This is a genomic window from Mesorhizobium sp. M0633, assembly GCF_040320645.1.
Classification (GTDB): Bacteria; Pseudomonadota; Alphaproteobacteria; order Rhizobiales; family Rhizobiaceae; genus Mesorhizobium.
The window spans coordinates 56620-110291 of the sequence record NZ_JAMYQC010000008.1; the positions used below are offsets into that span (position 1 = coordinate 56620).

General features: G+C 62.2%; 64 protein-coding genes and 1 tRNA gene (2 of these 65 only partly in view). 26 read left to right on the top strand and 39 right to left on the bottom strand.

Annotated features, from left to right (window positions below; genetic code table 11):
- On the top strand, positions 1–1469 hold the 3' portion of the coding sequence (locus NKI47_RS10630; protein ID WP_352589812.1) for a sensor histidine kinase. 58 nt of this gene lie to the left of the window's left edge; 1469 of the gene's 1527 nt are visible here — the last part of the coding sequence; its start codon lies beyond the left edge, outside the window; its stop codon occupies positions 1467–1469.
- A gap of 56 nt (positions 1470–1525) precedes the next feature.
- Here the strand turns inward: NKI47_RS10630 and NKI47_RS10635 are convergent, their stop codons facing one another.
- Together NKI47_RS10635 and NKI47_RS10640 are read right to left on the bottom strand one after the other, a co-directional pair.
- Positions 1526–2005, bottom strand: coding sequence for a hypothetical protein (locus NKI47_RS10635; RefSeq protein WP_352589815.1), 480 nt, complete (start codon positions 2003–2005; stop codon positions 1526–1528).
- A 10-nt stretch (positions 2006–2015) separates the two neighbouring features.
- A complete protein-coding gene (locus tag NKI47_RS10640; protein ID WP_023678546.1) occupies positions 2016–2342 on the bottom strand; it encodes an ElaB/YgaM/YqjD family protein in 327 nt (108 codons plus the stop codon).
- A gap of 227 nt (positions 2343–2569) precedes the next feature.
- Between NKI47_RS10640 and NKI47_RS10645 the strand changes: the two genes are divergently transcribed.
- Positions 2570–2950, top strand: a complete 381-nt coding sequence (locus NKI47_RS10645) for a response regulator (protein ID WP_352589818.1) — start codon at positions 2570–2572, stop codon at positions 2948–2950.
- A 30-nt stretch (positions 2951–2980) separates the two neighbouring features.
- Here NKI47_RS10645 and NKI47_RS10650 read toward each other — a convergent pair whose 3' ends face one another.
- Both NKI47_RS10650 and NKI47_RS10655 read right to left on the bottom strand, forming a co-directional pair.
- Positions 2981–3532, bottom strand: coding sequence for a sigma-70 family RNA polymerase sigma factor (locus tag NKI47_RS10650; protein ID WP_023678544.1), 552 nt, complete (start codon positions 3530–3532; stop codon positions 2981–2983).
- Positions 3533–3535: 3 nt separating this feature from the next.
- On the bottom strand, positions 3536–3739 hold the full coding sequence (locus tag NKI47_RS10655; protein ID WP_023678543.1) for a NepR family anti-sigma factor: 204 nt from the start codon (positions 3737–3739) through the stop codon (positions 3536–3538).
- A gap of 217 nt (positions 3740–3956) precedes the next feature.
- Between NKI47_RS10655 and NKI47_RS10660 the strand changes: the two genes are divergently transcribed.
- The 5 genes from NKI47_RS10660 (at position 3957) to NKI47_RS10680 (ending at position 7263) form a co-directional block, all read left to right on the top strand.
- On the top strand, positions 3957–4751 hold the full coding sequence (locus tag NKI47_RS10660) for a response regulator (RefSeq protein WP_352451151.1): 795 nt from the start codon (positions 3957–3959) through the stop codon (positions 4749–4751).
- A 226-nt stretch (positions 4752–4977) separates the two neighbouring features.
- The gene (locus NKI47_RS10665) at positions 4978–5142 is read left to right on the top strand and encodes a DUF1328 domain-containing protein (protein ID WP_023678541.1); all 165 of its coding nucleotides are present in this window, start codon (positions 4978–4980) and stop codon (positions 5140–5142) included.
- Between the two features lie 191 nt (positions 5143–5333).
- Positions 5334–6368, top strand: a complete 1035-nt coding sequence (locus NKI47_RS10670) for a sensor histidine kinase (protein WP_352574835.1) — start codon at positions 5334–5336, stop codon at positions 6366–6368.
- Between the two features lie 132 nt (positions 6369–6500).
- Positions 6501–6671: a hypothetical protein gene (locus NKI47_RS10675; protein WP_352480855.1), complete on the top strand. Its 171-nt coding sequence runs from the start codon at positions 6501–6503 to the stop codon at positions 6669–6671.
- A 346-nt stretch (positions 6672–7017) separates the two neighbouring features.
- Complete coding sequence (locus tag NKI47_RS10680; RefSeq protein WP_006328050.1) at positions 7018–7263, top strand: YMGG-like glycine zipper-containing protein; 246 nt, start codon at positions 7018–7020, stop codon at positions 7261–7263.
- A 99-nt stretch (positions 7264–7362) separates the two neighbouring features.
- Here the strand turns inward: NKI47_RS10680 and NKI47_RS10685 are convergent, their stop codons facing one another.
- The 4 genes from NKI47_RS10685 to xylF form a co-directional block, all read right to left on the bottom strand.
- A complete protein-coding gene (locus NKI47_RS10685; protein ID WP_352480856.1) occupies positions 7363–8985 on the bottom strand; it encodes a CHASE domain-containing protein in 1623 nt (540 codons plus the stop codon).
- Positions 8986–9114: 129 nt separating this feature from the next.
- Positions 9115–9909, bottom strand: a complete 795-nt coding sequence (locus NKI47_RS10690) for an ATP-binding cassette domain-containing protein (RefSeq protein ID WP_352480857.1) — start codon at positions 9907–9909, stop codon at positions 9115–9117.
- Between the two features lie 77 nt (positions 9910–9986).
- Entirely contained in the window at positions 9987–11351 is a 1365-nt protein-coding gene (locus NKI47_RS10695; RefSeq protein ID WP_352574833.1) for a sugar ABC transporter permease, read from the bottom strand.
- Between the two features lie 142 nt (positions 11352–11493).
- Entirely contained in the window at positions 11494–12534 is a 1041-nt protein-coding gene (gene xylF, locus NKI47_RS10700; protein ID WP_352480859.1) for a D-xylose ABC transporter substrate-binding protein, read from the bottom strand.
- A 286-nt stretch (positions 12535–12820) separates the two neighbouring features.
- On the opposite strand from xylF, the gene NKI47_RS10705 reads away from it, so the two are divergent.
- Complete coding sequence (locus NKI47_RS10705; RefSeq protein WP_352480860.1) at positions 12821–14065, top strand: ROK family protein; 1245 nt, start codon at positions 12821–12823, stop codon at positions 14063–14065.
- A 9-nt stretch (positions 14066–14074) separates the two neighbouring features.
- On the opposite strand, the gene phoB is transcribed toward NKI47_RS10705, so the two are convergent.
- The 6 genes from phoB to pstS are packed head-to-tail and all read right to left on the bottom strand — an operon-like array spanning position 14075 to position 19286.
- On the bottom strand, positions 14075–14764 hold the full coding sequence (gene phoB / locus NKI47_RS10710; protein WP_031212149.1) for a phosphate regulon transcriptional regulator PhoB: 690 nt from the start codon (positions 14762–14764) through the stop codon (positions 14075–14077).
- A gap of 16 nt (positions 14765–14780) precedes the next feature.
- On the bottom strand, positions 14781–15488 hold the full coding sequence (gene phoU, locus NKI47_RS10715) for a phosphate signaling complex protein PhoU (RefSeq protein WP_023678534.1): 708 nt from the start codon (positions 15486–15488) through the stop codon (positions 14781–14783).
- A 32-nt stretch (positions 15489–15520) separates the two neighbouring features.
- Positions 15521–16324 carry a phosphate ABC transporter ATP-binding protein PstB gene (gene pstB, locus NKI47_RS10720; protein ID WP_031212148.1) on the bottom strand — a complete coding sequence of 268 codons (804 nt, stop codon included), beginning with the start codon at positions 16322–16324 and terminating at the stop codon, positions 15521–15523.
- Positions 16321–17172 (bottom strand): phosphate ABC transporter permease PstA, encoded by an 852-nt coding sequence (gene pstA / locus NKI47_RS10725; protein ID WP_023678532.1) that lies wholly within the window; start codon positions 17170–17172, stop codon positions 16321–16323. The genes pstB and pstA overlap by 4 nt, the downstream gene beginning before the upstream one ends.
- A 3-nt stretch (positions 17173–17175) precedes the next feature.
- Positions 17176–18165 carry a phosphate ABC transporter permease subunit PstC gene (gene pstC / locus NKI47_RS10730; RefSeq protein WP_352574831.1) on the bottom strand — a complete coding sequence of 330 codons (990 nt, stop codon included), beginning with the start codon at positions 18163–18165 and terminating at the stop codon, positions 17176–17178.
- 59 nt (positions 18166–18224) lie between these two features.
- On the bottom strand, positions 18225–19286 hold the full coding sequence (gene pstS / locus NKI47_RS10735; protein WP_352574829.1) for a phosphate ABC transporter substrate-binding protein PstS: 1062 nt from the start codon (positions 19284–19286) through the stop codon (positions 18225–18227).
- Positions 19287–19938: 652 nt separating this feature from the next.
- On the opposite strand from pstS, the gene NKI47_RS10740 reads away from it, so the two are divergent.
- Positions 19939–20292, top strand: a complete 354-nt coding sequence (locus NKI47_RS10740; RefSeq protein ID WP_352457960.1) for a hypothetical protein — start codon at positions 19939–19941, stop codon at positions 20290–20292.
- Positions 20293–20376: 84 nt separating this feature from the next.
- Here NKI47_RS10740 and NKI47_RS10745 read toward each other — a convergent pair whose 3' ends face one another.
- Entirely contained in the window at positions 20377–21348 is a 972-nt protein-coding gene (locus NKI47_RS10745) for a DUF2865 domain-containing protein (RefSeq protein WP_352589826.1), read from the bottom strand.
- 333 nt (positions 21349–21681) lie between these two features.
- Between NKI47_RS10745 and NKI47_RS10750 the strand changes: the two genes are divergently transcribed.
- On the top strand, positions 21682–21897 hold the full coding sequence (locus NKI47_RS10750) for a hypothetical protein (protein WP_023678527.1): 216 nt from the start codon (positions 21682–21684) through the stop codon (positions 21895–21897).
- Between the two features lie 137 nt (positions 21898–22034).
- Here the strand turns inward: NKI47_RS10750 and tolA are convergent, their stop codons facing one another.
- The 4 genes from tolA to NKI47_RS10770 form a co-directional block, all read right to left on the bottom strand.
- The gene (gene tolA / locus NKI47_RS10755; protein ID WP_023678526.1) at positions 22035–22439 is read right to left on the bottom strand and encodes a cell envelope integrity protein TolA; all 405 of its coding nucleotides are present in this window, start codon (positions 22437–22439) and stop codon (positions 22035–22037) included.
- Positions 22440–22798: 359 nt separating this feature from the next.
- Positions 22799–23665 carry a glutathione S-transferase family protein gene (locus tag NKI47_RS10760; RefSeq protein ID WP_023678524.1) on the bottom strand — a complete coding sequence of 289 codons (867 nt, stop codon included), beginning with the start codon at positions 23663–23665 and terminating at the stop codon, positions 22799–22801.
- A gap of 27 nt (positions 23666–23692) precedes the next feature.
- Entirely contained in the window at positions 23693–24274 is a 582-nt protein-coding gene (locus NKI47_RS10765; protein WP_023678523.1) for a VOC family protein, read from the bottom strand.
- Between the two features lie 418 nt (positions 24275–24692).
- Entirely contained in the window at positions 24693–25133 is a 441-nt protein-coding gene (locus NKI47_RS10770; RefSeq protein ID WP_008873905.1) for an SRPBCC family protein, read from the bottom strand.
- Between the two features lie 114 nt (positions 25134–25247).
- On the opposite strand from NKI47_RS10770, the gene NKI47_RS10775 reads away from it, so the two are divergent.
- The gene (locus tag NKI47_RS10775; RefSeq protein WP_352571976.1) at positions 25248–26315 is read left to right on the top strand and encodes an adenylate/guanylate cyclase domain-containing protein; all 1068 of its coding nucleotides are present in this window, start codon (positions 25248–25250) and stop codon (positions 26313–26315) included.
- A 503-nt stretch (positions 26316–26818) separates the two neighbouring features.
- On the opposite strand, the gene NKI47_RS10780 is transcribed toward NKI47_RS10775, so the two are convergent.
- From NKI47_RS10780 to NKI47_RS10790, 3 genes are all read right to left on the bottom strand, one after another.
- Positions 26819–26893: transfer RNA gene (locus tag NKI47_RS10780), tRNA-Glu, on the bottom strand.
- An 89-nt stretch (positions 26894–26982) separates the two neighbouring features.
- A complete protein-coding gene (locus tag NKI47_RS10785) occupies positions 26983–27390 on the bottom strand; it encodes a VOC family protein (protein ID WP_352589829.1) in 408 nt (135 codons plus the stop codon).
- Positions 27387–27770, bottom strand: coding sequence for a fimbrial protein (locus NKI47_RS10790; protein ID WP_352457953.1), 384 nt, complete (start codon positions 27768–27770; stop codon positions 27387–27389). Before NKI47_RS10790 ends, NKI47_RS10785 begins: the two co-directional genes overlap by 4 nt.
- Positions 27771–27796: 26 nt before the next feature.
- On the opposite strand from NKI47_RS10790, the gene NKI47_RS10795 reads away from it, so the two are divergent.
- From NKI47_RS10795 to NKI47_RS10805, 3 genes are all read left to right on the top strand, one after another.
- A complete protein-coding gene (locus NKI47_RS10795; RefSeq protein ID WP_352589832.1) occupies positions 27797–28837 on the top strand; it encodes an RluA family pseudouridine synthase in 1041 nt (346 codons plus the stop codon).
- Between the two features lie 187 nt (positions 28838–29024).
- Complete coding sequence (gene rpoH, locus NKI47_RS10800) at positions 29025–29936, top strand: RNA polymerase sigma factor RpoH (protein ID WP_023678514.1); 912 nt, start codon at positions 29025–29027, stop codon at positions 29934–29936.
- 417 nt (positions 29937–30353) lie between these two features.
- The gene (locus tag NKI47_RS10805) at positions 30354–30887 is read left to right on the top strand and encodes a hypothetical protein (protein WP_352589835.1); all 534 of its coding nucleotides are present in this window, start codon (positions 30354–30356) and stop codon (positions 30885–30887) included.
- A 182-nt stretch (positions 30888–31069) separates the two neighbouring features.
- Here the strand turns inward: NKI47_RS10805 and NKI47_RS10810 are convergent, their stop codons facing one another.
- The 4 genes from NKI47_RS10810 to NKI47_RS10825 all read right to left on the bottom strand — a co-directional run bounded on the left by NKI47_RS10810 (position 31070) and on the right by NKI47_RS10825 (position 33569).
- Positions 31070–31942: an MBL fold metallo-hydrolase gene (locus NKI47_RS10810; RefSeq protein WP_352589838.1), complete on the bottom strand. Its 873-nt coding sequence runs from the start codon at positions 31940–31942 to the stop codon at positions 31070–31072.
- Positions 31943–32092: 150 nt separating this feature from the next.
- Positions 32093–32752, bottom strand: a complete 660-nt coding sequence (locus tag NKI47_RS10815) for a peroxiredoxin (protein WP_023678511.1) — start codon at positions 32750–32752, stop codon at positions 32093–32095.
- 174 nt (positions 32753–32926) lie between these two features.
- On the bottom strand, positions 32927–33292 hold the full coding sequence (locus tag NKI47_RS10820) for a cell division protein ZapA (protein WP_023678510.1): 366 nt from the start codon (positions 33290–33292) through the stop codon (positions 32927–32929).
- Positions 33293–33296: 4 nt separating this feature from the next.
- Positions 33297–33569: a DUF4164 domain-containing protein gene (locus tag NKI47_RS10825; protein WP_023678509.1), complete on the bottom strand. Its 273-nt coding sequence runs from the start codon at positions 33567–33569 to the stop codon at positions 33297–33299.
- A gap of 260 nt (positions 33570–33829) precedes the next feature.
- Here NKI47_RS10825 and tkt point away from each other — a divergent pair, with 260 nt between their 5' ends.
- From tkt to NKI47_RS10840, 3 genes are all read left to right on the top strand, one after another.
- Complete coding sequence (gene tkt, locus NKI47_RS10830; RefSeq protein WP_352589841.1) at positions 33830–35821, top strand: transketolase; 1992 nt, start codon at positions 33830–33832, stop codon at positions 35819–35821.
- A 158-nt stretch (positions 35822–35979) separates the two neighbouring features.
- On the top strand, positions 35980–36990 hold the full coding sequence (gene gap, locus NKI47_RS10835; protein ID WP_023678507.1) for a type I glyceraldehyde-3-phosphate dehydrogenase: 1011 nt from the start codon (positions 35980–35982) through the stop codon (positions 36988–36990).
- Between the two features lie 217 nt (positions 36991–37207).
- On the top strand, positions 37208–39097 hold the full coding sequence (locus NKI47_RS10840; RefSeq protein ID WP_352589844.1) for a potassium/proton antiporter: 1890 nt from the start codon (positions 37208–37210) through the stop codon (positions 39095–39097).
- A gap of 169 nt (positions 39098–39266) precedes the next feature.
- Here NKI47_RS10840 and NKI47_RS10845 read toward each other — a convergent pair whose 3' ends face one another.
- A complete protein-coding gene (locus NKI47_RS10845) occupies positions 39267–40184 on the bottom strand; it encodes a polyprenyl synthetase family protein (RefSeq protein ID WP_352457948.1) in 918 nt (305 codons plus the stop codon).
- 79 nt (positions 40185–40263) lie between these two features.
- Between NKI47_RS10845 and NKI47_RS10850 the strand changes: the two genes are divergently transcribed.
- The 3 genes from NKI47_RS10850 to NKI47_RS10860 all read left to right on the top strand — a co-directional run bounded on the left by NKI47_RS10850 (position 40264) and on the right by NKI47_RS10860 (position 41945).
- Positions 40264–41022, top strand: a complete 759-nt coding sequence (locus tag NKI47_RS10850) for a biosynthetic peptidoglycan transglycosylase (RefSeq protein ID WP_031212144.1) — start codon at positions 40264–40266, stop codon at positions 41020–41022.
- A gap of 139 nt (positions 41023–41161) precedes the next feature.
- Positions 41162–41344 (top strand): 50S ribosomal protein L32, encoded by a 183-nt coding sequence (gene rpmF / locus NKI47_RS10855; RefSeq protein WP_006203806.1) that lies wholly within the window; start codon positions 41162–41164, stop codon positions 41342–41344.
- A 199-nt stretch (positions 41345–41543) separates the two neighbouring features.
- Positions 41544–41945, top strand: coding sequence for a hypothetical protein (locus NKI47_RS10860; RefSeq protein ID WP_023678503.1), 402 nt, complete (start codon positions 41544–41546; stop codon positions 41943–41945).
- A 10-nt stretch (positions 41946–41955) separates the two neighbouring features.
- On the opposite strand, the gene NKI47_RS10865 is transcribed toward NKI47_RS10860, so the two are convergent.
- The 3 genes from NKI47_RS10865 to NKI47_RS10875 all read right to left on the bottom strand — a co-directional run bounded on the left by NKI47_RS10865 (position 41956) and on the right by NKI47_RS10875 (position 43315).
- The gene (locus NKI47_RS10865) at positions 41956–42387 is read right to left on the bottom strand and encodes a GlcG/HbpS family heme-binding protein (RefSeq protein WP_023678502.1); all 432 of its coding nucleotides are present in this window, start codon (positions 42385–42387) and stop codon (positions 41956–41958) included.
- 97 nt (positions 42388–42484) lie between these two features.
- Positions 42485–42715, bottom strand: a complete 231-nt coding sequence (locus tag NKI47_RS10870; protein WP_023678501.1) for a hypothetical protein — start codon at positions 42713–42715, stop codon at positions 42485–42487.
- 75 nt (positions 42716–42790) lie between these two features.
- Positions 42791–43315: a winged helix-turn-helix transcriptional regulator gene (locus tag NKI47_RS10875; protein ID WP_352451127.1), complete on the bottom strand. Its 525-nt coding sequence runs from the start codon at positions 43313–43315 to the stop codon at positions 42791–42793.
- 97 nt (positions 43316–43412) lie between these two features.
- Between NKI47_RS10875 and NKI47_RS10880 the strand changes: the two genes are divergently transcribed.
- Together NKI47_RS10880 and NKI47_RS10885 are read left to right on the top strand one after the other, a co-directional pair.
- Positions 43413–44264: an alpha/beta fold hydrolase gene (locus NKI47_RS10880; RefSeq protein WP_352571983.1), complete on the top strand. Its 852-nt coding sequence runs from the start codon at positions 43413–43415 to the stop codon at positions 44262–44264.
- 61 nt (positions 44265–44325) lie between these two features.
- Positions 44326–44982 (top strand): glutathione S-transferase family protein, encoded by a 657-nt coding sequence (locus NKI47_RS10885; protein WP_352457946.1) that lies wholly within the window; start codon positions 44326–44328, stop codon positions 44980–44982.
- 143 nt (positions 44983–45125) lie between these two features.
- Here the strand turns inward: NKI47_RS10885 and NKI47_RS10890 are convergent, their stop codons facing one another.
- The 3 genes from NKI47_RS10890 to NKI47_RS10900 all read right to left on the bottom strand — a co-directional run bounded on the left by NKI47_RS10890 (position 45126) and on the right by NKI47_RS10900 (position 46982).
- Positions 45126–45413 (bottom strand): ArsR/SmtB family transcription factor, encoded by a 288-nt coding sequence (locus NKI47_RS10890; protein WP_023678497.1) that lies wholly within the window; start codon positions 45411–45413, stop codon positions 45126–45128.
- A 31-nt stretch (positions 45414–45444) separates the two neighbouring features.
- On the bottom strand, positions 45445–46692 hold the full coding sequence (locus tag NKI47_RS10895; RefSeq protein ID WP_352589849.1) for an MFS transporter: 1248 nt from the start codon (positions 46690–46692) through the stop codon (positions 45445–45447).
- Positions 46693–46787: 95 nt separating this feature from the next.
- The gene (locus NKI47_RS10900) at positions 46788–46982 is read right to left on the bottom strand and encodes a DUF1192 domain-containing protein (protein ID WP_023678495.1); all 195 of its coding nucleotides are present in this window, start codon (positions 46980–46982) and stop codon (positions 46788–46790) included.
- Between the two features lie 124 nt (positions 46983–47106).
- Between NKI47_RS10900 and NKI47_RS10905 the strand changes: the two genes are divergently transcribed.
- From NKI47_RS10905 to NKI47_RS10915, 3 genes are all read left to right on the top strand, one after another.
- On the top strand, positions 47107–48117 hold the full coding sequence (locus tag NKI47_RS10905; RefSeq protein WP_036238914.1) for an NAD(P)H-quinone oxidoreductase: 1011 nt from the start codon (positions 47107–47109) through the stop codon (positions 48115–48117).
- Positions 48118–48249: 132 nt separating this feature from the next.
- Positions 48250–48390 carry a DUF1127 domain-containing protein gene (locus NKI47_RS10910; RefSeq protein WP_023678493.1) on the top strand — a complete coding sequence of 47 codons (141 nt, stop codon included), beginning with the start codon at positions 48250–48252 and terminating at the stop codon, positions 48388–48390.
- A 353-nt stretch (positions 48391–48743) separates the two neighbouring features.
- Positions 48744–49439 carry a DUF1013 domain-containing protein gene (locus tag NKI47_RS10915; RefSeq protein ID WP_023678492.1) on the top strand — a complete coding sequence of 232 codons (696 nt, stop codon included), beginning with the start codon at positions 48744–48746 and terminating at the stop codon, positions 49437–49439.
- A gap of 50 nt (positions 49440–49489) precedes the next feature.
- Here NKI47_RS10915 and NKI47_RS10920 read toward each other — a convergent pair whose 3' ends face one another.
- From NKI47_RS10920 to NKI47_RS10930, 3 genes are all read right to left on the bottom strand, one after another.
- Positions 49490–50209 carry a helix-turn-helix transcriptional regulator gene (locus NKI47_RS10920; protein WP_023678491.1) on the bottom strand — a complete coding sequence of 240 codons (720 nt, stop codon included), beginning with the start codon at positions 50207–50209 and terminating at the stop codon, positions 49490–49492.
- Between the two features lie 18 nt (positions 50210–50227).
- Positions 50228–50635, bottom strand: coding sequence for a hypothetical protein (locus tag NKI47_RS10925; protein ID WP_023678490.1), 408 nt, complete (start codon positions 50633–50635; stop codon positions 50228–50230).
- A 141-nt stretch (positions 50636–50776) separates the two neighbouring features.
- A complete protein-coding gene (locus NKI47_RS10930) occupies positions 50777–50944 on the bottom strand; it encodes a hypothetical protein (protein WP_023678489.1) in 168 nt (55 codons plus the stop codon).
- Positions 50945–51146: 202 nt separating this feature from the next.
- Between NKI47_RS10930 and NKI47_RS10935 the strand changes: the two genes are divergently transcribed.
- Complete coding sequence (locus tag NKI47_RS10935; RefSeq protein WP_352454847.1) at positions 51147–51308, top strand: hypothetical protein; 162 nt, start codon at positions 51147–51149, stop codon at positions 51306–51308.
- A gap of 13 nt (positions 51309–51321) precedes the next feature.
- Here the strand turns inward: NKI47_RS10935 and NKI47_RS10940 are convergent, their stop codons facing one another.
- The 3 genes from NKI47_RS10940 to NKI47_RS10950 form a co-directional block, all read right to left on the bottom strand.
- Positions 51322–52053 (bottom strand): SGNH/GDSL hydrolase family protein, encoded by a 732-nt coding sequence (locus tag NKI47_RS10940; protein WP_023678487.1) that lies wholly within the window; start codon positions 52051–52053, stop codon positions 51322–51324.
- An 82-nt stretch (positions 52054–52135) separates the two neighbouring features.
- On the bottom strand, positions 52136–52876 hold the full coding sequence (locus NKI47_RS10945) for a DUF899 domain-containing protein (RefSeq protein ID WP_023678486.1): 741 nt from the start codon (positions 52874–52876) through the stop codon (positions 52136–52138).
- A 150-nt stretch (positions 52877–53026) separates the two neighbouring features.
- On the bottom strand, positions 53027–53672 hold the 3' portion of the coding sequence (locus NKI47_RS10950) for a class I fructose-bisphosphate aldolase (RefSeq protein ID WP_352589854.1). Its footprint extends 380 nt past the window's final position; only the last 646 of its 1026 coding nucleotides appear in the window; the start codon falls outside the window, past its right edge; its stop codon occupies positions 53027–53029.

Genomic DNA, 53672 nt, shown 5'->3' on the forward strand with positions numbered 1-53672 from the left:
GCGCCGCGGACCGTCTTGCCGTGCTGCACGGCCTCGACACGCTGGACGGGGCTGCCGACCCTGATTTCGATCGTATCGGCGGTCTTGCCGCTTCGGCGATGCAAACGTCTGTCGCACTGATCACGCTGGTCGATGCCGAGCGGCAGTGGTTCAAGTCCTGTATCGGCCTCGACGAGACCGAAACCGCAACCGAGACATCGTTCTGCGCCTATACCATCGCAGCCGGCAACGTGCCGATGGTGGTGGCCGACGCGGCGGCGGATCCGCGGTTCAAAGCCAATCCGCTGGTCACCGGCGAGCATCATATCCGCTTTTACGCAGGCGTGCCCATCGTAATCGACGGCGCGCTGATCGGCACGCTGTGCGTGCTCGACCGGAAGCCGCACGCACGTCCCTCCTCTGTCCAGCTCGACCACCTGTCGGCGCTGGCCGGCCTTGCCGCCAGCCTGTTCACGCTGAAGGATGCAACCCGCAGTGCGGCGATTGCCAAGGCAGCACTGGTTCGAGAGGAAAAGCGGCGCGCTATCGCGCTCGACGCGGCTTCGCTTGCCAGCTGGGCATGGGATATCCGCAGCGATATGATCGACTGCGATGTCCTGCTGTCCGAATTATTCAACCTGCCGAAATCGAACAGGCTGAGGGCGCGCGACATCCTGACCGCCATCGACCCGCGCGACGTTCACCAGACCGAAACACGCTTTCGCGACGCGCTGACCGGCAGCGACGATTATTTTGGCGAATACCGTGTCAAAGGCCTCGATCCGCCGCGATGGATCGCAACGCGCGGCCGCGTCATAGAACGCGACGGCGAGGGCAAGCCAACGCTTATCTTCGGCGTCAACTACGACATTACCGAACGCAAACTTGGCGACGAACGTCAACGGCTGTTGCTGCGCGAGCTCAATCACCGCGTCAAGAACACTTTGGCAACCGTACAGGCGCTGGCGACGCAGACCGTTCGCCATGCCCGCCAGCCAAGCGAATTCCTCGAAGCCTTCAGCGCCAGGCTGCAGGCACTGGGCGTTGCGCACAGCCTGCTGTCGGACCGCGAGTGGCGCGGTATCGGCATCCGCGAGCTGGTGGAGATCGAGCTAAAGCCGTTCCAAGCCGCCGGACAATCGCGCATGGCGATCTCCGGCGCCGATGTCCTGCTCTCACCCGACCAGGCAGTCGGGCTCGGGCTGATCCTGCATGAACTGGCAAGCAACGCACTGCAATACGGGTCGCTCTCGGTTTCCTCCGGAAAGGTCGATCTCGATTGGAGGGTACAAGGCAGGAAGGGCGCACGGCGTCTGTTGCTGGCCTGGCGTGAAAGCGGCGGCCCGCGGGTTGCGCCGCCCGAACGCCATGGCTTCGGCTCGATCCTGATCCGCCGCAGCCTGGCCAAGGTCATTTCCAGCGAGGTGACCCATGAATTCCGGCCGGACGGCGTGGTCGCCGAAATATCGATTCCGCTCGAAGATTTGTGAGGCCAGCATTTTGCGACCGGCGCCAGAATCGTTTGCCCCGAACTATCCCCTCCGAACTATTCCCGTTTGCCGGTATCCGGATCATCGGAGCCGCGCTTCACGTTCTCGCGGTAGATAGCGTAGGCGGCGAGTGCTATCGCCGGGCCGAGAATCGCGCCCAGTCCGGCCTTCCCCGGGCCACCTTTGCCCTTGAGCAGCGCCGGCAGCACGGCGAGTGCCGCAGTGATGCCGATAGCCTTCATGTCGGCGTTGCGTCGCTTCGCCCGGCGCCTGGCGCGCGAGCCGGCCGACATCCGGTAGACGAGCAGGATGAGACCGGCGATTGCGAGAAAGCCGATCCCGAAGCTCAGGGAAGCTGCCATCGGCCCATAGCGGGCCGCCGTCCAGATATAGGCCGCCCCGACGAGGAAGCCGAGGCCGCACAGCGCCGCGAGCGCTGCGATCGAATAGACAATCGCAGCGACGCGTGCGCGTTGCACCGCCGCAATGGTTTCGCCCGAGGCGAGGCCCGAGATCAGCGATGCAAGCATTCCCATGCGTGCAGAACTAACGGCGCGCGAGAAGCGCGAAGAGGAATCCGACGCCTGCGGCGATCGCCAGCGAAGTCACCGGTTTTTCGCGCATATGCGCTATCATCTGCGCCTCGATATCCCTGGCGTTGCTGCGCAGGCTGTCGAAGGCTGCCTCGCCCTGGGTTCGCAACTGCTCGACGCTTTCGGCGGCGGCTCGCCGTGCTGCCCCGTAGCCATGTTCGCCAGTTTTGGCCAACAGCTTGGTAAGTTGGTCGATGTCGGCCTTCAATTGTGCGATGTCGGCCTCAATATCGGAATTCGTGCGGGCTTCGTTCGCGGCCTTTCCTGCGGCAGTCGCCATTGCTTCACTCTCCATGCTTTTGCTCGGTCGAAACGCCCGACAGACCCCAAGGTTCCGGCACGAACCTCTTCTAACCCTATCTCCGGCAGCGCGCGTTGCAAATGCCTTGCACGGGCCGAGGCCGACGCATCCGCGCCGGCACGTCTTTTTTAAATGACAGCATGCCAAATAACGATCATGACTTCCCCCGTTTCACGTTAGAGACGCATTTAAGGAGATATTGCTGCGTGCGCGCATCACTTGAGGGTTTGCGGATTCTTATCCTGGAAGATGAGTTCCTGATTGCCATGGATATCGAGCAGCTTTGCCGCGACTACGGCGCGCTCGATGTGGTCATCGCCCGTGATCTGACTGAGATCGAACAGCAAGACGTTGCCGCGCAGTTCGATGTGGCCATCGTCGACCTCATGCTGAGCGGCGTTTCGACGCTCCAATTTGCTTCGCGGCTGCGTGAAGCGGGCATCCCGTTCGTCTTCGCCTCGGGCTATTCGGATACCGACGAGATCAAGAAATCCTTTCCCGGCGTCAGGCTGGTCACCAAGCCCTATTCGGGAGACGATCTCGTCGAGGCAGTGGTAACGGCCTGCAGGCGCACGCCTCTTCGCTGAGGCGCGGAGCGGTTCGAACACGCCGGCGCTTCACGCAGCAGTCGACCCAGTTACCTGAGCCGAAATTGCGTCCGGGCCATACTCGTCTTCACCGGAGATCTTCAGGATTTCCTGCAGCCGTGTGCGGGCGCGGCTGACGCGGCTCTTGATCGTTCCGACGGCGCAGCCGCAGATCTCGGCCGCTTCCTCGTAGGAGAAGCCCGACGCGCCGATGAGGATAATGGCTTCGCGCTGGTCTTCTGGCAGCAACTCGAGCGCGCCGCGAAAGTCTTCGAGGTCAAGCTGGCCGTGCTGGGCCGGGTGAACGGCAAGCCTGGCCGTCATGACGCCATCACTGTCCTGCACCTCGCGGCCGCGCTTGCGCATCTGCGAATAGAATTCGTTGCGCAAGATCGTGAACAGCCATGCCTTCAGGTTGGTGCCGGGCTGGAAGCTTTCATGCTTGTCCCAGGCCTTGACCAATGTTTCCTGCACCAGGTCGTCGGCCTTGTCGGCGTTTTGCGTCAGCGACACGGCAAAAGCCCGCAGGCTCGGGATCGAGCCGAGCAAGTCGGTCTTGAAGCCCTGGGAGACGGCCGCCATGCCTCAGTCCTTCTTTTGTACAGGTTCGGCCTTTTCCAACTGGCTGAGCAGTTGGGCGAAGCGATCCGGCACATTGTCGGAGACCAGCTCGTCATAGTATTGTTTGAGTTTGCGGCCGATTTCCGAGTTCGGCCCAAGCGGGTCGCGGGAAGCAGCCCGGCGCCCGTTGCCAACGCCACCCATGGTAGCTTTCGTCATGTTCTTCATTTCGCCCTTTTGTCCCAGCCTTAAGCCGCCCTTCAACACATAACGCAATGCAAGCGGCAGCCTCGTCTGGTTGCCCAACCCGCCTTTAAACGCCAGCCTCACATATTAGTTCCGCACGATTGGAACCTTTTTCAAGGAGCCAGCGTTTCAATAGCTAGGCTTGCAAACCGTTTTTAGCTGTAACATGCAATCACGTCATATGAGGGAGACGTCCACTATGAGCCTATCAGCAACCATCGCTCCGCACCTGCCGTTCCTGCGCCGCTTCTCGCGCGCCGTATCCGGATCGCAAGAGAGCGGCGACGCGCTGGTCGCCGCAATGCTCGAGGCCATCATTGCCGATGTCGACATCTTTCCGGACGCATCGAACGACCGTATCGCGCTCTACAAGGTCTTTGCCAAGCTCTTCACCTCGGTGGCCATTCGCGTTCCGCAGGAGCATGCCCAGTCGGCATGGGAACAGCGCGCCGCGGCCAATCTGAATGCAATTGCGCCTCGTCCCCGCCAAGCCTTTCTGCTGGTTGCGGTCGAAGGCTTCAGCGAAGACGAGGCGGCGGAGATTCTCGACGTCGACGAACAGCAATTCTCCGAACTTCTCGCGCAGGCGAGCAACGAGATCTCCCGTCAGGTGGCAACCGACGTGCTGATCATCGAGGATGAGCCGCTGATCGCCATGGATATCGAGGAAATGGTCGAAAGCCTCGGCCACCGCGTCGTCGGAACGGCGCGCACCCACGCCGAGGCGGTGGCGATGTTCGGCAAGGCGCGGCCAAAGATGGTGCTTGCCGATATCCAGCTTGCCGACGGAAGTTCGGGCATAGCGGCCGTCAATGAGATCCTGTCGTCGACCTCGGTACCGGTGATCTTCATCACCGCCTTTCCCGAGCGCCTGCTCACCGGCGAGCGGCCGGAACCGGCTTTCCTGGTTACCAAGCCGTTCAATCCGGACATGGTCAAGGCTCTTATCAGCCAGGCCCTGTTCTTTGACCGGCACGCGAAAGCCGCGGCATGAAACAGCGGACGGCCGAACTGCGGCCGCCGAGACAGCCGCTCTCTCGGATCAGATGGGCGTGACGCCGGCTCAATTCACTGGCAACCAACTGGGGCAACCAACTGGACCTTTCCACACACCGCGGCAATTCGGGCCCTGAAGATTTTCAGCATCGTCTTTTTCGGAAAATGGTGGAACAAACGGAGGCGAATCACGTTTTCACCGCAGCATTGGAAGGAGATCGATCATGCTTTACTGGGCGCTCGTATTTCTCGTCGTGGCGATTATCGCCGGTGCGCTTGGTTTCGGCGGCATCGCTGGCACCTCGGCCGGCATAGCGCAGATATTGTTCTTCATCTTTCTCGCCTTCCTGATCATATCGCTTATTGCCGGCCTGATCAGACGAGCGTGAATGCCAAGCGGCCATTCAAGCGAACACTGGAAGCCGCACCCCTCAAACGGTTTCCAGCCACCGCCGGGCAGTGTCCTCCAACGGGATGCCGCTCGGCGGACCGCTTTTTAAGGCTTGATACGAACCTCCTCCTTTTGGAACCCATTTTTCCGCGAACCGTTCAGCCCGACATGGGTTGAGCAAATTGACCGATGCGTTCCAGAGTCGGAAAAATGAAAGACCGCGGCCAGAGTGATGAGATCATCGCTTTGCATCCCGCCGAAAGCGGGATGCAGCTTGGCCGGGCCCTTCTCCATGCACTGCACAATGCCGGGATTTCCGTCCTGTACCAGGATCGCGAGATGAAGACGGTGTGGGCGCGCAACATGCGCGCGCCCTGGACTTCCGATGCCTCCGACAACACCGGCATCTTGCCGCCGGCGCAGGCAGAGCGTATCGGCGCCGCCAAGCACGACGTCATCGTCTCCGGCAATCCTCAACATCTTGAACTCAGCGTGCCGGCCGATGACGGCGCCCGCTGGTTTCAGGTGTGGATAGACGCCGACCGCAGCGAGACCGGCGCGGTGCAGGGCGTCGTGACCACCATGGTCGAAACAACCGAGCAGAAACGCCGGGAGCAGACGTTGAAGGCGCTGCTGCGCGAAGTCAGTCATCGCTCCAAGAACCTTTTGGCCATCATCCAGAGTATCGCCACCCAGACGGGCCGTTATTCCGGCAGCATTGACGATTTCCTGACGCGCTTCCGCGGCCGATTGCAGTCGCTGGCCTCCTCGCAGGATTTGGTTACGTCATCCAACTGGCGGGGAGCGGCGCTGCGCGAGCTGGTTTCCGGTCAGGTCGGCAGGTACGGCGCGGATCCCTTGCACAGCCTACGCTTCCGCGGCGCAAATCCATATCTCAACCCCAATGCCGCCTTGCACATCGGCTTGGCCATGCATGAGCTCGCCGTCAATTCGGTCAGCTATGGCGCACTGTCGCGCAGCGACGGTTTCGTCGAGGTGACGGCCGATCTGACGGCAGCTTCCGCTGGCGAGCCTGCGCTGTCGCTGACATGGGCCGAAGTGATCGGAGCCAACGACAATCAGCGCAGTGAGAAGCGTTTTGGCAGCGTCGCGCTCGAACGCGTCGTGCCCACTTCATTGAATGGAACGGCGACACTTGAGATCACCGGGAACCGCCTCGAATACCGCCTTGTCGTTCCTCACGGCAATTTCGAGACGGATTAACGAGCGGCGGTCGCCGCGCGAAGGCTTGCTGCGCATCGCCATCTTTAACCGACTGTTCACCATAAAGTCCGATCCTGTGCGAACGTGTCGATCCACCGGATTGAGTTTGGCACAAAATGAAGGGAATGGGCCTTGACGGCTGCCGACTTGAACAGACTGGAACAGGCCGCTCGCGTCTCGATGGGCGGTTTTCAGGATCCCGACGCGTCCGCAGCGCCCGCGCCTCGTGCTTCGCCCCTCCGCTTCGCCGCTATCGCGCTTATGGCCGCGATCGTCCTGACCGCCGCGTCCCAACTGATCTGAATCGAACTCGCCTCTGCTTGATCGCTTTGAAACCACTGCCCGAGTGCTCGGCCGTGCCCGTTCGCGGTCACCGACCTGCCGGGCCAGGCCCAACATGTCGTCGCCAGATGCCTTGCCGTCGATCCGGTGCTCGAGGACGACTATGACAGGATCGTCTGGAACGTGCGTCCCAGCGGCACGCTCGATGCGTCCTTGGAGATTTCCGGGTTCGTGGTAGCATCGAACGGCGCACGCCCCGAAAAAGACTATCTTAATCAACAATGAAATCGTGCGGGCAAAGGCCGTACTTTCATGCTAAATGGCGGCTGGAGCTTATTAAAGTGAGGACAAAAGTGAGGATGACTCCATGCGGAAGATGATTATTGCCATGGTTGCCGTGGTTGCGGTCAGCGGCTGCACCACCACGGAAGAGAACGTGGGTATCGGCACTGTGGGCGGCGCGCTCATTGGTGGCGCTGTCGGCGGCGGCAAGGGCGCTTTGATCGGCGCCGGCGCTGGTGCGATTGGCGGTCTGCTCGTTCGCCGTCTGCAAAATGGCTACTGCCAATACAGAGATCGTCACGGCCGGATTTACACAGCTCGCTGCAACTAGTTTCGAGCTCCAGGCGAACAGCAAACGCGGAGGCAGGCCACCTGTCTCCGCGTTTGCCCTTTTAGAGCGCTGTTGCGACGCGGCCCACGAGACGGCGTTTCAGGCCGGCAGCGGAACCTTGATTTCCACGTTCAAGCCATCTTCGCGAAAATCGCGCCTGATTGTGCCACGCAATTCGCGCGTGACGTTGAGATCGATCAGTCTGGTGCCAAAACCGCTCTTTGCCGGTGTCTCGAGCTTCTTCTGACCGGCCTCGCGCCAGTTGAGAGCCAATGTCCGGGTGCCGCTACGGGCGTCGAGCGACCAGTCGACCTTCAGCGCACCGACTGAATTGCCGGCTTCGCCATGCTTCAGCGCATTCGTCGCCAGTTCGTGAAAGACGAGGCCGAGTGCCTGCGTCGTCTTTTCATCGAGAAGAACCTGCGGTCCCGACAGCAGCCCTTCAGGAAGCTCGCTGCCGAACACCTGGCCTAGCTCGATGCGCAGCAGGTCGCCGAGATCGGCTTTCTGCCAGCGTGAGCGCGTCAGCATGTCCTGGGAAGCCGCCATCGCCTGCAGCCGGGCCGAGAAAGAAGCCGAGAATTCCTGGACGTCGGTCGTGTGCGATGCTGTCTGGCGCGCGATTGCCAGCACCCGCGTGATCGAGTTCTTGATGCGATGCTTCATCTCCTGCAGCATCAGGTCTTTTTCCAGCAGGCTCTTTTCGGTCGTTTCGTGAAGCAGCGAGACCGCCTCATAGGCCCGCTCCTGATAGCGGGCCACCAGCGCGATGGCGCCCGCAAGCAGCAGTCCGAACAATCCGAGCATCACCGGGATGGCGCGCGAGGAAGGTTGCGAGAAAGCACTTGTCGGCCTGAACAGGACGACCCACGGCCGGCCGGCGACGGTGATCTTGCGGGTGACCAGCAGCCTGTCGCCGAGGCTCGAAACAGGCGGCGTTTCCGATTGGAACAGCAGGTTGTCGCTGTCCACCGTGCCGTCATAGATCTCGGTGTTGACCGGCAGCAATGGTGCCCGGCTGAGCGCAGCCTGGAACAGATCACGGGCGCGGAAGGCCGCATAAAGGAAGCCGGCAGTCGAGGATCTCGTCGCGTTCACGGCGTCCGGCGCGGTTTCGACATTGAGCCGGACGAAGACGAGGAACCCGGTAAAGGTCTGCGCGGCACCCGTATCCTTGCCGAACTGCACGAGCCCGCTGGCGTGCTGCTGGTCGTCGGTCATCGCCTTTTCGATCGCCTCGCGCCGCGCCGGCCCGGTGAACATGTCGTAGCCGATGCTGGATTTGTTGGACGGATCCAGCGGTTCGAACAGCACGATGGGCGTACGCCACGGTAAGTTCGTGTCGGGATAGATCGGATGGCTTGCGCCGTGATCGTGCAGGATGTCGCGCTCGACCGCCGCCTCGTTGCCAGTTTTCGCCAGGCGAAGGAAACCGATGCCGCGCAGGCCGGCGAAATTATTCTCGATGTCGAGCGCGTTGAAGAAGGCCTTGAACTCGCCCTGCGAGATACCGCCATTGCGTGCGTCGAACAGCGCCCGGGTCGAACGCAGCAGCGACAGGTCCAAGTCGATGCGGCTTTCGATCCGGTTAAGCGCGTCGTCTGCCGTCGCCTCGAATTTAATGCGGGCCGCCTCCTGGGTGGCAAAATAGGCAAAACCCGCCATCGTCAGGCTGATCAGCGCGACGGCGATAAAAGCGACGGTCGGAAAAAGCTTCTTCAATTGCTGATACGTCCCGTGGACGGTTCGGCATCTTTATGGGCAAGTCCTGACGCCAACACAATGGCGAGGCCAATGCATGGTGACGGCTGGCACATTTTGGCGGCTTGTGATTAGCCGGCTAATTCTCGTTCATGCGGCGATCTTCAGCGCGCCCGGCCCCGGAATGGCGCCGGGTGGGCACTTGCCGAGGATGATCATGCCGAGCACCTCGTCCTGGGTGACGTCGGTTGTGCGCGTCGTTCCGACAACCCGACCGTTCTTCATGACGCAGACACGGTCGGCAAGCTCGAACACGTCGTGAATATCATGGCTGATCAGGAAGATGCCGATGCCGTCGGACTTGAGCTGCCTGACCAGTTCGCCGACCTGCGCCGTCTCTTGCGGCCCGAGTGCCGCCGTCGGCTCGTCCATGATCAGGATGCGAGCATTGAACAGGATGGCGCGGGCGATCGCCACCGACTGCCGCTGGCCGCCCGAAAGCTTTACCACCGGCTCCTTGAAGCGTTGGAAACGCGGATTGAGCCTGCCCATCACCTTGCGCGCCTCGGCCTCCATGGCGACGTCGTCGAGCGTACCCCAGCCGGTCATCAGCTCGCGGCCGAGAAACAGGTTGGCGGCCGCATCGACATTGTCGGCCAGCGCCAGCGTCTGGTAGATCGTCTCGATGCCGTACTTCTTGGCGTCGCGGGGATTGGAGATCGAAGCTTCCTCGCCGTTGACGAAAATCTGGCCCGCATCGCGCTTGTAGGCGCCGGACAGGATTTTTATCAACGTCGATTTGCCGGCACCGTTGTGACCGAGCAAAGCCATCACCTCGCCCGGGAAAAGGTCGACAGAGGCATCGTCGACGGCGCGAATGCCGCCGAAAGCGATGGAGATGTTGCGCATGTCGATCAGCGGCGTGGGAGCGGTTTTGTCTGCCATGCTCGTCCTTCCTCCCTATAGATCCTGCTTGAGCATCAAGTTGTACGAAAACCGGTTTCCACCTTGCGGGATCATGCTCAGACCCGTTTGCGATAGACGGTATCGAGCCACACCGCGACCACCAGCACGGCTCCGACAACGATGCTCTGCAGCGGCGAATCGATGCCGAGCAGCACCATACCGGACTGCAGCGACTGCATCAAAAGCGCGCCGAGCATGGCGCCGAGCACTGTGCCGGAGCCGCCGGCGAGCGACGTGCCGCCGATCACCGCCGCCGCGATGACCAGGAGCTCGTCCAGCGTGCCCAGCGCATTGGTCGACGAGTTCTGCCTGGCTGACGAGATCGCTGCGGCGATCGTCGCCAGCACGCCCATGATCATGAACACCTTCATGGTCACCCAGCGCGTGTTGATACCGGCAAGGTTGGCTGCTTCCGGATTGCCGCCGATGGCGAAGACATAGCGGCCGAAACGGGTACGCTTGGCGATGAAGGTCATGATCAGCCCTACGGCTACAGCCATCAGCACGGGTATGGCGATGCCATGGGCGATGAACAGCCCGCCTTCGGGAACGGTTATATTGTTGGCCGCCGCATATCTGTTCACGATGCCGACCGGCCAAGGATAGGAATTGGCAAGCCATATGGCGCCCATGATGACAAGGCAAGTGACGGCCCCGAGGAACGTCTCGGCCCAGATCGGGCGTAACGGGAAGCGGAACCGCTTGCGCTGCACCCGCCCGTTGAGCAGCATGAACACAACCGCCAGGCACGCGACAATTCCGACGATCCAGCTCCATCGCGCACCGATCGAACCCGTCGGTCCGCCGCCCATCAGCTGGAAAGTGGCATCCAGCGGCGCAATCGTCTGCCCACTGGCGACCCACCATGCGGCACCCCGCCAGACCAGAAGGCCGCCCAGCGTCACGATGAAGGCCGGCACCTCGAGATAAGCGATGATGTATCCCTGGAACGCTCCGATCAGAAGGCCAAGCGCGAGGCCGATGGCCAGCGCCAGGATCCAGATCCAGGGGTTGCCTAATTGCAGACCGACCATTCGCACCAGGAAATGCACCTGCGCAAAACCCATGACCACGCCGATCAGGCCTTCGGCGGAGCCGACCGACAGGTCGATATTGCGCATGACGATAACCAGCACCATTCCGGCGGCCATTATGGCCACGGCCGAAGTCTGCACCGACAGGTTCCAGAGATTGCGTGGCGTCAGGAAGGTCCGGCTGTCGAAGTCGAACGGATTGACGCCGAGCCGTACGCTAGAAATGACATGCAGGCCGACCCAGATGACCAGCAGCGCGCCGACCATGCCGAGCATGCGCGTGTCGAGTTCGGTTGCCTTGAGAAATCGGGCAACAATGCCGAGTTCGGATTCCCGTGCCCGGTCTGTCGTGCTGTCGACCGGCGTGTTGGACGTCGTGTCGGTCATGATGTTTCTCCCGCCGGGTTGCCGTCTGCCGCGGATGCCGGAAGCAGCCTAGAAGTTATCCGCCGGAAGCGGAAAAACAACTCTTGTTGGAAAAACGCCGCGGCGAGCGGCCGCGGCGTTCGGACTTTTCGGAAACGTCGGCTCAGTTGCAGACTGCAACAGTGCCAGCCGTCACCCCGGCGCAGACCTCTTCTTTCTTGATCCAGCCGGCGTCGATGACGACGTTGAGGTTGTCCTTGGTGATGGCGACCGGGGTCAGGAACAGCGACTTGACGGTATTGCCGCCGGGCGTGGTGAAATCCTTCACGCCGGCAATGTCGGTCATCTGCTTGCCGTCGGCCAGTTGCGAGGCGATCTCGGCGGCATTCTTGCCGAGCTCGCGCGCATCCTTCCACACCGACACGGTCTGTGTGCCGAGCGCGATGCGGTTCAGCGCGGCGTGGTCGCCGTCCTGGCCCGAAACCGGAACCGATCCGGCCAGCCCTTGCGCCGTCAGCGCGGCGACGACGCCGCCGGCAGTGCCGTCATTAGCGGCGACCACGGCATCGACCTTGTTGTCGTTGGCGGTCAGGAACTGTTCCATGTTCTTCTGAGCGTTGGCCGGCAGCCAGCCGTCCGTATAGGCCTCGCCGACATTCTTGATCTTGCCGCCGTCAATGGCCTCCTTCAGCACCTCCATCGAACCGGCAAACAGGAAATCGGCATTCGGATCGGAACCCGAACCCTTGATGAAGACGTAGTTGCCTTCCGGCTTCACCTTGAAGACTTCGCGGGCCTGCATGCGGCCGACTTCCTTGTTGTCGAAGGTCAGATAGAACACGTCCTTGTTCTCGATCAGCCGGTCATAGCCGACGACCGGGATGCCTTCGTCCAGTGCCTTCTGCACGGCCGGCCCGATGGCCGAGGCGTCCTGCGCCAGGATGATCAGTGCGCTGGCGCCCTGCGAGATCAGGCTCTCGACGTCGGTGAGCTGCTTGCCGGGGTTGGACTGTGCGTCGGCGGAAATATACTTGTCGCCTGCGGCCTCAATGGCCGCCTTCATTGCGGCCTCGTCGGTCTTCCAGCGCTCTTCCTGGAAGTTCGACCAGGAAACGCCGATGACCTTGTCTTTAGCCTGCGCCACCGACGCCAGCGCCAGCGTCATGGCGACACCCGCCAGAATGGCGGTCGTGAATTTCTTCATCATATCCTCCCTGCGCCGCGTACGGCGTGACCAATTGGCTCAAAGACCAGCTTAGAAGCTCTAATTTTTTCGAGCCTCGAAAAAATACTGGCCCGATCTCCGGCTGCTGTCAACATCGATTCTGATGGATTTTGATGACTCTGCGAGTTTTTTCGAGCGTCGGAATAAACGATGACAGCGCAACCTGCATCTGACACTATTTGCCTGCGTCCGACACTATTTGTCGGACATTACCGACGGCTTCCGGTTCATGAGCGGCCGCCGCAACCGGGAGGAAAGCAAAACAATGTCGGTCGGAATCCGCCATGACGATTTGCGCCGGCGCAACCGGGCGATGGTGATCTCGGCGGTGCGCCGGGCCGGCCAGCCATCGCGTACTGAGATCGCAGCTACTACCGGCCTCAGTCATTCGACCATATCGGCGATCTCTTCCGACCTGATACGGGAAGGCATCCTCGCCGAGAGCAAGGCAAGTGAGCCCGTTTCGTTGAAACGCGGTCGTCCGCAGGTCGGCCTCGCCCTCAACCCGGAAGCGGCGGCGGTGCTGACCGTGGTGTTGTCGCTGAATTTCCTGTCGGCCGCCATTATCGACTATACGGGACAGGTGGTCGCCGAGGAACAGCGCCGGCTGGACACGCTGACCATGCCGCGCGACGAGCTGATCCGTGAATGCATGGCCATCGTCCGGCGCCGGCTGCAGGATCCAGACCTTGACGTCCGCAGTGTCGCCCGCATCGCCCTGGCGATTCAGGGCATTACCGACTCCCCTGCACGCGCCATGCTGTGGTCGCCGATCACGCCGCAGACCGACATCGCCTTTGCCGACATGCTGGAGGACGAATTCGGCATCCCGGCAACGGTGGAGAACGACTGCAACATGATGGCGGTGGCTTTGCGCTGGCGCAATCCGGATCGCTATCGCGACGACTTCATCGCCATCCTGCTTTCGCATGGCATCGGCATGGGGCTGGTGCTGAAGGGCGAACTGTTCACCGGGACGCATTCCTCGGGTGGCGAATTTGGCCACATGATCCATCGTCCGGGCGGCGCGCTCTGCCGTTGCGGGCGGCGCGGCTGCATCGAGGCCTATGCCGGCAACTACGCCATCTGGCGCAACGCCAGGCAGATGAGCGAAGAAAGCGAACCGATCGCCGACGTCAGCGACGCCGACATGCGAGCACTGGCGGCCCGGGCGCGCGAGAAAGATGGGCCGGAACGCGAGGCCTACCGCAAGGCCGGCGAAGCGCTGGGTTTCGGTCTCGGCTCGCTGTTCGCGCTGATCGATCCGGCACCGGTCGCGATGGTCGGCGCCAGTGCCGCCGCCTTCGATCTGATCGAGCCGGCCTTGCGGAAGGCAATCGCCCAGACCGCCGGCGGCCAGCATTCGGGCTCGATCTCCTTCGATACAGAGCCGAACGAATTGCCGCTGATCCGCGAAGGCTGCGCGATGCGGGCGCTAAGCTTCGTCGACCAGGAGATTTTCGCGCCGGGCGCGCAAATGAGGCCCAGCGTCAGAAAGAACGTAGCCTGACCAGGCGGGTCAATCTTCCCTGATCGCATAGCCGGCACCGCGGATGGTGCGGATGACATCCGGCATCCGGCCGTTGTTGACGGCTTTGCGCAGCCGCCCGACATGCACGTCGACGGTGCGTTCGTCGATGTAGATTGTCTCGCCCCAGACATTATCGAGTAACTGGCTGCGCGAGAAGACACGGCCCGGATGCCGCATCATGAACTCGAGCAGCCGGAATTCGGTCGGCCCGAGCCTGATTTCGCTCTTCTTGCGATAGACCCTGTGCGATTCGCGATCGAGCACGATGTCGCCGACCTTCAGCACGCTGGACAGCACTTCCGGCTTGGCGCGCCGCAGCAGCGCCTTGACCCTGGCCATGAATTCCGGTGTCGAAAACGGTTTGACCAGATAGTCGTCGGCGCCGGTCGAAAGCCCGCGCACCCGGTCGCTCTCCTCGCCGCGCGCGGTCAGCATGATGATCGGCAGCCGCTCGGTTTCGGGGCGCACCCGCAACCGACGACAGAGCTCGATGCCGGAAACCGCTGGTATCATCCAGTCGAGCACCAAAAGGTCGGGCACATTCTCCTGCAAACGGATCTCGGCTTCGTCGCCGCGTGTCACCACCTCGACCTGGTAGCCTTCGGATTCGAGATTGTAGCGGAGCAGCACACCCAATGGCTCCTCGTCCTCCACCACCATTATGCGTGGTGCGATCATCGGCTGGGCACCCCCATCATGTCACCGGTGCGGACATTGTCGTTTCGTCCTGCTTCGGACGATTGACCGGCAATTGCTCGCCGGTCAGCACATAATACGCATTTTCGGCGATGTTGGTGACATGGTCGCCGATCCGCTCCAGATTCTTGGCGCAGAACAGCAGGTGCGTGCAAGCGGTGATGTTGCGCGGATCTTCCATCATGTAGGTCAACAGCTCGCGGAACACGGACGTGTATTTGACGTCGATGCGCTCGTCGGCGGCACGCAGCTTGGCCAACGCGGCCGCATCGCCTGCAGCATATTCCTCGATGACACCCTGCACCTGGATGAGAACCAGCTGCGCCATCGCGTCGATGGAATGCGACAGGTCCCGCGGCGTGGCGCTGAGGCCGACCGCACTCACGCGCTTGGCGATATTCTTGGCAAGGTCGCCGATGCGTTCGAGGTCGCCCGCCATGCGGATCGCTCCGACCACATGGCGAAGATCGTGGGCCATCGGCTGGCGTTTGGCGATCAGGGTGATGGCGCGGTCGTCCAGTTCGCGTTGACGCGCATCCATGATGGCGTCGTCGGAAACGACGCGTTGCGCCAGCACGTTGTCGGAATTCAACAGGGCCTTGGTCGCCCCGCCGACCATCGAACCGGCGAGGTCGGCCATGTCGCGGATCAGCTTGCTGATCTGCTCGAGATCCTCGTCGAAAGAAGCGACTGTGTGTTCGCCCATGGTCCTGTCCTCATATGCATGATCGGAACGGCTCAGCCGAAGCGGCCAGTGATGTAGTCCTGCGTGCGCTTCTCGCGGGGCGACGTGAAGATCTTCTCGGTCCGGTCGAACTCGACCAGTTCACCCAGATACATGAAGGCGGTCTGGCGCGACACGCGCGCCGCCTGCTGCATGTTGTGGGTGACGATGACGATCGTATAGTCGGCTTGCAATTCGTCGATCAGTTCCTCGATCTTGGCAGTCGACAGCGGGTCGAGGGCCGAAGCCGGTTCGTCGAGCAGAATGACTTCCGGCTTCACGGCCACGGTGCGGGCGATACAGAGCCGCTGCTGCTGGCCGCCGGACAGGCTCAAGCCGCTGGCGTTGAGCTTGTCCTTGACCTCGCTCCACAGCGCGGCGCGCTTCAACGCCTGTTCGACGCGGCCGTCCATCTCGGACTTGCCGAGGTTCTCGTAGAGCCTGACGCCGAAGGCGATGTTCTCGTAGATCGACATCGGGAACGGCGTCGGCTTCTGGAACACCATGCCGATCTTGGTCCTGAGGAGGTTGAGATCCTGCGACCGGTCGAGAATGTTCTTGCCGTCGAGCAGCACCTGGCCCTCGGCCGTCTGTTTTGGGTAGAGCTCATAGATGCGGTTGAACACACGCAGCAGCGTCGATTTCCCGCACCCCGAAGGGCCGATGAAGGCCGTGACACTGCGCTCAGGCAGTGACAGGCTGATGTCCTTCAGCGCCTTGCTCTGGCCGTAGTAGAAGTTGAGATTCTTGACCTCGATCTTCGTCTTCTCGACGACCGTTTCGGCCATCGTCATGTCTGGGGACAACATCTGTGTCATCTGTCCTCTCTGCGTCCGGTAAGGCTGCGGGCGAGGATGCTCAAGCCCAGAACCGTCAGGGTGATTATGAGTGCGCCGGTCCACGCCAGTTGCTGCCATTCCTCGTAAGGGCTGAGAGCGAACTGGAAGATGGTCACCGGCAGGCTGGCCATCGGCGCGTTGATATTGCTGCTCCAGAACTGGTTGTTGAGCGCGGTGAAGAGCAGCGGCGCCGTCTCGCCGGAAATGCGTGCTATCGCCAGCAATATGCCGGTGACGATGCCGGACAATGCGGCGCGGTAGGCGACCGAACGGATCACCACCCAGCGTGGCGCGCCGATCGCGGCACCGGCTTCACGCAACGCGTTCGGCACCAGGTTGAGCATGTCTTCAGTGGTGCGCACGACCACCGGAATGACCAGGATGGCAAGCGCAACGGCGCCGGCAATGGCCGAGAAATGTCCCATTGGCCGCACCATCAGCTCATAGACAAACAAGCCGATGATGATCGACGGCGCCGACAACAGGATGTCGTTGATGAAGCGGACGACGGTGGTGATGCGCGAAAAGCGTCCATACTCGGCCATGTAGGTTCCCGCCAGCACGCCGATCGGCGTGCCGACGACAACGGCGATGATCGTCATCAGCAGGCTGCCCGCGATGGCATTGAGCAGGCCGCCGGCCTCGCCCGGTGGTGGCGTCATCTCGGTGAAGACCGCGAGCGAAAGCCCGGCTGTGCCCTTATAGACCAGTGCGCCGAGAATGAGCGCCAGCCAGGCAAGCCCGATGCCGGCGGCGACGACGCAAAGCGCCATCATCACCGAATTCCTGGCTTTGCGGCGGCTGTGGAGCGATGAGGATGTCGACATCGGTCAGGCTCCCGTACGGGCGTCGATCCGCATCAACATATAGCGGGCGGCGGCAAGGATCAGGAAGGTGATAACGAAGAGGATCAGGCCGAGCGAAACCAGCGAGGAGGTGTAGAGGTCGCCGTCGGCCTCGGTGAATTCATTGGCGATGGTCGCCGAGATCGTCGTGCCCGGCGCGAACAGGGAGGCACTGATGCGGTGGGCGTTGCCGATGACGAAGGTCACCGCCATGGTCTCGCCGAGCGCCCGGCCCAGGCCAAGCATGACGCCGCCCATGATGCCGATGCGGGTATAGGGAATGACCACGCGCCGGGTCACTTCCCAGGTCGTGCAACCGATGCCATAGGCCGATTCCTTCAGCACCGCCGGCACCGTATCGAAGACGTCTTTGGTGATCGAGGTGATGAAGGGCAGCACCATGATGGCAAGGATCAGCGCCGAGGTCAGAAGGCCGATGCCGTAAGGAGGGCCGGCGAAAAGGCTGGATAGTCCCGGCACGCCGTGGAAGACGTTGATGATGAAGGGCTGTATCGCCGTCTGCAGGAACGGCGCGAACACGAACAGGCCCCAGATGCCGTAGATGATCGAAGGAATGCCGGCCAACAGCTCGACCGCTATGCCGATCGGGCGCCTGAGCGGGCGCGGGCAGAGCTCGGTGAGAAAGACTGCAATGCCGATGCCGATCGGAACCGCGATCAGGATGGCGATGGCCGCCGTGACCAGGGTGCCGTAGATCGGCGCCAGTGCGCCAAATTTTTCCGTGACCGGATTCCAGCTTTCAGTCGTCAGGAAGGAGAAACCGAAGGACGACAGCGCCTGCCACGAGCCGGCAAACAGCGAGATCGCGACACCGCCGAGGATGACCAGCACAAGAATTGCGGAAGCGCGGGTGAGTCCGCGGAATATGGCATCGGTGAGCGCGAAGCGCCGCACCGTAGCTTCCCTGGCCCGGGCTGCTGCAGATGATGGCATGGCATCGGAAGCGATGGTCATTGGGTCCTCGCGATTAAAGGCAACAGGGAGGGCGCCGTCGACGCCCTCCCTGGAGGAGATTACATAGCCGAGTAGAGCGGCTTGCCGTCGTCGCCGACAACTTCCTTGGCCCACATGGCCTTGACGCTCTCGACCACCTTGTCGGGCATCGGAACGTAGTCCAGCTCGCCGGCCATCTCGTCGCCCTTGTCGTATGCCCAGGCGAAGAATTTGAGCGCTTCGCCGGTGGTCGCGGCATCATCCGGCTTCTTGTAGAGCAGGATCCACGTTGCCGCCGTCATCGGCCAGGACTCGGCGCCCGGCTCGTTGGCGAGGATGACGCCATAGCCCGGCTGCGAGCTCCAGTCGGCATTGGCCGCTGCCGCCGAGAACGCCGCCGCGGCGGGCTCGACCTTCTTGCCGTCCTTGTTGATCATATCGGTGTGGGTGAGCTTGTTCTGCTTGGCGTAGGCATATTCGACATAACCGATCGCGCCGCCGGTCTGGGAGACGTTATTGGCAACGCCCTCATTGCCCTTGGCGCCGATGCCGACCGGCCATTCCACGGCCTTGTCGACGCCGACCTTTTCTTTCCAGTCCGCGCTGACGTCGCCGAGGTAATAGGTGAAGTTGAACGTCGTGCCCGAACCATCGGAACGGTGAACGACCGCGATCGCCTGCGAAGGCAGCTTGACGTCGGGATTAAGCTTCTTGATCGCTTCGTCATCCCAGCTCGTGATCTTGCCGAGGAAGATGTCGGCCAGCGTCGGGCCGTCGAGAACCAACTCGCCCGGCTTGATGCCTTCGAGATTGACGACGGGAACGATGCCGCCCATCACCATCGGGAATTGAGCCAGTCCGGACGCTTCAAGCTCGTCGCCCTTGAGCGGCGCATCCGAAGCGCCGAAGGTAACGGTCTTGGCTTTGATCTGCTTGATGCCGCCGCCGGAACCGATCGACTGGTAGTTAAGGCCAATGCCGGTGTCTTTCTTGTAGGTGTCGGCCCACTTCGCATAGATCGGGTAGGGGAAGGTGGCGCCGGCGCCGGAGATGTCCGCGGCGAGCGCGGCGGACAGGGTGAGGGTGGTCGTCGCCGCAGCCATTGCAATCGCAACGGCCGCCGAGCGGATGAAATGTCTCATGTGGCCTGCTCCTGTTCGGAATATGGTCTCTCGGCGCCATTCCTCCGGCGCCCGCTGAGGCCAATAGCCCCCGATTATTACAGTCGCATGACAGTTTCATGTCGCTCCGGTAACGTCGTCCAGCCGGGTAAGAAGGAGCGGCCGCGGGCTTTGTCGGCATGGGCCGCGGTTTGCCGCTGGAATCAGCAGCTTGCTTGAATTCCGGCCGGCATCGTCTGCTCGGCGATCGTAGCCACCGGCTTTAAAAGAAAAAAAGCCGGACGGGAGCGCGTTGCATGCAGCCAGAACGTGTCATGGCCGCGCCATCGCCGAAACAGGTCCGTTGGGGTAAATCTGACCCTGTTTCTTGCCGGCGGTCGCTGCTCCCGCCCGTAACTGGAGGAGCGGAACTTCGAATATCCCATTGTCGCCACTGAGCGCGGCTTTGGTATGGTGCGATCGCACCATGGCCTTACGCTGGAAGCGTTGACGAATCGCAAGGTTCTAACTCGCGCTGGACCTCCATCCGCGCCCGACCCGGCGCTGGATCTTCGAGCAACGCCTTCGACTGGAAATGCGACGACTCTACTTCACGGTATCTACTCCCTTCGCCCTATTCCGCCGGTTGTCGGTTAGGCCGAAGCAGCGTTATAAGCTTGCAGGGGTATTGCTGATGTCTCGACGGATTCTGCCTGTCTTCCTGTGCCTGGCGCTGCCTTTGGGAAGCGGCTGCGCGCGCAGCTATGACGGCACCGTCATCATTCCCAAGCCGCTCGATGTTCGCCGTTTCTGGGACAGGCCTTCGCCGCAGGCGCAAGCCGAACAGTCGCAACTGGAGACCGACGTCTTTCCAGTGGCGCCGCAAACGCCGAAAAGGCCGGCGGTGCGCAGGAGCGCGGCTTCCGTTGCAGCGCCTCGGAGGAGGGTCACCAACAACCCGCCCATGCTGTCGCCGGAGCCGACGAAGCCGCTAACTTGCAAGAATGTCAGCGAGCCCGGCAAACGGGCCCGCATGGTCTGCGAATAACCAGCCGACGTCGGTCGATGCGCACGGCTCCAGGCCTTGAAGCGGCTATCCGATCCGGCCGTCTCGGAACATCGCCCGCCTTGGTCAGTCCGCCGGGAAGAAGGCCGGCCCGACCACTCTCACCGGCCGCGCGCCGATCGCTCTTTCGATCGACTGATGCTGGGCAACCCCCTGCACTTCGGCAGCCTGCGTTTTTGCCTCTTGCGGAACGGCACCGGCGGTTTCGATCCCGGATTCAGGAATTTCCGCGACGATGCCAAAATCCGGCTTTGCCGTCGGCAACGGTATGATGGCGTTGGTCATGTTGGCCGGTGTCACGGTTCGTGCCCTGAGCTCGGCGACGCGCCGGTAATAGCGCTTGACGTCGCAGGCCTTGAAGTTCGCGTCGTCGCGGTACCGGAACGCGGCAGGTAGCTCCACATAGGGTTTTCCCGACTCGAGCGCGACCATCTCCTCGGTCTCGCGAGTGGCGTCGCTCAGCGTATAGAGGTCGACGCCGGCATCGTCGCAGATGTAGCGACACTGATCGACCGTTTCCTTCAGATCGTCGCCCTTGGCGAACTGCGATTTTGGCGCGGGGAAGAAATATCCGTCCGACAAGCGAACGCAAAACAGCATCCGATTGCCGCCAATTGTTGTGCCTGCGGACTGGGCCTTGGGTGCCGTGCGTTGCTGCGCCGGCTGTTTCTTGGCAGCGGGGGCGGCGCAGCCCAGCGCGACAAACCTGGCCTTCAATCCGGACGTGTCCCTGCTCGAATTCGACAGTCTGGCGATCTGCCGTTGCACCTCCGCCTTGCTGCTGACCAGGTCGGCGCAGGGATTGAAGAAGAAGCCGGCCGTTCTCGCCGTGCATCTGCGTTGTCTCTCAAGCTTTTGAATCGCGGCGAGTTGCCGGCGCAGTTGGGCAAGCTCGGGGCTGGTCCCGCCGCTGCGCCCCGCCGAAAGCAATTGGCTCCTGATGGCACCGCAGCTATCCGCGTAGGAGAAGGATGGGCCGAGCGCAACGGCTATTGCCGACACCAGCATCAGAATCGTGAGGGGCCAGAAGCGTGTCATTGGAACGACCATTATCCTTGTTGCACCAAGAACAGGATTTCTTTGCCGACTATGGATAAGTACTAGCTAAATCAGTTTTTTCTAATTGAAGTAGATCAAACCACCACCAGAGACTTTAGCTCTAGTGTATTAAATCCACTTGTGTAAATTCAATATTACATTTTTATTTCAAGATTGAGACGAACCGGCAGCAACGCCGGCGGACGCCCGCCACGGCGAAGTTTGATGCGCGCGGCGGGTTCGGCATCGCGATCAATCCGGCGTTACCGGCCGGCCGTTGCTGAAACCTTCGCCCTGGGATCGGCGTTGAGCGGCCAAAGGAGGAGACCGCAAATGTCGATCCACTTCACTGTCGCGGACCTGACCAGGAATCTGTTCCATTCACTTGGGTTGGACCATGAACGCGCACCGAGGCCACTCGACCACGAGCAGAGGCTTTTGCTGGAGTGCTATCTCGCCGGCCAGATACCGGAATCGGCCTGGAGCGACTATGTCTTCGAGATGCCGGAACTGGCGCGACATGTCGAGGCGAGACGAAGGCGCCACTAAAGCGCATCGCGGTCGACCGGGCCTCATGCGACGCGCTTAGGTTCTTGTCTAATGCATGTCGTTGTCGCAAAACCGCTGCACACTTTTGCGCGACATGCATTAGGTCCCGAAAAGTGGAATCCGGTTGTCGGAAAAGATCAAGGCGAAGCCTTCACGCGCGGTGCAGCCTGTTCTTGTTTGGGCGAGTTGAATTGCAGAGTGAACACCTTGCCCGGGATGCCTTCAGCCAGCGCCGGTGAAAAGCTCAACGGCAGGCAATGGTCCACGGCCGCGACCGCCGCGTCGACAAAAGCTTGGCGCGTCTTCTCCTCGCCGGCGACGCGGATGGCGGTCGGCTTGGGCCGGCCGATCAGCGTGCCATCGCGCCTGAAGCTGAAGCTCAGGGTGACGGTGGAATTCCCGGCATTCGCCGGCGGGGTCCAGCACGCCTGGATGGCAGCCCCGACCTCGGGCATGGTGTTGAGCGTCGCTGCTTTCGATTGACCGGCTGCACCCGCCAGCATGGCGCCTGCAATCACCATCATTCCAGCAATGCTTTTCATGGCAGGGCCTCTGTCCTTGAACCGCCCTCGAGGACGGGACGAACTTCGATGGTAGGGCCGACAGCGGCGATGACAAGATGGCGGCGACGCGTTTCATCAGCCATGCAGGCGTCGTGAAACGCCGTCTGGCGCAACTTCGACAGGGGCTGAAATAAGCAAAAGGCCGGCGCGCAGCCGACCTTTGCTTCCCATCCGCGCCAGTACATCCGTGGTCGCGGGCTGGAGGTGGATTCAGTAGAAAGGGTTTAGGTTAACAAAACCTTAAGCTCCCCACATCGTGCAAACAGGGGAGATTAAAAAAATCCCCAGTTCATTACGGGCTCCTGCAGACGTGCGGACGACCGCTATTGGCTTGTGCCTCAGGCGTTGGCCTGCGACCGCACATAGGCGATATAGCCGCGCACGTCGGCGGCCGGCTCGGCATAGGCCTTGCCGAGCTTCTTCTCGATCGCCGCCATATAGTCTTTTGCCCATTGGGGCAGCGCGTAGTCGATGACGGCGAGGAACTCGAGCGTCGCCGCCAAACGGATGTCGGCGATCGACGGGTTCTTGCCGCCGATGAACGGCTTGCCGTTCCTGAAGAAGCTGTGAAACACCTCCAGCGGCTCGGCTATCGCTTCTATAGCGGCCTTCTGGGCTTCCGACTTCTTGTCGGGATGAGCGTCGCTGTGGCCGACCTCGCCGGCATATTGCGGGAAATTCAGTACAGGATATGTGGCGCGCGCCACATAGGGGTAGAGCGTCCCGATCAGGTAGAACATGGCGCTGTCGATCATTGCCCGCTTGGCCGGCGCCTTGGGATATAATTTCTCCAGCCCGTGCTTGTTGGCGAGATACTGCATGATGGCGCAGCTTTCCCACAAGACACCTCTCGGCAGGCCCTTGTCCTCGATCATCGGCGTAAGATGGGCCGGGTTTCGCGCCATGTATTCGGGCGAGCGCGTGAGACCCCATACGTCGGTCTCGGAATGGTCGAGCCCGGCGGCGCGTGCAAACACTCGAACGCTCATATTGTTGACGCTGGGCTTCAGCATGCTGAGCGAGAGCGCGGGCTTTTTCGCCGGTTTCGCCTTGGCCTTCGGCGCCAGCTTCTCGGCGGAGACCTTGGCCGCCGGCTTTGCCACTTTCGCCGCTGACTTGGCGGCGGCTTTGGCCGCCGGCTTCGCTCCTGGCCTGGCTGCCTTGGCGGCGGGCTTTTTCGCACTCTTCGTTGCTGTCTTTGCCATTATGTCCTCCCTTTGTTTGGCGTGTCGTCAGTATGGATTTTTCGGTGCGCGATCCTCCGACAAGGTCGTGCGCGAGCGCTCGACAAGCGCCTGGATCGCATCGGCAAGGTGCACTTCGGCGATGTTGTAGTCGCCGCGCGCGACGCGGATCTTGTGCGCCTGCATCAGCACGTCGGCATGAGTGAAGCCCGCCGGCGGTTCGAAACGGTAGGAGGCGAGTTCGATCAGCAGGCCGAGCGGATCCTCGAAATAGATCGAGTCCATGAAGCCGCGATCCTTGACGCCGCTGTGCTTGATGGCGCGCTCGTCGAGCCGGGCAGCCGCCTGCAGAAAGGTGACGCGCGACACCGCGAAAGCGATATGATGGACGCAGCCCGTGTCGGTCGGCGTGCGCCGCTTGACCGGCGTGCGGCTTTCGTCGGTGAAGACGGTGATCAGCCGGCCGTCGCCCGGATCGAAATAGAGATGGCTTTCGCTTGGCTTGTCGAGGTTGGGCTGCTCGAAGATGAAAGGCATGCCAAGCACGCCCTCCCAGAAATCGATCGAGGTCTGACGCCCGGCGCCGACCAGCGTGATGTGATGGACGCCTTGCGATTGTAGTTTTTGCATCTGACTCCTCCCGGCCACGCCGTCTTGCCGCCGAACGGAAGTTCGGATGCCCGGTCGCGCTTGGATCGGCGCCCGGCATGTGACCGCGCCCGGCCTCGCTCGCCTGCGCTCCGCATTCCGCATCCTGCAGGAGTGCGGCCGGAGCTTTGATGAACGGATGCTAATTCAATCCGAGGCGTTGCGCCAGAAGCGCTGAGTTTCAAGAACTCCACGCAGGCGCCAAGAGCGGCACCGGGATCGCGGACGCCTTCGCCGAGCTCGCTGAAACGATCCGTCGCCGGCAGCTGTAATGGTGCGGCGGCCCGCAGGTCGCTGGGTTTCCCGAGCGGCCGGTTTGGCGACGGCAGGTCAAAGGGGCCTCGTTGACGCATGCCGCGCCTGGTTCGGATTACGGGCATCCGCGGCCCTTAGATGAAAATCACATATTCTTCATCGGCACGTCGGGATCGACATGTCCCCCATCGGCAGTGATCTTCAGCCTTGAGAGGTAGTGCTCCCATCCCCTTCGGTGGCTGTCACGCTCCTTTGCGTTCGGCAGTCCGCTGTGCGTGAAGCGGATCAGTGTCCCCGCATCCCTCGCGATCAGGTCGATCTCGACATGACTGGAGCCGGGCGGCACGGTCTCGTTGTCTTCCCAGCCAAAACTGTAGGCAAGACGGTGGACCGGGATCACCTCGGTGAACTCACCGCGCGCCATATGGCGACCACCGACATTGACGAGGAACAGACCGCCCGGCGTTGCATCCAAATTCGCTTCGGTCCCGATCCATCGCACGATCTGGTCCGGATCCGTCAAAAGCGCGAACACGGTCGCTTGTGGCGCGGCGACCTCAATCTCTGTGTAAACCGATTCCGCCATCGCTCACTCCAGGTCACATCCGCATCGAATACCGTGCTATTTAAGCGAATGTGGGGAGTTGCAAGAAGATGTTCGAGGCGTAAGCATAAGCCGGTGCCGAGTGACCTTCTACCGATGCTTCTCGCAAAGTCGCTTTCATTCCTTCTGGACGACGCCGCGCATATTGGCGACGGTGGGCGACTTCTATTGCAGCTCTCAACGCATTTGATGGAAGACGGCTTGCCGATCATCGCCGGCGCGCTGGCGCAGGATGCTCCCGACCCAATCATTTCACGCCGCATCTGGCTCTGGCGAGCGCCTGGGGGTGAAGTGGTCGAGGGTTTGGGGATAGGCGCCGACCGCCAGAATGCCGATCCCCGGCTCGTGCTGCGGGAGTGGCTTGGCACGACGCGGGCGATCGTGTTCGACGAGCGAGCGGGCGGTGTCGCACCGACTTTGGTGTGGGCGTTCGATCATACTCCGGATGAGGCGCAGTCAGAGCTGCTGCGGCAAATCTCCCGGTTTGCTGCGGCTCCGATGACCGCACTCGCAGAACGGTCCGCGAAACGCGCATTGCTCGAGGCATATTTGGGAAAGCGCAGTGCAGCACATGTGCTCAACGGTCATTCTCGTCGAGTAAAGGGAGAGACGATACGGGCTGCGCTTCTGTGCGCGGACCTTCGAGGTTTCACCGATCTATCCGAGGTTCATGATGCAGACGAGATCGTATTGGTACTTGATGCCTGGTTCGATTGCGTCGCCGGCGCGGTGCACGCATTTGGTGGTGAGGTTCTCAAGTTTATAGGTGATGGCGTCCTCGCGATTTTCCCGATTGGCGAGCGCGATGCAAATGCCGCATGTGACGCTGCGGTACGCGCCGTGAAGGCCACGCGCGCCGGGATAGATCATCTCAACCAAACTCGGCGCCGCAATGGCGGCCCTGAGCTCGGATATGGCATTGGCCTGCATGTCGGCGAGATACTCTGGGGGAATATCGGCACTGCCGGCAGGTTGGACTTCACCGCGATCGGCAAGGCTGTAAATCTTGTCAGCCGCATCGAAGGGCTGTGCAAGCCGTTGGGACGGACGGTGCTCGCGTCGACAGTGTTCGAGGCAGAAACTACCGAGCCGATGATCGCCATGGGCAGTCATCCGCTCGGAGGAATAGCAGGCGCGCAAACACTTTTCGGCTTGCCGGAATAGATCGAATGGTTGAGCCCGCCGTGGATGTGTCGTTCGCAGCATATCTTGGTATCGTGCGAAGCCATGACTGAGAGAAATTCGAACGGCAAAGAAGCTACGATACTGCAACTGGAGTATGGCGCGTTTAGAGCCCAGCCATGCGCGTCGCGCGCAGCTTCGCTGGCGGGTGCTAAGGGCCTTCCCGGCATCCACCCTTCGAGGGAGAGGCGCCTTCGCCGAGCTCGCCAAAACGATCCGCCGCCGGCAGCTGTAGCTCAGGTCGGCTCCAGGCAGTGCCGACCAGCGTGATGGACGCCTTGCGATTGTAGTTTCTGTATCTGGCTCCTCCCCGCGTGGCATCGACTCAGCGCGACGTTCTGCGCGCCGCTAACGCTGTGCCTCAAGACCCACGATGCAATGCTAATGCAATCGGCTCCGCTGCGCCGGAAGCGGCAATGAGCCAAACCCGCCGCGACCCAAGGCGATGGATCGGATTGATGGTTTGCCGAGAGCTTGGAGAGACTTGGTACGCCCAAGGGGAATCGAACCCCTGTTCCCGCCGTGAGAGGGCGGTGTCCTGACCGCTAGACGATGGGCGCGTTCAAGAACCGGCGATATAGGCTGACGGCTGGCAAAAAGCAACTAGGGTTAAGGCTGCCGATCGCGCCGTGAAATATCCGCTGCAAGCCTAGCGTTTTGGCTCGATCAGGTCCCAAAGATTTCCATAGAGATCGGCGAAAACCGCCACAGTGCCATAGGTCTCGTGCCGGGGCGCCTCATGGAATTCGATGCCCTTTTCGAGCAACAGCGCATGGTCACGGGCAAAATCGTCGGTTTCGAGGAACAAAAAGACCCGCCCGCCGGTCTGGTTGCCGACGGCGTGCCTTTGCGCATCGCCGGATGCCTCGGCGAGAAGCAGCCGCGCGCCCTGCCCGTTGCCCGGCGTGATCGTGACCCAGCGTTTGCCGCCGCCGAGGTCGACATCTTCGGCGACCACAAAACCCAGCCGGTCGACATACCACGAGATCGCCTCGTCATAATTTGCGACGACAAGCGCGACCGTGGCAATGCTGCGGTGTTCGGCAAAACCGGTCATTTGTTCCTGATCGAAAAACGGCCGACGATGCGGCGCTCGGTAATGTCATAGACGAAGATGGCGCGGCTGCCGTCGGGCAGCTCGGTGTCGATCGACAGGTGATTGCCGGACAGCGATTGGCTGATCACCCTGGCGCCGACCGGCAGCACGATGTCGCCGTTGACCGTTTCGCCGATCGGCACCTGGATGTCGCTGCTCAGCGGAGGGGCGGCAGGCGGCGCGTTGCGCGCTTTGTAGACAAGCGCCGCGATCACCACCATAAGGGCGAGGAACAGCAGGCCGAGATTGATGGCGACGAAGCGGACGAGCTTCCTCCGCACCTTTTCGACCTCGGGGTCGAGCGGCTTTTCCTCGTCTTCGTCGGCAAGCGGCCGGGCCATGGCAGCAGATTCCGGAACTGTTTTCGATGAGCGCTCATAACGAAGAGGTCAGACAATTAATAGGGGCCGGACCGATCGTGCTGGAGGCGGGCGCCGATGCGGCCGGCCAGCGGCTCGACCAATGGCTGGCGGCCAGGCTCGGCCCCGACATGTCGCGCAGCCGGGTACAGATGCTGATAAAGCAGGGCGCCGTCAGGATCGGCGGCAGGCCAGCCAGCGAAACGAAGCGCAAGATGGCACAAGGTGACAGCGTGTCGGTCGACATGCCGGAGCCGGAACCGGCGGAGCCGCAAGGCGAAGATATTGCGCTGGACGTCCTCTACGAGGACAGCGAGCTGATCGTCATCAACAAGCCGGCCGGGCTGGTCGTACATCCCGGCGCCGGCAACTGGACCGGCACGCTGGTCAACGCGCTGATCCATCATTGCGGCGACAGCCTGTCCGGCATCGGCGGCGTGAGACGGCCGGGCATCGTCCACCGCCTCGACAAGGAGACCAGCGGCGTCATGGTCGTCGCCAAGACCGATCGCGCCCACAAGGCGTTGTCGGAGGCCTTTGCCGACCACGGCCTGACCGGCGATCTCGAGCGGGCGTATCTGGCGTTGGTCTGGGGCATACCGGCAAGGCCGACCGGGACGGTCGACGCGCCGCTCGGCCGCGCCGCCGACCGGGTACGCCGCGCCGTGGTGCCGCAAGGCCGCGACGATGCCCGCCACGCCGTCACGCATTTCACCGTCGTTGAGCGCTTTGGCGAGCAGCAGCAGGAATTCGCCACGGCGAGCCTAGTCGAATGCCGGCTGGAAACCGGTCGCACTCACCAGATACGCGTCCACATGGCCCATATCGGCCATCCGGTGATTGGCGACCCCGAATACGGCCAGCCTTTCCGCACCAAGGCCAATCGGTTGCCCGAGCCGCTAAGAAGCAAGGTAAAGGCGTTTCCGCGACAAGCTTTGCACGCCCGCCTCCTTGCATTTCGGCATCCGGATACCCATCTAACGATGAGGTTCGAAGCACCGATACCGTGGGACATGGAGGAACTCGTCGACGGCTTCCGCAAGCTCTGAACCAACCACCTGAAAACCTGACCGGCGTTGTTCACTTCAACGTGACACACTGTTTCGTGTTGAACAAATGCCTGTCTTTCTGGTTTTGTTCCTATATATGTCGGTTGGCGCGAATGTGCCTTTGGCATTCGCGCCACATGCCCGCCGCGTTTCGGGGGCATCACTCCAATAGAGAGGGGGCGCTATCATGGCCCAGTCATTACCCAGTATCGTTTCCGGCGAAGGCGGTCTCAGCCGCTACCTGGAAGAAATCCGCCGCTTTCCGATGCTTCAGCCGCAGGAAGAGTACATGCTCGCCAAGCGCTATGCCGAGCATGAGGACACCACGGCTGCGCACAAGCTCGTCACCAGCCACCTTCGGCTCGTCGCCAAGATCGCCATGGGCTATCGCGGCTATGGCCTGCCGATCGGTGAGGTGATCTCGGAAGGCAATGTCGGCCTGATGCAGGCCGTCAAGAAATTCGAACCGGAGCGCGGTTTCCGTCTCGCCACCTATGCGATGTGGTGGATCAAGGCCTCTATCCAGGAATACATCCTGCGCTCGTGGAGCCTGGTCAAGATGGGCACCACCGCCAACCAGAAGCGCCTGTTCTTCAACCTGCGCAAGGTGAAGGGCAAGATCCAGGCGCTCGACGAAGGCGATTTGAAGCCCGACCAGATCACCGAGATTGCCACCCGGCTGAACGTCTCGGAAGCGGAAGTCGTGTCGATGAACCGCCGTCTGTCGGGCGACGCCTCGCTCAATGCGCCCATCCGGGCCAGTGAAGGCGAGTCCGGCGAATGGCAGGACTGGCTGGTCGACGACCACGAAAGCCAGGAAGAGATGCTGATCGAGCAGGACGAGCTGGAAAACCGGCGCGGCATGCTGTCGGGCGCTCTTGCCGTGCTCAACGACCGCGAACGCCGCATCTTCGAGGCGCGCCGCCTCGCCGATGAGCCGTTGACGCTTGAAGAGCTGTCGGCCGAGTTCGATATCAGCCGCGAGCGCGTGCGCCAGATCGAGGTGCGCGCCTTCGAGAAGGTGCAGGACGCGGTCAAGGCCGCAGCCAAGCGCCAGACGCAGGCGCTGCGCACCATCGAGGCGCAGCCGGCGGCGTAAGGCCTTCCGGTAGAAACAAATAACGGCGGCGTCAGGTAACTTGGCGCCGCCGTTTTTTCTAAAGCGCGTCGCGTTCGGCCGGCCTTGTGCGACGCACTTTAGATTCTTGTTTTTATTCATGTCGTTATCGCAAAACCGCTGCACACTCTTGCGCGACATGCATTAGCGGGGTTGCCGCGGCGCCTTCGCGGATGTCCGATCCGTCGCCATAACTGCTCAGTAGCCTTGCCAGGCCTCCCCAGACGATCGCATCGATAGCGGCATTACCGCAATTTTCCCCAAGCCCTGAAAACCGTAACGCTGCAAGCTGTGGCGGCAATGTTCCGGGGCCGACCGCAGCATTCCACAACCCGGCGCTCGCGGCAGGCGGCGCGACAACGAGCCGCCGGGGCTGCTCCGGGCAGTTGAGCTCGTTTATTGAAAACGAAAGGCAGTGTGACGATGACCATTTCTCCGTTCCTGGCCGCTCTCGGATCCGAAGGTCCGCCAGCCGACCGAGCGAAAGACATGGCCCTGTATGGATGGCTAATTGGAAGCTGGGAAATGGACTCGGTCCACTACCTCGACGACGGCGCAATCCAAAAATGGGATGGCGAATGCCATTTTGGCTGGGTGCTCGAAGGCCGCGCGATTCAGGACGTTTGGATCAGGCCCAAGCGCCCTGCGCCGTCGACGATGTATGGTACGACCTTGCGCATCTTCGACCCTGGGATCGATGGCTGGCATATCATATGGAACGACCCGCTCAACCAGGATCGCTCGCGCCAGATCGGCCGGGCCGAGGGTAAGGACATTGTCCAGCTCGGCAATGACTCGCGCGGTCTGCAAACTCGATGGCGTTTCACTGAGATCACTGCCACCAGCTTCCATTGGATCGGCGAGGAAAGATCTTCCGAGAGCGATCCTTGGCAAATCACGTATGAACATTTAGCCCGCCGAACAAAACCCTGACGCTGGACTGGCTGGCGTCTGCGCTGCTCCTCATCCGGCTGCCACCACCGTCTTCCCGCATGGACCTCTCGGATTCAAACATCGCAAAAATCGAATCAGGATCAATAACTTGGATGACCATCGCAGAACGATGAGGGCGGCGCCGAGTTTGAATGGCACTGTAATGCCAGCGACCCATCTCCTCACAGGCAATCGAGCGGAAATTTCAGATAGCGCCGCCCGTTGGATTCCGGTTCCGGCAGGCGTCCGCCATTCATATTGACCTGCAGCGCGTGCAGGATCAGCCGCGGCATCGGCAACGTCCTGTCGCGGGCTTGGCGGAGCGCGACGAAGTCGGCTTCCGTCTTGCAGCCGGCAACATGGATGTTGCCGGCTTTCTGCTCCGCGACCGTGCTTTCCCAGCGCGCTTCGCGATCGCCCGGCTGGTAGTCGTGACCGACGAACAGACGTGTCTCGTCCGGCAGCGCCAGGATGTCCTCGATCGAGTGCCAGAGCCGCTCGGCACTGCCGCCGGGAAAGTCCGTCCTGGCGGTGCCGCTGTCCGGCATGAACAGCGTGTCGTGGATGAAGGCGGCGTCGCCGACGACGTAAGTGATCGAGGCCAGCGTATGGCCCGGCGAGAACAGCACTCTTGCCGGAAGGCCGCCGACCGAAAAAGTTGCGCCGTCGGCGAACAGCCTGTCCCATTGCGAACCGTCGGCGGGGAATTCCGGCCAGTTGTAGATCACCTTCCACAATTTCTGGACGTCGATGACCTTTTCGCCGATTGCCGTCGGCGCTCCGGTTCTCCCCCTCAGATAATGGGCGGCGGAGAAATGATCGGCATGCGGATGCGTGTCGAGGATCCACTCGACCTCCAGCCCGCTTTCCCTGACGAAGTCGAGCAGGGCGTCGGCGTTCTTCGTTGCCGTTGCACCGGACCTTTCGTCGAAGTCGAGCACCGGATCGATGATGGCGCATCGGCGCGTCGCCATGTCGGCGACCACATACTGGACGGACCCGCTCGGCTTGTCATAGAAGCCGGTGACCTGCGACCTGGCCGATAATGCGTCCAATCCAGCCTCCTTCGCCCCTCACCACGGCAGGAAGGATTTTCTCTGCCACGGCAAATTAAAGGCATGGTTGTCCGTCAACCAGGCATCGTCAAGCACCCCATGCTCACACGGCCAGGAAAACCGAAAACTCTCTGTGCCGCCTCTGCCTGCTCAGGCGGAAGGCTGCTTGGTTTTCCTGAGATATGGCAGGATCGTCTCATAGGCGCCGAAGCGCTTGATGGCATCCTCATTCGAGACGGCAGCGGTGATGATGACGTCCTCGCCCTGCTTCCAGTTCGCCGGCGTCGCCACCTGGTGCTTGGCGGTCAGCTGCATGGAATCGATGGCGCGCAGGATTTCGTCGAAGTTGCGGCCGGTCGTCATCGGATAGGTGAGAACCAGCTTGATCTTCTTGTCGGGCCCGATGACGTAAACCGAACGCACCGTGGCATTGTCGGCGGGCGTGCGGCCTTCCGAGCTCTCGCCGGCACCCGCCGGCAGCATCTCGTAAAGCTTGGCGACCTTGAGATCCTTGTCGCCGATCAGCGGGTAGTTCACCGAATGACCGGTCGCGGTCTTGATGTCGTTCTGCCACTTTTCATGGCTTTGGACGGGATCGACCGAGATGCCGATGATCTTGACGTTGCGCTTCCTGAACTCGCCTTCGAGCCCGGCCATTGTGCCGAGTTCGGTCGTGCAAACCGGCGTAAAGTTCTTCGGATGGCTGAACAATACTGCCCAGCCGTCGCCGATCCATTCATGGAAGCTGATCGGTCCTTGCGTGGTCTCAGCGGTGAAGTCCGGTGCGATATCGTTGATACGAAGGCTCATGGCGTGTCCCTACCCTGTGAGTGCAGATCGCAGCCGGCGTTGACCGGCGCTGCTTTTGCCTTTCTATCACTCCGGCGTCATCCTTCAAATGCCTGTTGCGCCGGCATCAAGGCCGGCGGCGAAATATTTTCATTGCTTCTCGGCAAATGCCGCAGGAATTTTCGCTGCGCTGGCTCAGGCCTTGTTCACTGCCAGCGTCGTCGCCAGGTCTTCCATGCGCTGGGCCAGCGCGCCGAGCGCCCCGGTCAGCGCGGAATCGTTCTTGTCGGCCTTGGTCAGTGCGTCGTCGCGCGTCTTGCGCAGCGTCAGCACTTCGCTTTCCATGCCCTTGACCCGCTTTTGCAGTTCCGAAAGCTCGTCCATGACCATGATGCCGGCCATCACGGTCAGCCGCTGGTCGCCAATCTCGCCAAAAGAATCCTTCAGATGCGAAACATAGCGGTCGAAGCGCTCGGCAAGATCGATCAGATGCTCTTCCTGGCCCTCGTCGCAGGCCATCCGATACTGCTTGCCGTCGATGGAAACCGTGACTTGTGCCATTAGCCTACCTGTCCAGTACCGCGCGGATGGTTTCCATGGCTGTCACCAGCCTTCGCGACACTTCTTTGTTGGCATCTTCCAGCCGTTCGGCGCGAGCTTCGGAATTGTCGAGCTCCTGCGCCAGCCGCGAGCGGTCGGCGTTCATCCGCTGCACTTCGGCCTCGGCTTCCGAATAGTCCCGCTCATGCTCGAGCTTGGCCGCGACGGCGTTTTCCAGCCCGTCGATGGCCTTACCCAGCCTGGCAATGACTTCCTTGAGGGTCGTTTCCCCGGTCATGGCTTTCGTCCTGCGCCCTGCCCATCACCGAATCATCCACGTTCAGAACGCGTTATCCCTGAAACATTACGCGTCGTGTGAACCGCACGTCAATAAAGCTGTCGCGACTGTCCCCTGCTAACGCTAATGTAAGTCGCGCATGGCCATCACAAGACCGGCAAAAGCACACCGATTTGTTGACTAAAAGGCCGCGCCTGCTATGTGTCGCGCACCCTTTTCAAGGGCTTTCCCAAGGCCCAAACCCCCATTTTGGAGGAAGCATGACTTCGCGCGAACAACATGACCGGATGGCCAATGCGATCCGTTTTCTCGCCATGGACGCTGTGGAGAAGGCAAACTCCGGCCATCCCGGATTGCCCATGGGCTGCGCCGACATCGCCACGGTGCTGTTCACCCGCTTTCTCAAATACGATCCGAAGAACCCGCATTGGCCGGACCGCGATCGCTTTATCCTGTCGGCCGGCCACGGCTCGATGCTGCTTTACTCGCTGCTCTATCTGACCGGCTACGAAGACATCACCATCGACCAGATCAAGCAGTTCCGCCAATTGGGGTCGAGGACCGCGGGCCACCCGGAATACGGCCATGCCGCCGGCATCGAGACGACGACAGGCCCACTCGGCCAGGGTCTTGCCAATTCGGTCGGCTTCGCACTCGGCGAGCGCATCATGAATGCCGCTTTCGGCAATGATCTCGTCGACCACTACACCTATGTGCTGGCCGGCGACGGCTGCCTGATGGAAGGCGTATCCCAGGAAGCCATCGCGCTTGCCGGACATCTGAAGCTGAACAAGCTGATCGTCTTCTGGGATAACAACAACATCTCGATCGATGGCCCGGTGTCGCTGGCCGACAACACCGACCAGGTCGCCCGCTTCCAGGCGTCCGGCTGGAACGCCAGCCATATCGATGGCCAGGACCCGGAAGCGATCGCCTATGCCATCGAAGCGGCCCGCCACTCCGACAAGCCGACGATGATTGCCTGCAAGACGACGATCGGCTTCGGCGCACCGACCAAGGCCGGCACCAACAAGGCACATGGCTCGCCGCTCGGCACCGAGGAAATCGCCGGCGCCAGAAAATTCTTCGGCTGGGATTCGCCGCCCTTCGAGGTCCCGGCCGACAGCCTCGACGCATGGCGTACCGCCGGGCGGACCAGCGTCAAGGCGCGCACCGACTGGGAAAGCCGCCTTGCCAAGGCTGATGCCCAATTGCGCGCAGAGTTCGAACGCCGCATCAGTGGCACGCTGCCGGCCAACTTCGACGCCGTCATTGGCGATTACAAGAAAAAGCTCGCCGCCGACAAGCCGAAGGTCGCCACCCGTAAGTCGTCGGAAATGGCGCTGGAGGTCATCAACGGCGCCGTGCCCGAAACCATCGGCGGCTCGGCCGATTTGACCGGCTCCAACAACACCAAGACCAGCCAGACCAAGAACATCACCGCCGACGATTACGGCCAGCGCTACGTTCATTACGGCGTTCGCGAGCACGGCATGGCGGCCGCGCTCAACGGGCTGACATTGCATGGCGGCATTATCGCCTATGGCGGCACTTTCATGTGCTTTTCCGATTATGCCCGTCCGGCGATGCGGCTTGCTTCGCTGATGGGCATCCGCTCGATCTTCGTCATGACCCATGATTCCATCGGCCTTGGCGAAGACGGCCCGACCCATCAGCCGGTCGAGCATCTGGCAGCACTTCGCGCCATTCCGAACCACAATGTCTTCCGCCCGGCCGACGCGGTGGAAACCGCGGAATGCTGGCAGTTGGCCATTGAGTCGGAAAAGACGCCTTCGACATTGGCGCTGACCCGGCAGAACCTGCCGACGGTACGCAACGACTTCGTTGCGGAAAACCTCTCCAGCCGCGGCGCCTATGAACTTGCCGCCGCCAGTGGCGAGGCGGCGGTGACGATCTTCGCTTCGGGCTCCGAGGTCGAGATCGCGCTGGCCGCCCGCGAGGCCTTGGAAAAGCACGGCCACGCGACCCGCGTCGTCTCGGTGCCGTGCTTCGAATTGTTCGACAAGCAGAGCGCCGACTATCGCAGCAGGACGATCGGCAATGCGCCGCTCAAGATTGCCGTCGAAGCCGGCATCCGTCAGGGCTGGGATCACTTCATCGGCACCGACGGCATCTTTGTCGGCATGACCGGCTTCGGCGCCTCCGGCACCATCGAACAGCTCTACCCGCATTTCGGCATCACAGCCGAGGCAACGGTGAAGGCGGCGGAAGCCCGTCTGCATGGCAAATGAAAGTGAGCCCCGCCCGGCAAAGGCTGGCATAGCGGTTTTGCCGGGCGGTGGAGCACTAATCGATTTAAATCCACGCCTCGGCGGCTGGATTCTTTGCCCGTCCGCCGTTATGAAGCTGCGGACTTGATCTTCGGCCTCCAACTCCCAGGGAGAGAACAATGACCGTCAGAGTTGCCATCAACGGATTCGGCCGCATCGGCCGCAACATCCTGCGCGCCATCCATGAATCCGGCCGCAAGGATATCGACGTCGTCGCGGTCAACGATCTCGGCCCGGTCGAGACCAACGCGCATCTGCTGCGCTTCGACAGCGTGCATGGCCGCTTTCCGCACGAGGTGACGGTTGACGGCGACCAGATCATCGTCGGCAAGGAAAAATTCAAGGTCACCGCGATCAAGGATCCGACACAACTGCCCTGGAAGGAGCTTGGCATCGACATCGCGCTCGAATGCACCGGCATCTTCACCGCCCGCGACAAGGCCGTCGCCCATCTGACCGCCGGTGCCAAGCGCGTTCTCGTCTCCGCTCCGGCAGAGGGCGCCGATCTCACCGTCGTCTATGGCATCAATCACGACAAGCTGACCAAGGACCACATCGTCATCTCGAACGCCTCCTGCACCACCAACTGCCTGGCGCCGCTGGCGGCCGTGCTGAATGAGGCGGTCGGCATCGAGAAGGGCATGATGACGACGATCCATTCCTACACCGGCGACCAGCCGACGCTGGACACCATGCACAAGGACCTCTACCGCGCCCGCGCCGCCGCGCTGTCGCAGATTCCGACCTCGACCGGTGCTGCCAAGGCCATCGGCCTGGTACTGCCCGAACTCAAGGGCAAGCTCGACGGCATCTCCATCCGGGTGCCGACCCCGAACGTCTCGCTCGTCGATTTCAAGTTCATCGCCAAGCGGCCGACCACCGTCCAGGAGATCAATGACGCGGTGATCGCCGCCTCGAACGGCAAGCTGAAGGGCATCCTCGCCGTTACCCGTCACCCCAATGTTTCGATCGACTTCAACCATGATCCGCATTCCTCGATCGTGGCGCTCGACCAGACCAAGGTCATGGACGGCAACTTCGTTTCGGTGCTGTCGTGGTACGACAATGAGTGGGGCTTTTCCAACCGCATGGGCGATACCGCCGTCGCCTTCGGCAAGACCATCGCCTGATCGGAGAGCCAGCTTCTCGACCTGGAGACGCCCGGCTCAGTCCGGGCGTTTTTCATTGCAGCACGAACCGCCGAGGCACGCTCCGCTGCTCGGGGGTGCCAAAACTTTCGACGATCGGCAGCGTGGGGCAAAAAGCCACGCTGCTGCCTTGCAGCGGCCATGTCTTCGCCCCACTCTCCCGTGATGCCGGAGCATATCGACTAGGGGCGACCAACGAATGGAGCATGGTATCTATCTTGTGACGCTCGTTGGCGCAGCACTTGTCGTTGCCGCCGCGTTTTCAAGCCTGATCGCCTTCCGTTTCGGCGCCCCTCTCCTGCTGCTGTTTCTCTGCATCGGCCTCGCCACCGGAACCGACGGTCTCGGCATTCATTTCGACAATGCCCGAGTTGCTTATTTTGCCGGCTCATTGGCGCTGGCGGTCATCCTTTTCGATTCCGGCTTCGGCACGCCGCTCAACGCCTTGCGGCAGGCGGCCGGGCCGGCGCTGTCGCTGGCCACATTCGGCGTCCTTTTGACCACCGGGCTCTTCGGCGCCGCCGCCTATTATCTGCTCGACCTGACCTGGCTGGAATCCTTCCTGCTCGGTGCCGCCGTCGCCTCGACCGACGCCGCGGCGGTGTTCTTCCTGCTGCGCGCCGGCGAGATCAATTTGCGCGAGCGCGTGCGGTCCACGCTCGAGGTGGAATCCGGCACAAATGACCCGATCGCCATCTTCCTGACCATCACGCTGGTCGAGGTCATCGCCGCCAATACCCACCCCGAGGCCAAGGTGCTGGTCACCGATCTTGCCGTCGGCTTCCTTGTCAACATGGGGCTCGGCGCGGTCATCGGCATTCTCGGCGGCATGGCCATCGTGCGCCTTGTCGATCGCCTCAATCTCGATCACGGCCTGCTGCCGATCTTCGTGCTGACGCTGTCGCTTATGGTGTTCGCTGCCGCCGGTGCCGTCGGCGGCTCCGGCTTTCTGGCGGTCTATCTCGCAGGCCTGATTGCCGGCAATTCCGATATCCGGGCCGTCACCATCCTCAAGCGCTTCCAGGACGGCATGTCGTGGCTGGCGCAGATCATCATGTTCCTGATCCTCGGCCTGTTCGCGACGCCTTCGCAATTTCCGGCGATCCTGGTGCCGGCAGTGCTGCTCGGCCTGTTCCTGGTATTTGTGGCACGGCCAATCGCCGTCTGGCTCTGCCTGGTGCCGTTCCGTCTGCCACGCCCGGAAGTCGCCTTCGTCTCGTGGGTTGGCCTGCGTGGTGCCGTGTCGATCCTGCTTGCCATCACGCCGCTGCTCGGCGGTCTTGAGAACGGCCGCCTCATCTTCAACACTGCCTTCATCATCGTGCTGGTCTCGCTGATCATCCAGGGATGGACCGTCGGGCCGCTGGCGCGCCGTCTCGGCCTTATCGTGCCGGCCCGCCTGGGACCGCTCGACAAGGTCGAATTGGAACTGCCGGGCTCCGCCCATCATGAGCTTCTCGCCTACCGCGTGGCACCTGGCAGCCCGGTGGCGCGCGGCGAACGCATTCCGCGCTGGGCGCGGCCGTCGCTGGTGCTGCGCGACGGACGCTCGATGCGCTTCCAGGATATGGGCCGGCTCGCGGCCGGCGACCATGTCTACATCTTCGTGCCGGACCGCTATCCGCGCCTGCTCGACAAGCTGTTCGCCAGCCGTGCCGTGGTCGATCCCGAGGACGCGGATTTCTTCGGGGCCTTCGCCGTCGATCCGTCACGCCCCGCCGAGGAACTGGAGACCGCCTACGCGCCGGGCCTGACCGAAGCGGAACGCAAGCTCAGCATTGGCGACCTGGTCACTACGCGGCTCGGCGGCCACGCCGAATACGCCGACCGCGTGCTGCTCGGTCCGATCGAGCTGATCGTCCGCGACGTCGACGACAAGGGCAGGATCACCGGCCTTGGCCTGTCCTTTGAGCCGACCGCGCCGGTGGCGCGCGTTCCGGTGTTCCTCAGCGCCGGCGAAATCCGCGATCGCATCGCCGCCATCATCCGCAACCGGCGCAAGCCGGCCGAGGCGCAGGCGGTCGAGGCGGCGGCCGAGATGGAACCGGTTCCGCAGCCCGTGGTGGAAAAGACAACTGGCGAAGGCTGACCGCTGTCCACCCGAGCCGCGGAACCCTGCCGCGAGGCTGAAGAATGGCTCGGCAACTGGTGTGGCGGGTCCATGTGGTCCGACATCGCCGGAAATGATCCCGATCGGCCGGTTGCGAGGGCGTCCGGCCGATCAGTCGCCAATTCTCCGGCGCGCCATAGGGGCGCGCTTAATTGTTGCGGGCCGCTACGAACTGCGCCGCTTGTTTCAGAAGCGCAGCCTGCTCGCCAAAAGGTTCGAGCAACGCATGAGCCTGGTCAACGAGGCCATGGAGCTGGCCCCGCGCCCAGTCCGGTCCGTGCAGCGCGACCAGCGTCGCCTTGCCGGCCGCGGCATCCTTGCCGGTCGCCTTGCCCATCTGATGCGCGTCGGCGGTCAGGTCGAGCAGATCGTCGGCAAGCTGAAAGGCAAGCCCGATCGCCGAGCCGAACTCGGCCAGCCTTTCGCGGTCGCCCGACGGCGCGCCGGCAAGGATAGCGCCCGCTTCGCAGGCAAAGCGGATCAGCGCACCGGTTTTCATCGCCTGAAGCCGGATGATGCCGGCCTCGTCCGGCCGGCTTTGTTCGGCTTCGAGATCGAGCATCTGGCCGCCGACCATGCTTCCCGCCCCGGCGGCGCGGGCCAGTGCCAGCACCAGCGTTGCCCTGCGCTCGGCCGGCAGCATTGTCGCCTCGTCGGCAAGGATGTCGAAGGCAAGTGTCAGCAAGGCGTCGCCCGCAAGAATGGCGGTCGCCTCATCGAAAGCCCTGTGCACGGTCGGCTGGCCGCGGCGCAAATCGTCGTCGTCCATGGCCGGCAGATCGTCATGGATGAGCGAATAGCAGTGCACGCATTCGAGCGCCGCCGCGACGCGCAGCGCCGCCTCGCCGTCGGCTGAAAACAGTGCAGCACTTTCCATGACCAGGAAGGGACGCAGTCGTTTGCCGCCGTTCAGCACGCCATGTCGCATTGCCGCCATCAGGCGTTCGGGCCGCGCGACCTCGCCCGAAAGCGTCCGTCCGTCGAGCAACCGCCTCAGCAGCGCCTCGAGCGGAACTGCCCGGGCAATAAGTGCAGCTTCGAACGCCATTTGGTCGTCTTTCGTCATGGTCGGGAGCGGTAGCCGACACTCAGACGTTGCGCAAGAAGCCAAGCGCCATTATGCCGGGGGCAGGGAGTAGCGCGGACTGGGTGGCTTGGCGGAACCGATCGTCGATCACGAAACCGAAGGGTTGGACATGGCGAGACCGAGACGCGGCAGCCGCATCGGTCTTCAACGCTGGGTCCGGCGCGGCATCGCCGTCGCGGTCGTGCTGGCGCTGGTGCCGGTGGTGCTGACCTTCCTGTACCTGCCGACATTCGTGCATCCGGTGTCGACATTGATGCTGAAGGACCTGGCGACGTTTTCTGGCTACGATCGGCGCTGGGTTTCCATCGACGATGTCGCGCCGGTGCTGGCATATTCGGTCATCATGTCGGAGGACGGGCAGTTCTGTTTCCATCGCGGCGTCGATCTGGGCGAGTTGCGCGGCGTCGTCGACGATGCGCTCGCCGGCGAGATGACACGTGGCGCCTCGACCATCACCATGCAGACGGTAAAGAATCTTTATCTATGGTCGCGGCCGTTGGGCTCGGTCCGTAAGGTCGTGGAACTGCCGCTGGCCGTCTATTTCGATGCGGTGCTGTCGAAACGGCGGATCATGGAGATCTACCTCAACATCGCCGAATGGGGACCGGGCATCTACGGCATCGAGGCCGCCGCCCAGCATCATTTCGGCGTCTCGGCAAAACAGCTGTCGCGCCGGCAGGCAGCGCTGCTTGCCGTCACCTTGCCGAATCCGATCGTGCGCAATCCGGCGAAGCCCGGGCCGGGACTGAGGCGGCTTGCCGCGTTGATCGAACGGCGCGCCGGCCGCGCCGGCGCCTATGTCGGTTGCCTGCGATAGTGTCAAAAAAAAACACGGCGACGCTGGCCAAAACGCCGTCGGGCGTGTATAGGCACCCGACTTTCTCAGATTCCGGCCCCTGATGTGGCCCTTTCACGAGGGCCGCCGGGGCGTTTTGACCATGTAGTGGAGCATATCCATGGCCGTTCCGAAACGAAAAACCTCTCCGTCGAAGCGCGGCATGCGCCGTTCTGCCGACGCACTGAAGGCCCCGACCTATGTCGAGGACAAGAACTCCGGCGAGATGCGCCGTCCGCACCATATCGACCTGAAGACCGGCATGTATCGCGGTCGCCAGGTTCTGGAGCCGAAGGAAAGCTGAGAGAGCTTTCGACGGTTTATGGGTTGCGAAACGACCGGCCATTGGCCGGTCTTTTTGCGTTTGCGACAACTGATCGTATCAGCCGGGCCTGACATTGTTGTTTCACGCCGTCTTTGTCCGTGTTTATCGGCCGCACGAAAATTCTTGACGGCGAACGCCGGGCGCACTCTACAAAGATCAGTCCAACCGGAGCCGCCACATGTTCGGTGCCATCCCGCTGCTGATCGTGCCTTTCATCCTCTACAATCTCGGGCTTCTGGGAATATTCGGCAGCGGCGACGATCCGTGGGCCACCGAAATGTTTTCGGTCCGGATGATGTCGGGTGGCGTGTTCTCGATGACCCTCGGCGACCTCATCGTGCTGATCGCACTGATCTTCTTGTTCGTCGAAGTGGTGAAGTCGACGCGCACGACAAATGCCTCGATCATGGACCATCTTTTGTCGACCTTCGTCTTTGTGGCCTATCTGGTCGAGTTCCTGCTGGTGAAGGGCGCCGCCCATTCCGTTTTCTTCACACTGATGGTCATAGCGCTGATCGACGTGCTGGCCGGCTTTTCGGTGTCGATGCGGTCGGCCACCCGCGACATCAATATGAGTTAAGGATCCCGACTCAGCCCGGGTCAGCGGTGAAGCCAGCCGCCTCGACGCCGGCGATGGCTGCCGTTTCATCATTGTCGGACGTGTCGCCGGAAATACCGATGGCGCCGATGATCGTGCCGGCGTTGTCGCGGATCAGCACGCCGCCGACGACCGGCAGGACGCGCCCGCCCGACACGTCGGAGACGCCGGCGATCAGATGCGGGCGCTCCTTGGCGAAAGCTTCCACCCGGCGCGAGCCCATGCCGATAGCGAGCGCGCCATAGGCCTTGCCGGCCGACATTTGCGGACGCAGGAAAGAGGCGCCGTCCTGACGCTGGAACGCGACCAGATGGGCGCCGGCGTCGAGCACCGAGACGCCAAGCGGCCTGAGCTTGAGCTCGGCACCCTTGGCAAAGGCGGCGGCGATGATTTCAAGGGCTTTGTCGAGCGTCAGTGCGGTCATGGCCGTCTCCTAAACGCGCCAGTTATCAACCGGCAGAACAGACTCCGAGTGAACTGTTTCGCGTGCGAAAGGAAGCATGCATTCTGGGAGCGCCGGCCTATTTCTTCTTGGCGCGAGGCTTCTTCACCGGGGCCGGAGGCGCATTGGCCAGGTCTTCCGCTTCCTTGGCGAGGCGCAGCGCCCGCAGCTTGTTGGTCTTGGCTTGGCGAGCGTCGCTCTCGGCGACATATTCCGCCATCGCCTTCTGGCGAACCGTGGCTGCCTCTTCCTGTTTCTTGAAACGCAAATCGGCCCGCGCACGGGCAGTGTCCTTAGAGTTCTCGACCAAGAGCGTTATCCAATCCGTAAATTATCTTCAGTCCCTTGATAGCAGAGCCAGCCCGCAATTGGGAAAATAAGTTGGTCATGGCGCCGGATCGCAGCCGACTCGCTCCGCCTTGCGGGCGACTACCGCATCGTATCCGGCCTGCAAAGTCGCGCGGACGGTGGGTCCAGATGGGGCGGGAGACGCACCCAGATGCTCGTGGCGCAACTCGTTCATGAACTTATCCCACATCGGCGGGCCGCCTTTTTCCAGAAGCTCGGCACGGATAGAGAGCTCTTCGCTGACCGGCAGCCAGACGCGGCCCCAGGCGCCGAGATGCGCCAGGATCGGCACCAGCGTAATCGCCATTTCGGTCAGGCTGTAGATCGCCTTTTGCTTGTGGGAGGGATCGTCCGCCTTGGTCAGCATGCCGAGCTCCATCAGCCGCTTCAGCCGGTCGGCGAGGATGTTGGAGGCGATGCCCTCCATCGAGCCGTTGAGCAGTTCGCGAAAGTGGCGTCTGCCGCCGAAGATGATGTCGCGAAGGATGATCAGGCTCCACCGGTCACCGAACACTTCGAGCGACAGGTTGATGGGGCATCCGGACCGACGATCGATGTTCATGCGAATCTCCAAAAACCGGTTGCACTATCGTATCGGTTTTAATATCGTGCAACTGATTGCAACTTGCAATCGGATTTGCAGCCCAAGGAGGAAAGTCATGAGAAACGCCGAACACCCCGAAATCGTATCCCAGACGTTCGGCGATCCGGCCCATCCGGCGGTGTTGTTGATCATGGGCGCGATGGCTTCCATGCTTTGGTGGCCCGAAGCGTTTTGCCGGAAGCTGGCCGGCGAGGGTCGCTTCGTGATCCGCTATGACAATCGCGATACCGGCCGTTCGACCAAATACGCGCCGGGCGAGCCGCCTTATACATTCGACGACATGGTGGACGATGCCGTCCGCGTCCTTGACGACCAGGGAATCCGAAAGGCGCACGTGGTCGGCATGTCGATGGGCGGTATGATCGCGCAGCTCGTTGCGTTGAAATACCCGCCGCGTGTCAATTCGCTGACGGTGATCAGCAGCTCGCCCCTGGGCATCGATACGTCGCATTTGCCCGGAACCACCGAGGCCTATAGGAAACATTCGGCCGAAGGCGCCAAGGTCGACTGGTCTGACCGTGGCCAAGCGGTCGATTTCATGGTCAAAAACGCGCGTGCGCTCGCCGGCACCGCGCATCCGTTCGATGAGGCGCGGACGAGAGCGTTCGTGGAACAGGACTACGACCGGTCCGGCGGCTTTCTCAGCGCGACCAATCACTTCATGCTCAAGGGCGGCGAAGATCGGAGCGGCGAGGACTGGACGGGGCGGCTGCACGAGATGAAGATTCCGCTCCTCGTTATCCACGGCACCGACGATCCGATCTTTCCAGCCGAGCATGGCGCCGCTCTTGCCGACGCGGTCGCCGGTGCAAGACTGGTCCGGATCGAGGGCGGCGGCCACGAGCTGCATCCCGACGATTGGGCCGCGATCATCGATGCGATCGTCGCCCACAGCCGGGCCACGTAGCAGCGGGCCGAACCTTGACACCGGATGCCCGCGAGACGAAGCACCAAAGATAGGAGCAAAAATGTCCCTGACGATGCATCTTCATCCGCTGGCCTCCTTCTGCTGGAAACCGCTGATCGCGCTCTATGAGAACGGCACGCCATTCACATCGGTCGTCGTCGATCTCGGCAACGAACAGTCGCGCGCGGCGTTCCTGAAATTGTGGCCGGCCGGCAAGATGCCGGTGCTGCGCGATGAGGCGCTGGACCGGACCGTGCCGGAATCGACGATCGTCATCGAATATCTCAACGCGTATTATCCCGGACCGGTCGAGCTGATCCCCGGCGATCTCGATCTCGCCCGTCAGACCCGGCTTGCCGACCGCTTCTATGACTTCTACGTCCAGGAACCGATGCAGAAGATCGTTGGCGACCGGCTGCGGCCGGAGGGCAAGACCGATCCGTTCGGCGTCGAGCAGGCCCGCGCCCAGCTGCGCAGCTCCTACGCCATCATTGAACAGGACATGCAGTCGAGGACATGGGCGGTGGGTGCGAGCTTCACCATGGCCGACTGCGCTGCCGCCCCCGCGCTGTTCTACGCCAACAAGGTCGAGCCGTTCGGAGACGAATATCCTGCGGTCAGGCGCTATCACGACCGGTTGCTGCAACGCCCCTCGGTTGCCCGTGTGATCGAGGAAGCGCAGCCGTATTTCAAGCTCTTCCCCTACAACAATGGCTAGAGTGGTTCATCGTTTCACGGAAACGCCGAACCGCTCTATCTCTTTGTTTTTGCGCAATTCCGTACGGAAAACCGTTTCACACTTTTCCTGGAATTGCTCTAGGCCCGATGCTGCATAGTTGCTCGACGCGCTGACGATGCCCCTCAGCTTCCGGGTGAACCGAGCTGCTCCGCATCCCAGAACTGGTCAAGCCAGATGTTGAGCTTCAGGAAGCCGGCATTGCTGACCGTATAGACGCGCCTGGTGCCTTCCGGCTTGGCGTTGACCAACCCCGCATCAAGCAGCACCTTCAGGTGCTGCGAAACGGCCGGGCGGGACACCGGCAAGCCGGATGCCAATTCGTTGACGGTCTTCGGTCCGCGCCGGAGCTCTTCCAAGAGATGGCGCCGGTTGGGATCGGCAATCGCCATGAAGGCGTCGGAAAGCATCATGCCTTATTTGTGGGGCAAAGCGCCTCGAATCTCAACTGTCGGCTTCAGCTTTTCTGCGCGGGTCGAGCCGCAACGCTTCCGGCGTCACCGAGCGATCGGCGGGCTGGGTCTTGAAGGCATCGCGGCCTTCGATCGGCACCGGCGCGCGACGGCTGATGCGCAGCAGCGTATAGCCAGCCAGGCTGAGATGCGCGAGCGCAGTGGCCAGGAACAGCCCCTCAGGGCGCATCCAGCCCATCAGGCCGGCGGCCACCAGCGGACCGATCATCGTGCCGAAGCCATAAAGCAGCAGCAGGCCGCCCGACACTTTGACGAAGTCCTCCGATCGCGCATGGTCATTGGCATGCGCCACCGCGATCGAATAGAGCGTGTAGGCGAAGGCGCCGTAGGCGGCGGTGCAGACGATGACGAAGATGCCGGAGCGCGGTTCGAACAGGAAGATGGCGATGGCAAACAGCGCAGCACCGAAGGCCGCGCCCGCCAGCACGAAACGACGGTCCGTCGTGTCGGAGAGCCGCCCGGCCGGAAGCTGCATGGCGGCACCAGCGATGACCACGAGGCTCATCATCAGCGCGATCTCGGCTGTCGAGATGCCGATGCGCGCTCCATAGACGGCACCAAGTGTACCCCAGGCGCCGTTGGCGATGCCGATCAGCACGCAAGCGATCGCCGACACCGGCGAATTGACGTAGAGCCCCTTGACGTCAAGCGACACGTCCTGCAGCGGCTTGGGGTGAGACGCCGTCGAGACCGCCGTCGGGATCAGCGACAGGCAGAACAGAATGCCGGTGATCATGAACAGCGACGCCGATCTCACATCGCCGCCGGCAACGATCATCTGACCGCCCATGATCGAGGCATAGGTGACCATCATGTAGAGGCCGAAGACGGTGCCGCGGTTTTCGTTGGTGGCCTTCTCGTTGAGCCAGCTTTCGATGACCATGAAGGCGCCGGCCATGGTGAAGCCGGTGAAGGCGCGCAGCAGGATCCAGGTATATTCGTCGATGATCAGGCCGGTGAGCAGTGCGACGATCGCTCCCGATGCGGCAAAGGCGCCGAAAGCCCTGACATGACCGGCGCGGCGCACGATGCGTGGCGCAAAGAAGCAGCCGGTGACGAAGCCGCCGGCCCAAGCCGTGCCCATCAGGCCGAGCGATGCCGTCGAGAAGCCCTCCACCTGGCCGCGCAGCGGCAACAGCAGACCGTGCAGTCCGGATGCCGCCAACAGGAACGCGGTGCCGCGCAGCAGCGAGAGGATCGGTCTGTAGCTTGCGAACATTTTTCAATCCGGCTGGGGTTTAGGGCACAAGTCTGCAGACAGCGGCATTCGGGCTTTTCGGGGCGTGCCCGAGCTTTTGGCATTACCCGCAGTAACTACCCGCGGCGAAACAGCGCCTCTGCCGCCGACTTGGTCGAGCCCTTGGTCTTGAGCTCGGCTTCCAGCCGGGCGATCTCGTCGCGCAGGATGCCGATCCGTTCGGACAATTCGTCGACGGAAAGCAGCGACAGATCCTGCCCGATCTCGTGCGGGCGCGCTTTCTTCTTGGGTTCGTCGTCGAAGATCGCCATCGTCGCTCCTCCGTGATTGCCCATTTGCCTGATTTGCCAATGAGCATACATAGGGCAAGGGTATGGATGCAAATGGCGGGCAAGAGCTGGCACGAGAAACCGGCGGAGCACGACGGGAAAATTCATGGCGAACGCACAGAAAATTCCGGCGAAGATGATGGCGATCGCCATATCGGAACCGGGCGGGCCGCGGGTGCTGAAACCGGAAACCCGCGACGTACCGGTTCCCGGTCCCGGCGAGATCCTGATCCGGGTGCGGGCCGCCGGCGTCAACCGGCCGGACGTGCAACAGCGCAAGGGCGCCTATCCGCCACCGCCGGGAGCGTCGGATCTGCCGGGCCTGGAAGCAGCAGGCGAAGTCGCTGCCCTTGGTGACGAGATATCGCGCTGGCGCGTCGGCGACCGGGTCTGTGCGCTGACGGCGGGCGGCGGCTATGCCGAATATGTCAGAGTGCACGCCGGCAGCGTGCTGCCGCTGCCCGCCGGCTTTACCTACACCGAAGCGGCGGCGCTGCCGGAAAACTACTTCACTGTTTGGCACAATGTCTTCGAGCGCGGCGGCCTGAAGAGCGGCGAGACCCTGCTCGTGCATGGCGGCTCGTCGGGTATCGGCACCACGGCGATCCAGCTTGCTGCCGCTTTCGGCGCCTATGTCGTCACCACCGCCGGCAACAAGGAGAAATGCGACGCCTGCCTCAAGCTCGGCGCCGACCGGGCGATCAACTACCGCGAGGAGGACTTCGTCGCCGCAGTCAAGGAGGCAACCGGCGGCAAGGGTGCCAATGTCATCCTCGACATGGTCGGCGGCGACTATGTGGCGCGAAACTATGAGGCTGCAGCCATGGAAGGCCGCATCGTCCAGATCGCGACGCAGGGCGGGACGGTGGCGAGCGCCGATTTCTTCAAGATCATGGCCAAGCGGCTCGTGCACACAGGATCGCTGCTCAGGCCACGCACCGTGGAGTTCAAGGCGGCAGTTGCGGCTGCGCTGGAGGCGCAGGTTTGGCCGCTGCTCGGCACGCGCAAGGTTGCGCCGGTGATGGATACGATCTTCCCGCTCAAGGAAGCGTGGCGGGCGCATGAGCGGATGGAGGAGGGTGAGCACATCGGCAAGATTGTGCTCGATGTCGCCTGACGGCCCGCAAACAGGCTGAACGAAAGCTTAATGGTGCAATGCAACAAACGCATTGCGGCCATGCAAAAGCGTCTGTTCAATTTTTCATCGCCGATGCCTATTTACGCGGCATCAAAACGATGGAGGACTATCATGAACCCGATCCGCGCTTTCCGTAACTGGCGCATGTACAACGAAACCGTGCGCGAACTGAACCGGCTGAATGCTCGTCAGCTCAACGACCTCGGCATCAACCGCGGCGACATCGAGAGAATCGCCCGCAAAGGGCTTTGATCTCGAGCACGATCCCGCTCGAAGACCGGGCGCTGCTTTTCGGCAACGCCGAGCCGCGGTTCGGGATCAAGCTTTAGAAGCCAGAGCCGCAGCAGACGGATTTCCGTCGCCGGTTCCGAGCCCGCCCGACCTTGGTCTGGCGGGCTTTGTCTTTTTGAAGCTTTCGACTGTATGGCGTCATCTGCCGACCTTCGCGGTCTGCTGGTCGCGCTGCCGTGCCGTCCTTGACGCGCGCCTGCCAAAAACATTGCGAAACGGCGAGCGAGCGGTTATATAGACCGCGATTTTCCCATTTTGGTGGCTCTAAACCACCGCCCGCGCGGGAACGCGGGCGAACGAGAAGGATTTTTGTAATGGCCAATACGCTGCTGATGCCAAAGGCGACCGCCGTCTGGCTGGTTGACAACACAGCGCTTTCCTTCGAGCAGATCGCGCAGTTCTGCGGACTGCATCCGCTTGAGGTCAAGGCGATCGCCGACGGCGAGTCGGCGCAAGGCATCAAGGGCATGGACCCGATCATGACCGGCCAGCTCACTCGCGACGAGATCGCGCGCGCCGAGAAGGACGCCAACCACCGGCTGAAGCTCTCCGATCCCAAGGTGCGGGTGCCGGAATCCAAACGCAAGGGTCCGCGCTACACGCCGCTGTCGAAGCGCCAGGACCGGCCCAACGCCATCCTCTGGCTGGTGCGCAACCATCCCGAGCTCAAGGATGCGCAGATTGCCCGCCTTGTCGGCACAACGAAGTCGACGATCGACCAGATCCGCGACAGAAAGCACTGGAACTCCGCCAATCTCCAGCCGATGGATCCGGTGACGCTCGGCCTGACGTCGCAGATCGACCTCGATATGGAAATCAACCGCGCCTCGCGCGGCCGCGAGCAGGCGCAGCCGGTCGGCGATACGCTGCTGCCGGCCGCCTTGACCGAACGGCTGGTGCCGGCGCCCGAAAAGCCGAAGGACGAGGACCGCGAACTTGACGCCAACGCCGTCTTCGCCAAGCTTTCGGCGCTGAAGTCGAAGGACAAGGACGCCGACGAAGAGGAGTAGGTCTGGCATCCAAAACCGCTTTCAAGCGGGCTTTTTTGTGATCTTCCGTGTCAGCTTCGCGCCGCCCGGTCCGGCGCCATGCCGTAATCCTCGCTGCGCTCCACCGCGCGATAGAAATCGGCGAGCTGCTTGCCGCGCTCCGGCTTGAAGGTGCGGCCGGCGATGACCACCGAGGCGATGCGGTCGATGCGGAAGGCGCGGAAATCGCCGCGCATCTCACACCAGGCGACCAAGGTCCACACCTTGCCCCAGAACCACAGGCCGAGCGGGCGGATGTCGCGCGCGGTGCTGCGGCCGGCCTCATCCGAATAGTCGATGGTCAGCACCTGACGTTTCTCGATGGACCGCTCGATCAGGTCGATGGCTTCGCGGGCGGCATCGCTTACCACCCACATCGGCGTGTGGATCTCGGTACGGGCGATGCGGTCCTTTTCGGCGTCGGGCAACACGGCGCCTATCTTGACCAGCGCCTCGTCGGCGGCTCGCGCCATGGCCGCGCCACCAAACGCGCGCACCATGCGGGCGCCGGCGACCAGCGCGACGATCTCGTCACGCGTGAACATCAGCGGCGGAAGGTCGAAACCCTCCCTCATCATGTACCCGACACCGGCCTCGCCGTCGATCGGCACGCCGGTCGACTGCAGGTCTGCGATGTCGCGATAGATCGTCCGCTCGGAAACCTCGAGCCACGTGCCCAGCTTCTGAGCGGTGACCAGACGACCACCACGCAGATGCTGCACGATCTGGAAGAGCCTGTCGGCGCGGCGCATCGTATGGTCCCTCGGCGTCTATCGTTCCAGCCCTTCGCGCTTGCGCTGCGCGGCGACGAAGGCCGCGCCGAAGGACAATTTCCTCGTTGTCGGCGTGTTTGCGTCGACCACCCGCCAGAACGGCGCAACGTCGCCCAGCGCCATACCACGCTCAAGATCCTCGTTGGCGGCCTCGGCGACGGTGCGCAGATGATAGCCGATGGTGACCGGACATGTCATCTCGGCATCGTGCTCGATGGCGAGAGCGGTGCGCAAAGCGCGGATATTCATGTCCATGCCTTCGGGGATGGAGCGGATGAATGCATGGACCTGGCGAGCTGTAGGAACCAGCATCGGCTGGCCTTCGACGACGTCGCCGATGGTGCGTGGCGACGGTCTTATGCCGTTGATGCCAGGCGTGTTCAGCCTGTCGTTCCAGCTTTTCATCGATCGTCCTCTCGGCCATCCGGCTCCGGCGGCCATCGCACTATGGCACGAGCCTCCTGACACCATACTGTCAGGAGGCTTCAGCATGCCCATTTCAGCTCGTCGCCAGGTCGCATCCAAACGCCACGCAGAAAGCTTGCCTCAATTGCCGCCATTGCGGCGGTCGCCATACATGTCCGGCCAACCAATATCCTTGCGGATGTCCGCCGGCAGGGTGTTCATGAATCGCTGGGTGCGGATCTCATTGCGGATCGTCCGGATCTTGCCGACATAGTGCTGCACGCTACGCAGAATGGTAATACCGTTCATGGCTGGTCTCCTCTCTTTCGATGCAGGCACTATCGCACACCCCTGCTGACAGCAGTCTGTCAGGAGGGTGCGGCTCTCATGACCGGCGTTCCGATTTATCCATCGAAGTGACAAGGCAGTGCTGAAAAGAGGCTTGCCGCAGTGGAAGCCGGCGATCCCGGAGCCGCTTTGACAGCCAGCCGCGATGCTGATCAAAGGCTGCATGTCGAAACTTCTCGCGCTCGTCATCATCCTCATGATGGTCATCCAGCTCATCAAGCCGCTCGGCTGGCCCGGGCTGAAGCGGCGCAGCGATTTCTGGAAGCTGGCGCTGCTGGCGATGGCGGCGATTTCGATTACGGCGGTGCTCGGGCACTGGACGTAGTGCGGGCGGCCCGCTACGCGACGCCCGGTTCGTTGGCGAGCACCAGGCTGACCAGATGTTCCGCCCAGGCTCGGTAGCCGGCTTCCGAAGCGTGAAATCCATCCGATGCGAAGCCGGCATCGGCATCCGTGATCGGCAGCCGGGGCGCCGGTATGGCGCCGCGTTCGAGGCAAAGGCGCTCGCCCATCCGGTTCATTTCGACGGCGCGGATTTCGAGGATCTTGCCGAGCAGCGGCGGCATTGCCGGAGCCCGGGTGAACTCCAGCACCGGCGACCACACGACGCGCGCTTCCGGCCATTTGGCGCGCAGCGCGTAGAGCAGGCCGCCAAACTCGCGCTTGAAGCGCGGTACCGAATGAAAATTCTTGGTGTCGTTGGTACCGATGGCCAGCACGATATGCGTCCACGGATCGGCCGATAGATTGGGCAGCACATGATCGCGGATCTGGCCAGAGGTTGCCGAGTTGAAGCCGGCCGCCCGCCAGCGCACGGTGCGGCCGGTGCGTTGCGCAATCAGAACTGCCAGTTGCGCGGCCAATCCGTTTTCGGAATTGCCGATGCCTACCGAGGCGGCGGAGGAATCGCCAAGCACCAGAACCGAGATTGCTGGCGCCAGGCCAGATATCTCGTGCATGACCGGACCTTGTGCCGGCAGCATGCGGGCGGTGCGGCGACGCACGCCAAGTCCTTGCCAGACATAGACCGGAAAGGCGAGCCAGGTGAGAAGGGTCGGAAAGCGCCGCATGGCAAGTCCCTTTTAGGGCATAGCGAACAGCACTTAGCGCATGTCGGGCCGAAGACGAAAGACCTTGGGTGACCGCCTGTCGTCAATGGCAGCAGCTGTCCTGCATTTCGGGCGTATCCGCATATTCGTCGTGCAGCCGCACCCAGTCCACCAGGCTATGGTGGGGACCGGTTTCGTTGCGACCCTTCGGCGTCAGGTCGAGATAGTGATAGGCGCCGATCAGCGGATCGCCGCCTCTGGAGCGCGAGATAAAAGTCAGGAAGATGTCGCCTTTCTCGTCGCGATAGAACACGCTGGTGCCGGGAAGATCCTTCGATTGCCGCGCGCGCCGCTCGAAATTGTAGGTCGTGTCGCCGGCCGCGATCTGCTTGTCGGTGAATGACACCTGCATGTCGAAGTTGAAGTCCGAAGCGTACGACGACACCCAGTCGAATTTCCAGCCCATGCGCTGCTTGTAGGGCAGAAGCTCGGCCAGCGGCGCCCGCGCCACCACCACGAGCGAGACGTCGTGGTGCCTGAGATGCTGGTTGGCACCGTCAATGTGGTCGGCAAGGAACGAGCAGCCCTCGCAACGATAATCGGCGCCCGGCCCGAACATGAAATGGTAGACGATCAGCTGGCTGTTGCCGCCGAACAGGTCGGGCAGTTTCTTTGGCCCTTGCTCGGTCTCGAAGACATAGTCCTTGCGGATCTTCAGCCACGGCAGTTCGCGGCGTTCGGCGGCGACGCGGTCGCGAAAGCGCGTCAATTCCTTTTCGCGCGCCAGATGCGCCTTGTGCGCCTGAAACCACTCTTCCTGCGAAACGGTCTTGTTGTTTGGCATCGGTCTGCTCCTCTTTTCACGGAGGACGTTCGGCAGCGAGGAATACCGACACCGAGCTGCATTTTCAGTAGCAGGAAATTGCAGACCTTGCTGCTTTCAAACAAACCCGGGCACATGGCCCGGGTCGGAGGGAACGCAACCTGAATTCCGTCAGGCGGCTTGCTCCAGCGTCGGCTGCCATTGTCCAAGCGCTGCCAGATGGTTCATGTGGGCGCGATGGGCGAAGGCGGCCTGCGCGGCGGCGACGTTTGCCGGCTTGCCGCTCCAGGCCTTCTGCGGAGCGGCCTGCAAGGCGCGGCCGTAGGAGAAGGTCAGCTTCCACGGATGCGGGCCGATGGCGTTGATGGCGTTGAGATTGGCGGTCGCTTGCTCGTCCGATTGTCCGCCTGACAGGAAGGCAATGCCTCCGATCGCGGCCGGCATCGTCTCGCGGAACAGTTTTATGGTCTTTTCGGCGACTTCTTCGGGGCTGCTGACCTTGCCTGATTTCTTGCCGGCGAGGACCATGTTCGGTTTCAGGATGGTGCCTTCGAGAACGACGCGGGCCGCATAGAGCTCGGTGTACAACTTTGTCAGTGTCGCCTTGCTGATCTCGTAGCAGGTGTCGATGTCGTGGGCGCCGTCCATCAGCACCTCCGGCTCGACGATCGGCACGATGCCGGCCTCCTGGCAAAGCGCGGCGTAACGGGCGAGCGCATGGGCGTTCGAGCCGATCGAGGTAGCGGAAGGCACGCCCTTGGCAACATCGATGTCGATCACCGCGCGCCATTTGGCAAAGCGGGCGCCGAGCTTGTAA

Excerpts from the sequence above, each read along its gene's own strand:
- rpmF (WP_006203806.1), top strand. The coding sequence starts at position 41,162 with ATGGCCGTTCCGAAACGAAAAACCTCTCCGTCGAAGCGCGGCATGCGC.
- pstS (WP_352574829.1), bottom strand. The coding sequence starts at position 19,286 with ATGAGACATTTCATCCGCTCGGCGGCCGTTGCGATTGCAATGGCTGCG.
- tkt (WP_352589841.1), top strand. The coding sequence starts at position 33,830 with ATGACTTCGCGCGAACAACATGACCGGATGGCCAATGCGATCCGTTTT.
- NKI47_RS10655 (WP_023678543.1), bottom strand. The coding sequence starts at position 3,739 with ATGAAGAACATGACGAAAGCTACCATGGGTGGCGTTGGCAACGGGCGC.
- NKI47_RS10635 (WP_352589815.1), bottom strand. The coding sequence starts at position 2,005 with ATGGGAATGCTTGCATCGCTGATCTCGGGCCTCGCCTCGGGCGAAACC.
- NKI47_RS10785 (WP_352589829.1), bottom strand. The coding sequence starts at position 27,390 with ATGACCGGTTTTGCCGAACACCGCAGCATTGCCACGGTCGCGCTTGTC.
- NKI47_RS10695 (WP_352574833.1), bottom strand. The coding sequence starts at position 11,351 with ATGACCGACACGACGTCCAACACGCCGGTCGACAGCACGACAGACCGG.
- NKI47_RS10665 (WP_023678541.1), top strand. The coding sequence starts at position 4,978 with ATGCTTTACTGGGCGCTCGTATTTCTCGTCGTGGCGATTATCGCCGGT.
- NKI47_RS10920 (WP_023678491.1), bottom strand. The coding sequence starts at position 50,209 with ATGCGCCGCGCCGACAGGCTCTTCCAGATCGTGCAGCATCTGCGTGGT.
- NKI47_RS10790 (WP_352457953.1), bottom strand. The coding sequence starts at position 27,770 with ATGGCCCGGCCGCTTGCCGACGAAGACGAGGAAAAGCCGCTCGACCCC.
- NKI47_RS10740 (WP_352457960.1), top strand. The coding sequence starts at position 19,939 with ATGTCTCGACGGATTCTGCCTGTCTTCCTGTGCCTGGCGCTGCCTTTG.
- phoB (WP_031212149.1), bottom strand. The coding sequence starts at position 14,764 with ATGATCGCACCACGCATAATGGTGGTGGAGGACGAGGAGCCATTGGGT.
- NKI47_RS10680 (WP_006328050.1), top strand. The coding sequence starts at position 7,018 with ATGCGGAAGATGATTATTGCCATGGTTGCCGTGGTTGCGGTCAGCGGC.
- pstC (WP_352574831.1), bottom strand. The coding sequence starts at position 18,165 with ATGACCATCGCTTCCGATGCCATGCCATCATCTGCAGCAGCCCGGGCC.
- NKI47_RS10940 (WP_023678487.1), bottom strand. The coding sequence starts at position 52,053 with ATGCGGCGCTTTCCGACCCTTCTCACCTGGCTCGCCTTTCCGGTCTAT.
- NKI47_RS10705 (WP_352480860.1), top strand. The coding sequence starts at position 12,821 with ATGTCGGTCGGAATCCGCCATGACGATTTGCGCCGGCGCAACCGGGCG.
- NKI47_RS10910 (WP_023678493.1), top strand. The coding sequence starts at position 48,250 with ATGAACCCGATCCGCGCTTTCCGTAACTGGCGCATGTACAACGAAACC.
- xylF (WP_352480859.1), bottom strand. The coding sequence starts at position 12,534 with ATGAAGAAATTCACGACCGCCATTCTGGCGGGTGTCGCCATGACGCTG.
- NKI47_RS10815 (WP_023678511.1), bottom strand. The coding sequence starts at position 32,752 with ATGAGCCTTCGTATCAACGATATCGCACCGGACTTCACCGCTGAGACC.
- NKI47_RS10795 (WP_352589832.1), top strand. The coding sequence starts at position 27,797 with ATGAGCGCTCATAACGAAGAGGTCAGACAATTAATAGGGGCCGGACCG.
- pstB (WP_031212148.1), bottom strand. The coding sequence starts at position 16,324 with ATGACACAGATGTTGTCCCCAGACATGACGATGGCCGAAACGGTCGTC.
- NKI47_RS10860 (WP_023678503.1), top strand. The coding sequence starts at position 41,544 with ATGTTCGGTGCCATCCCGCTGCTGATCGTGCCTTTCATCCTCTACAAT.
- NKI47_RS10865 (WP_023678502.1), bottom strand. The coding sequence starts at position 42,387 with ATGACCGCACTGACGCTCGACAAAGCCCTTGAAATCATCGCCGCCGCC.
- NKI47_RS10670 (WP_352574835.1), top strand. The coding sequence starts at position 5,334 with ATGCGTTCCAGAGTCGGAAAAATGAAAGACCGCGGCCAGAGTGATGAG.
- NKI47_RS10745 (WP_352589826.1), bottom strand. The coding sequence starts at position 21,348 with ATGACACGCTTCTGGCCCCTCACGATTCTGATGCTGGTGTCGGCAATA.
- NKI47_RS10890 (WP_023678497.1), bottom strand. The coding sequence starts at position 45,413 with ATGATGCTTTCCGACGCCTTCATGGCGATTGCCGATCCCAACCGGCGC.
- NKI47_RS10945 (WP_023678486.1), bottom strand. The coding sequence starts at position 52,876 with ATGCCAAACAACAAGACCGTTTCGCAGGAAGAGTGGTTTCAGGCGCAC.
- phoU (WP_023678534.1), bottom strand. The coding sequence starts at position 15,488 with ATGGGCGAACACACAGTCGCTTCTTTCGACGAGGATCTCGAGCAGATC.
- NKI47_RS10900 (WP_023678495.1), bottom strand. The coding sequence starts at position 46,982 with ATGGCGATCTTCGACGACGAACCCAAGAAGAAAGCGCGCCCGCACGAG.
- NKI47_RS10825 (WP_023678509.1), bottom strand. The coding sequence starts at position 33,569 with ATGACCGGGGAAACGACCCTCAAGGAAGTCATTGCCAGGCTGGGTAAG.
- gap (WP_023678507.1), top strand. The coding sequence starts at position 35,980 with ATGACCGTCAGAGTTGCCATCAACGGATTCGGCCGCATCGGCCGCAAC.
- pstA (WP_023678532.1), bottom strand. The coding sequence starts at position 17,172 with ATGTCGACATCCTCATCGCTCCACAGCCGCCGCAAAGCCAGGAATTCG.
- NKI47_RS10820 (WP_023678510.1), bottom strand. The coding sequence starts at position 33,292 with ATGGCACAAGTCACGGTTTCCATCGACGGCAAGCAGTATCGGATGGCC.
- NKI47_RS10640 (WP_023678546.1), bottom strand. The coding sequence starts at position 2,342 with ATGGCGACTGCCGCAGGAAAGGCCGCGAACGAAGCCCGCACGAATTCC.
- NKI47_RS10840 (WP_352589844.1), top strand. The coding sequence starts at position 37,208 with ATGGAGCATGGTATCTATCTTGTGACGCTCGTTGGCGCAGCACTTGTC.
- NKI47_RS10845 (WP_352457948.1), bottom strand. The coding sequence starts at position 40,184 with ATGACGAAAGACGACCAAATGGCGTTCGAAGCTGCACTTATTGCCCGG.
- NKI47_RS10765 (WP_023678523.1), bottom strand. The coding sequence starts at position 24,274 with ATGCAAAAACTACAATCGCAAGGCGTCCATCACATCACGCTGGTCGGC.
- NKI47_RS10690 (WP_352480857.1), bottom strand. The coding sequence starts at position 9,909 with ATGGCAGACAAAACCGCTCCCACGCCGCTGATCGACATGCGCAACATC.
- NKI47_RS10750 (WP_023678527.1), top strand. The coding sequence starts at position 21,682 with ATGTCGATCCACTTCACTGTCGCGGACCTGACCAGGAATCTGTTCCAT.
- NKI47_RS10660 (WP_352451151.1), top strand. The coding sequence starts at position 3,957 with ATGAGCCTATCAGCAACCATCGCTCCGCACCTGCCGTTCCTGCGCCGC.
- NKI47_RS10925 (WP_023678490.1), bottom strand. The coding sequence starts at position 50,635 with ATGAAAAGCTGGAACGACAGGCTGAACACGCCTGGCATCAACGGCATA.
- NKI47_RS10895 (WP_352589849.1), bottom strand. The coding sequence starts at position 46,692 with ATGTTCGCAAGCTACAGACCGATCCTCTCGCTGCTGCGCGGCACCGCG.
- tolA (WP_023678526.1), bottom strand. The coding sequence starts at position 22,439 with ATGAAAAGCATTGCTGGAATGATGGTGATTGCAGGCGCCATGCTGGCG.
- NKI47_RS10915 (WP_023678492.1), top strand. The coding sequence starts at position 48,744 with ATGGCCAATACGCTGCTGATGCCAAAGGCGACCGCCGTCTGGCTGGTT.
- NKI47_RS10930 (WP_023678489.1), bottom strand. The coding sequence starts at position 50,944 with ATGAACGGTATTACCATTCTGCGTAGCGTGCAGCACTATGTCGGCAAG.
- NKI47_RS10905 (WP_036238914.1), top strand. The coding sequence starts at position 47,107 with ATGGCGAACGCACAGAAAATTCCGGCGAAGATGATGGCGATCGCCATA.
- NKI47_RS10770 (WP_008873905.1), bottom strand. The coding sequence starts at position 25,133 with ATGGCGGAATCGGTTTACACAGAGATTGAGGTCGCCGCGCCACAAGCG.
- NKI47_RS10760 (WP_023678524.1), bottom strand. The coding sequence starts at position 23,665 with ATGGCAAAGACAGCAACGAAGAGTGCGAAAAAGCCCGCCGCCAAGGCA.
- NKI47_RS10880 (WP_352571983.1), top strand. The coding sequence starts at position 43,413 with ATGAGAAACGCCGAACACCCCGAAATCGTATCCCAGACGTTCGGCGAT.
- NKI47_RS10885 (WP_352457946.1), top strand. The coding sequence starts at position 44,326 with ATGTCCCTGACGATGCATCTTCATCCGCTGGCCTCCTTCTGCTGGAAA.
- NKI47_RS10775 (WP_352571976.1), top strand. The coding sequence starts at position 25,248 with ATGCTTCTCGCAAAGTCGCTTTCATTCCTTCTGGACGACGCCGCGCAT.
- NKI47_RS10650 (WP_023678544.1), bottom strand. The coding sequence starts at position 3,532 with ATGGCGGCCGTCTCCCAGGGCTTCAAGACCGACTTGCTCGGCTCGATC.
- NKI47_RS10875 (WP_352451127.1), bottom strand. The coding sequence starts at position 43,315 with ATGAACATCGATCGTCGGTCCGGATGCCCCATCAACCTGTCGCTCGAA.
- rpoH (WP_023678514.1), top strand. The coding sequence starts at position 29,025 with ATGGCCCAGTCATTACCCAGTATCGTTTCCGGCGAAGGCGGTCTCAGC.
- NKI47_RS10935 (WP_352454847.1), top strand. The coding sequence starts at position 51,147 with ATGTCGAAACTTCTCGCGCTCGTCATCATCCTCATGATGGTCATCCAG.